This is a genomic window from Barnesiella sp. An22 (assembly GCF_963931395.1).
Lineage (GTDB): Bacteria > Bacteroidota > Bacteroidia > Bacteroidales > Barnesiellaceae > Barnesiella > Barnesiella merdigallinarum.
Genome location: NZ_OZ007014.1, coordinates 692060 through 749730, shown reverse-complemented (window position 1 = coordinate 749730; position 57671 = coordinate 692060). Strand labels below are relative to the sequence as shown.

41 protein-coding genes (2 of these 41 running past the window's edge) are annotated in these 57671 nt (G+C 56.7%); 26 read left to right on the top strand and 15 right to left on the bottom strand.

All coding sequences use genetic code 11. The features are described from left to right. Window positions 1-467 carry the 5' end (the start) of an ABC transporter ATP-binding protein gene (locus ABGT88_RS02980; protein ID WP_346700337.1) on the bottom strand. 1360 nt of this gene lie to the left of the window's left edge, so the window shows 467 of its 1827 coding nt (coding positions 1-467); its start codon is at window positions 465-467; the stop codon falls past the left edge of the window. Between the two features lie 272 nt (window positions 468-739). On the opposite strand from ABGT88_RS02980, the gene ABGT88_RS02975 reads away from it, so the two are divergent. The 4 genes from ABGT88_RS02975 to ABGT88_RS02960 all read left to right on the top strand — a co-directional run bounded on the left by ABGT88_RS02975 (window position 740) and on the right by ABGT88_RS02960 (window position 6477). Then, the gene (locus tag ABGT88_RS02975) at window positions 740-1471 is read left to right on the top strand and encodes a glycosyltransferase family 2 protein (protein WP_087408702.1); all 732 of its coding nucleotides are present in this window, start codon (window positions 740-742) and stop codon (window positions 1469-1471) included. Further along, window positions 1468-2034, top strand: coding sequence for a hypothetical protein (locus tag ABGT88_RS02970; RefSeq protein ID WP_298663322.1), 567 nt, complete (start codon window positions 1468-1470; stop codon window positions 2032-2034). Before ABGT88_RS02975 ends, ABGT88_RS02970 begins: the two co-directional genes overlap by 4 nt. A gap of 4 nt (window positions 2035-2038) precedes the next feature. Continuing rightward, on the top strand, window positions 2039-3415 hold the full coding sequence (locus ABGT88_RS02965; RefSeq protein ID WP_346700335.1) for a glycosyltransferase family 39 protein: 1377 nt from the start codon (window positions 2039-2041) through the stop codon (window positions 3413-3415). Window positions 3416-3714: 299 nt separating this feature from the next. Continuing rightward, the gene (locus ABGT88_RS02960) at window positions 3715-6477 is read left to right on the top strand and encodes an outer membrane beta-barrel protein (RefSeq protein ID WP_346700333.1); all 2763 of its coding nucleotides are present in this window, start codon (window positions 3715-3717) and stop codon (window positions 6475-6477) included. A 96-nt stretch (window positions 6478-6573) separates the two neighbouring features. On the opposite strand, the gene ABGT88_RS02955 is transcribed toward ABGT88_RS02960, so the two are convergent. Continuing rightward, window positions 6574-6960, bottom strand: coding sequence for a hypothetical protein (locus ABGT88_RS02955; protein ID WP_143240936.1), 387 nt, complete (start codon window positions 6958-6960; stop codon window positions 6574-6576). Between the two features lie 38 nt (window positions 6961-6998). Further along, window positions 6999-8063, bottom strand: a complete 1065-nt coding sequence (locus ABGT88_RS02950; protein ID WP_258327126.1) for a DUF2027 domain-containing protein — start codon at window positions 8061-8063, stop codon at window positions 6999-7001. A gap of 111 nt (window positions 8064-8174) precedes the next feature. Here ABGT88_RS02950 and ABGT88_RS02945 point away from each other — a divergent pair, with 111 nt between their 5' ends. The 3 genes from ABGT88_RS02945 (at window position 8175) to ABGT88_RS02935 (ending at window position 11705) form a co-directional block, all read left to right on the top strand. Further along, entirely contained in the window at window positions 8175-9395 is a 1221-nt protein-coding gene (locus ABGT88_RS02945) for an S-adenosylmethionine:tRNA ribosyltransferase-isomerase (protein WP_346702811.1), read from the top strand. A 108-nt stretch (window positions 9396-9503) separates the two neighbouring features. Beyond that, complete coding sequence (locus ABGT88_RS02940) at window positions 9504-11471, top strand: OmpA family protein (protein WP_346700330.1); 1968 nt, start codon at window positions 9504-9506, stop codon at window positions 11469-11471. 102 nt (window positions 11472-11573) lie between these two features. Beyond that, the gene (locus ABGT88_RS02935) at window positions 11574-11705 is read left to right on the top strand and encodes a hypothetical protein (protein ID WP_258327128.1); all 132 of its coding nucleotides are present in this window, start codon (window positions 11574-11576) and stop codon (window positions 11703-11705) included. Here ABGT88_RS02935 and ABGT88_RS02930 read toward each other — a convergent pair. Next, window positions 11666-12565, bottom strand: coding sequence for a glucosaminidase domain-containing protein (locus ABGT88_RS02930; RefSeq protein ID WP_087408823.1), 900 nt, complete (start codon window positions 12563-12565; stop codon window positions 11666-11668). The two genes, ABGT88_RS02935 and ABGT88_RS02930, sit on opposite strands and share 40 nt — an antisense overlap. 188 nt (window positions 12566-12753) lie before the next feature. Here ABGT88_RS02930 and ABGT88_RS02925 point away from each other — a divergent pair, with 188 nt between their 5' ends. Further along, window positions 12754-13236 carry a cytidine deaminase gene (locus tag ABGT88_RS02925; RefSeq protein ID WP_258327129.1) on the top strand — a complete coding sequence of 161 codons (483 nt, stop codon included), beginning with the start codon at window positions 12754-12756 and terminating at the stop codon, window positions 13234-13236. Between the two features lie 152 nt (window positions 13237-13388). Next, window positions 13389-15224: a DNA polymerase III subunit gamma/tau gene (locus ABGT88_RS02920; RefSeq protein WP_258327130.1), complete on the top strand. Its 1836-nt coding sequence runs from the start codon at window positions 13389-13391 to the stop codon at window positions 15222-15224. 54 nt (window positions 15225-15278) lie between these two features. On the opposite strand, the gene ABGT88_RS02915 is transcribed toward ABGT88_RS02920, so the two are convergent. Beyond that, complete coding sequence (locus ABGT88_RS02915; RefSeq protein WP_298663327.1) at window positions 15279-15740, bottom strand: Lrp/AsnC family transcriptional regulator; 462 nt, start codon at window positions 15738-15740, stop codon at window positions 15279-15281. Window positions 15741-15917: 177 nt separating this feature from the next. Between ABGT88_RS02915 and ABGT88_RS02910 the strand changes: the two genes are divergently transcribed. Continuing rightward, entirely contained in the window at window positions 15918-17204 is a 1287-nt protein-coding gene (locus ABGT88_RS02910) for an O-acetylhomoserine aminocarboxypropyltransferase/cysteine synthase family protein (protein WP_346700327.1), read from the top strand. Window positions 17205-17413: 209 nt separating this feature from the next. Further along, window positions 17414-18994, top strand: a complete 1581-nt coding sequence (locus tag ABGT88_RS02905) for an IS1182 family transposase (RefSeq protein WP_346700064.1) — start codon at window positions 17414-17416, stop codon at window positions 18992-18994. A 230-nt stretch (window positions 18995-19224) separates the two neighbouring features. Here ABGT88_RS02905 and thrC read toward each other — a convergent pair whose 3' ends face one another. Further along, window positions 19225-20529, bottom strand: a complete 1305-nt coding sequence (gene thrC, locus ABGT88_RS02900) for a threonine synthase (protein ID WP_346700325.1) — start codon at window positions 20527-20529, stop codon at window positions 19225-19227. A 315-nt stretch (window positions 20530-20844) separates the two neighbouring features. On the opposite strand from thrC, the gene ABGT88_RS02895 reads away from it, so the two are divergent. Continuing rightward, window positions 20845-21645: a class I SAM-dependent methyltransferase gene (locus tag ABGT88_RS02895; RefSeq protein ID WP_346700323.1), complete on the top strand. Its 801-nt coding sequence runs from the start codon at window positions 20845-20847 to the stop codon at window positions 21643-21645. A gap of 146 nt (window positions 21646-21791) precedes the next feature. Here the strand turns inward: ABGT88_RS02895 and ABGT88_RS02890 are convergent, their stop codons facing one another. Further along, entirely contained in the window at window positions 21792-23015 is a 1224-nt protein-coding gene (locus ABGT88_RS02890; RefSeq protein ID WP_346700321.1) for a cofactor-independent phosphoglycerate mutase, read from the bottom strand. Window positions 23016-23030: 15 nt separating this feature from the next. After that, a complete protein-coding gene (gene thrA, locus ABGT88_RS02885) occupies window positions 23031-25466 on the bottom strand; it encodes a bifunctional aspartate kinase/homoserine dehydrogenase I (RefSeq protein WP_346700319.1) in 2436 nt (811 codons plus the stop codon). Window positions 25467-26040: 574 nt separating this feature from the next. Here thrA and ABGT88_RS02880 point away from each other — a divergent pair. Continuing rightward, window positions 26041-27087, top strand: a complete 1047-nt coding sequence (locus ABGT88_RS02880; protein ID WP_087408717.1) for an asparaginase — start codon at window positions 26041-26043, stop codon at window positions 27085-27087. Between the two features lie 60 nt (window positions 27088-27147). On the opposite strand, the gene ABGT88_RS02875 is transcribed toward ABGT88_RS02880, so the two are convergent. The 4 genes from ABGT88_RS02875 to ABGT88_RS02860 form a co-directional block, all read right to left on the bottom strand. Beyond that, window positions 27148-27594: a DUF1648 domain-containing protein gene (locus ABGT88_RS02875; RefSeq protein ID WP_087408718.1), complete on the bottom strand. Its 447-nt coding sequence runs from the start codon at window positions 27592-27594 to the stop codon at window positions 27148-27150. Window positions 27595-27621: 27 nt separating this feature from the next. Then, complete coding sequence (locus ABGT88_RS02870) at window positions 27622-28647, bottom strand: FAD:protein FMN transferase (RefSeq protein ID WP_346700316.1); 1026 nt, start codon at window positions 28645-28647, stop codon at window positions 27622-27624. Window positions 28648-28656: 9 nt separating this feature from the next. After that, entirely contained in the window at window positions 28657-29223 is a 567-nt protein-coding gene (locus ABGT88_RS02865) for a manganese efflux pump MntP family protein (protein ID WP_087408720.1), read from the bottom strand. Between the two features lie 376 nt (window positions 29224-29599). Next, window positions 29600-30667 carry a hypothetical protein gene (locus tag ABGT88_RS02860; protein ID WP_346700314.1) on the bottom strand — a complete coding sequence of 356 codons (1068 nt, stop codon included), beginning with the start codon at window positions 30665-30667 and terminating at the stop codon, window positions 29600-29602. A gap of 126 nt (window positions 30668-30793) precedes the next feature. Between ABGT88_RS02860 and ABGT88_RS02855 the strand changes: the two genes are divergently transcribed. Both ABGT88_RS02855 and ABGT88_RS02850 read left to right on the top strand, forming a co-directional pair. Further along, window positions 30794-31795, top strand: a complete 1002-nt coding sequence (locus ABGT88_RS02855; RefSeq protein WP_346700312.1) for a hypothetical protein — start codon at window positions 30794-30796, stop codon at window positions 31793-31795. 10 nt (window positions 31796-31805) lie between these two features. Then, on the top strand, window positions 31806-33923 hold the full coding sequence (locus tag ABGT88_RS02850) for a S8 family serine peptidase (protein WP_346700310.1): 2118 nt from the start codon (window positions 31806-31808) through the stop codon (window positions 33921-33923). Window positions 33924-34038: 115 nt separating this feature from the next. On the opposite strand, the gene ABGT88_RS02845 is transcribed toward ABGT88_RS02850, so the two are convergent. From ABGT88_RS02845 to ABGT88_RS02835, 3 genes are read right to left on the bottom strand one after another with little or no spacing between them, the layout of a single operon-like run. Beyond that, entirely contained in the window at window positions 34039-34530 is a 492-nt protein-coding gene (locus ABGT88_RS02845; RefSeq protein WP_346700308.1) for a hypothetical protein, read from the bottom strand. 23 nt (window positions 34531-34553) lie between these two features. Further along, entirely contained in the window at window positions 34554-34922 is a 369-nt protein-coding gene (locus ABGT88_RS02840; protein WP_346700306.1) for a hypothetical protein, read from the bottom strand. A 43-nt stretch (window positions 34923-34965) separates the two neighbouring features. Continuing rightward, the gene (locus tag ABGT88_RS02835; RefSeq protein ID WP_258327217.1) at window positions 34966-35517 is read right to left on the bottom strand and encodes an RNA polymerase sigma factor; all 552 of its coding nucleotides are present in this window, start codon (window positions 35515-35517) and stop codon (window positions 34966-34968) included. Between the two features lie 205 nt (window positions 35518-35722). Here ABGT88_RS02835 and zupT point away from each other — a divergent pair, with 205 nt between their 5' ends. From zupT to ABGT88_RS02780, 11 genes are all read left to right on the top strand, one after another. Continuing rightward, window positions 35723-36517: a zinc transporter ZupT gene (gene zupT / locus ABGT88_RS02830; protein WP_087408726.1), complete on the top strand. Its 795-nt coding sequence runs from the start codon at window positions 35723-35725 to the stop codon at window positions 36515-36517. A gap of 126 nt (window positions 36518-36643) precedes the next feature. Continuing rightward, window positions 36644-39076, top strand: coding sequence for a TonB-dependent receptor domain-containing protein (locus ABGT88_RS02825; RefSeq protein ID WP_346700303.1), 2433 nt, complete (start codon window positions 36644-36646; stop codon window positions 39074-39076). Between the two features lie 675 nt (window positions 39077-39751). Then, window positions 39752-42829 carry a SusC/RagA family TonB-linked outer membrane protein gene (locus tag ABGT88_RS02820; RefSeq protein ID WP_346700301.1) on the top strand — a complete coding sequence of 1026 codons (3078 nt, stop codon included), beginning with the start codon at window positions 39752-39754 and terminating at the stop codon, window positions 42827-42829. A 13-nt stretch (window positions 42830-42842) separates the two neighbouring features. Then, complete coding sequence (locus ABGT88_RS02815; protein ID WP_087408729.1) at window positions 42843-44519, top strand: SusD/RagB family nutrient-binding outer membrane lipoprotein; 1677 nt, start codon at window positions 42843-42845, stop codon at window positions 44517-44519. Window positions 44520-44571: 52 nt separating this feature from the next. Continuing rightward, window positions 44572-45402 carry a hypothetical protein gene (locus tag ABGT88_RS02810; RefSeq protein ID WP_258327144.1) on the top strand — a complete coding sequence of 277 codons (831 nt, stop codon included), beginning with the start codon at window positions 44572-44574 and terminating at the stop codon, window positions 45400-45402. Window positions 45403-45419: 17 nt separating this feature from the next. Further along, the gene (locus tag ABGT88_RS02805) at window positions 45420-47072 is read left to right on the top strand and encodes a PKD domain-containing protein (protein ID WP_346700298.1); all 1653 of its coding nucleotides are present in this window, start codon (window positions 45420-45422) and stop codon (window positions 47070-47072) included. Between the two features lie 77 nt (window positions 47073-47149). Beyond that, a complete protein-coding gene (locus ABGT88_RS02800; RefSeq protein ID WP_346700296.1) occupies window positions 47150-49918 on the top strand; it encodes a family 10 glycosylhydrolase in 2769 nt (922 codons plus the stop codon). A gap of 103 nt (window positions 49919-50021) precedes the next feature. Beyond that, window positions 50022-51455: a hypothetical protein gene (locus tag ABGT88_RS02795; RefSeq protein ID WP_346700294.1), complete on the top strand. Its 1434-nt coding sequence runs from the start codon at window positions 50022-50024 to the stop codon at window positions 51453-51455. 238 nt (window positions 51456-51693) lie between these two features. Further along, window positions 51694-54132 (top strand): phosphodiester glycosidase family protein, encoded by a 2439-nt coding sequence (locus ABGT88_RS02790; RefSeq protein ID WP_346700292.1) that lies wholly within the window; start codon window positions 51694-51696, stop codon window positions 54130-54132. A gap of 22 nt (window positions 54133-54154) precedes the next feature. Continuing rightward, the gene (locus ABGT88_RS02785; protein ID WP_258327148.1) at window positions 54155-56614 is read left to right on the top strand and encodes a phosphodiester glycosidase family protein; all 2460 of its coding nucleotides are present in this window, start codon (window positions 54155-54157) and stop codon (window positions 56612-56614) included. A gap of 24 nt (window positions 56615-56638) precedes the next feature. Continuing rightward, on the top strand, window positions 56639-57671 hold the start of the coding sequence (locus tag ABGT88_RS02780) for a phosphodiester glycosidase family protein (RefSeq protein WP_346700289.1). 1442 nt of this gene lie beyond the right edge of the window; the window shows 1033 of its 2475 coding nt (coding positions 1-1033); its start codon is at window positions 56639-56641; its stop codon lies beyond the right edge, outside the window.

The window sequence follows — 57671 nt, the reverse complement described above, 5'->3', positions numbered from 1 at the left end:
CCCGACATGCGCGCCATCACATCGCCCTTCTTCTCACTGGTAAAGAAGCCGATGGGCAGACTCACTACCTTCTCGTACACATAGTTGCGTATATCGCGCACGATGCCCGACCGCAACGGAATCATGAAGTGCGAACTCAGATAGGTGGCTGTCGTCTTGAAGAAGGTCATCACCATGAGGAACACCCCCAGGATGAGCAGTGCAAAACCGGCTCCCTGCTCATTGATTATGTTCGTAATGTAATAATAGAAATTATTGACCGCCACATCCTTGAGCGAAGCCGACCCCCACGGCATGAAGGTATAGGTAGCCTGCTTGAGCTTGAAAAGAATCTCCAGAATAGGGATGATGAGCGCAAAGGAGAAGAGCGTCAGTATCGACGCCAATATGTTGAAAAAGATATTGAGAACAAGGTAATATTTATAGGGTGGTACAAACCGCCGAAGAATAGAAAAAAAATCTTTCATATATAGCTTGTTAGAACCCGGGAGAATGGCCGGGCGATTTATCGCTGCAAAGATAGTATAATTACATTCACGACCGAAGCCGGCGCCCGAAAAAGTTTTACCGGGCCGCCCGCCCCGTCCTCTCCGACAACGGTTTTCTCTGCCGGCCACACCTCTCGAGGTCCCGTCAAACCCCATACTTTCGCCGCAAATGCTTGCATAGCCAAAATTATTGTTCTACTTTTGCACCCGAAGCGGAAAAGCGGCATTATCTTTTTAGCCGATAGCAAGTTATGAATCAGACGTGTCACACATTATCGATTATCATTCCGGCATATAACGAAGAGAAGACTATTGCTGAACTGTTGCAACGCGTACTCGACGCCGACCTGGGCGAAGGTATCGACCGGGAACTGATTGTCGTGAACGACTGTTCGACCGACTCGACCGGACGCATCGTCCAATCCTTCATCGCCGCTCACCCCCAGGCCCCCATCACCTACCTCGTGCACGACCGCAACCAGGGCAAGGGCATGGCCGTGCGCACAGGCATACAGGCGGTTACCGGCGACTACGTGGTGATGCAGGATGCCGATCTCGAGCTCGACCCCAACGACTTCGCCCGGATGCTGCCGCACCTGCTCTCGGGCCAATACCGGGTGGTATACGGCTCGCGCTTCCTGGCCGAGGAGAACTCGCACACCTACTTCAGCTACCAGCTGGGCGGCAAGTTCCTGTCGGTGATGACCAACCTGCTCTACGACCAGCGCATTACCGACGAGCCCACCTGCTACAAGATGTTCGACGCCGGGCTGCTCAAGTCGATTCCGCTCGACTGCAAAGGTTTTGAATTTTGCCCCGAGGTGACGGCCAAAGTCTCGCGCCTGGGCTACAAGATAAAAGAGGTGCCTATCCGCTACTACCCCCGCTCGATCGAGGAGGGAAAGAAGCTGCGCCTGAGAGATGGACTGAAGGCTATCGGCACCTTGCTGAAATACCGTTTCTGGAAAAAAACCGTACAATGAAAAACAGGACCGCATCCTCCAAAAAGCAACCGGTTCGCAAAAACGACACCGCCGCCAAGACGGGAATCACCGCCGCCTGGGTGGTCAAGAATCTGCTGGCCGTGGTCGTTGTCGCCTTCTTGCTGAACAAACTCGTACTCGGCCTGCAGCCGGGATACAACTGGGCCTACAACATGCTCAAGGGCAACCTCGAGGTGGCTCAACACTATGCCCAAACCACTACCGACGAACGGTACGAGATGAAGCTGGGCCTCTCGCACGTCTACCTGCGCTACCTCAAGGAGAACACCCCGCCCGATGCCGTCATCCTGCTGCCGGGCAAAGAGGCCTTCTACCCCGAGGGGCAGGAACGCATCTTCTCGGGCGAGCCCTACAACAAACTGTGGGCCACCCGTTTCCTCTATCCGCGCCGGGTCATCATCCCCTCGGAACTGGGTGTAACCCCCTGGAGCCAAAAGATTACCCATGTAGCCATCGTCAACGGCATAGGCTACGAATATCTCGGCTACGAGGTACCCAAGAAGGTGCCTCACATCGTACTTCCCGTTCACCCCAAACCGTAATGCCATGCTCACACTCGGAATCATACTTACCTGCCTCAACGGCATTTTGCTGACTGCGCTCGTCGGCTCGCGGTTTTCGTGGACCGAACGCATCGGCCTTTCGTTCCCCTTGGGAATGACCCTGCAAACCATCATCATGGCTCTGCTCGATTTGCTGCACATCCCCCTCACGGCCTCCTCGGTGCTGCTGGGCGGACTCCTCCTTTTCGCCCTGCTGCTGTTTGTCGTGTGGCGTTACCGCGGCATCGACAGCCTGCGCCTCACCCCGGCCATGCTCGACGACTGGCGACAGGCCAACCTGGTGTGGGTGCTGCTGCTCCTCATCATCGGCTACTGCGAATATATGAATTTCTCGAAGTGCATCTTCTTCCCGCCCAGCGACCGCGACAGCCTCGCCGCCTTCGACACTCTGGGCTTCGTGGCCGCCCACGACCACACCTACATGCGCATGAGCCTCTTCGACGCCGACTACAACCCCTCGATACACCGGGCGGGCGGCAGCATAGCCTATGCCCCCTTCGTGCAACTGAGCTACGCCTACGTCTACCTGCTGGGAGCCGAGACCTCCAAGGCCATCCCGGCCCTCATGTATCTCTTCTTCGTCGTTGCCTTCTACGGCATCCTGCGGCGCAACACGGGCAAGACCCTGGCCGCCCTGGCCACCCTCTTCATGATGATGGCCCCCGAGATGCTCGCCTTCTCGTCGCTCTCGGCCACCAACGTCATGCAGGCCATATTCGCCTCGCTGGGCATCGCCTATACCGCCAGCTGGCTGCGCAGCCGCCACGACCACGAACTCTATGCCGGAGCCTTGCTCCTGGGGGCCAACATGTGGTGCCGCAACGAGGGCATCGTCTTCATCGGTGCCGCCTGCATCGTGCTGCTCGTCGACTGCATCCGCCGCAAGAGCTACCGCAAGGGGTGGTACTTCACGGGGCTGGCCCTGCTCCCGGCCGTCATCTGGTTTGTCTACATGAAGGTGGGCGGACTCTACACCGAGGGGATGGCCATCACCCGCCTCTTCTGGGACGGCGAGAAGGCCGGCCTCATCGTCAAGGGCTTCTGGGACCTCTTCGCCGCACCGCTCTACTACGGCTGGACCTTCCCGGCATTTGCCCTCTTCTTCATCGCCAACCTCTGGTTCATGGTCAAGAGCCGCGACAACCTGCCCCTGCTGGGCATGATTCTCCTGAGTCTACTCTTCTACGGGCTGGTCATCTACCACGTCGACTACGTATGGGACTCGATACAGAACGTGCTGGCCTACTCGTCCAAGCGATTCTTTTTCTGCTTCGTACCCATGTGCTGGTATTTCATAGCCACCACCCGAATCGCCCGGACGGGCTCCGACTACATCGAGCGATACCTGTCGTTGAAATAAGATAAGCCAAGTGCCAGATAGCGGGGAGGGATGTTCCTCCTCGAGACAAGAGACAAGAGACAAGAGACAAGAGACTAACGCCCCACGGACAACCCACGGTCCGTGGTGGTCGGTTTTTAGAGAAAATTGACAGGTAAAAACAATCGCTCTCTAAAAAAATGCAAAAAGACAGTGGGAGCATTTAAACCTTGACAAGATGTCGGGGTCTTATAAGCATTGAAATCGAAGTGATCAATAGATTGGATTTTTTTAAGATGTATAAAAGAGGTATTTTTATCCTGTTTGCGTGTATTTCTTGCTTGCTGACAGCCCAGAGTGCCTGGGGTCAGTTTACCATTTCGGGCACTGTAAAAGACAAGACCGACGATTCTCCGCTCCCGCAGGTGAGCATCCGGCTGCTTGCGGCTCGCGACAGCTCCTTTGTCACCGGCGTGTCGAGCAAAGACAACGGCACCTTCACCCTCACGGTCAACAAGGCCGGCAACTACTTGGCCGCCTTCTCGTTCCTGGGCTACAAGACCACCTACGAACCGGTGCGGCTCACCGCCGGGCAGCCCCGCCGCAATTTGGGGTCGGTTCTGCTCGAGAGCAACGACATTCTGCTGCAAGAGGCCGTTGTCGTGGGGAAAGCTCCCGAGGTGGTGGTGAAAGAAGATACCGTCGAATTCAATGCCGACTCCTATAAAACCCAACCCAACTCGGTCGTGGAAGACCTGTTGAAGAAACTGCCGGGTGTCGAGGTCGACAGCGAGGGCAAAATCACCCACGCCGGCAAAGAGATTACCAAGATTCTGGTCGATGGCAAGGAGTTCTTCTCCGACGACCCCAAGATAGCCACCAAAAACCTGCCGGTCGACATCATCGAGAAGCTGCAGGTGGTCGACCGTAAGTCCGACCTCGCCCGTCTGACCGGTGTCGACGACGGCGAAGAGGAGACCGTCATCAACCTCACCATCAAGAAGGGGATGAAGCACGGCTGGTTCGGCAACGTCTCGGGCGGTTACGGCCTCGACGGACGCTACGAAGCCGGAGCCATGATCAACCGCTTCTTCGGCGACAACCAGATAACTATCCTCGCCGGGTCGAACAACACCAACAACATGGGATTCACCGACCTGGGCGGCAGCCGCTTCCGCCGATTCGGCGGCATGAACGGCATCAACACCAGCCACAACGTGGGAGTCAACTTCAACGTGGGCAAGGGCGAGGAGTTCCGCGTGGGCGGCGACGTGAGCTACAACAACAGCAACCGCAACGTGCTGCAACGCACCGAGCGCCAAAACCTCTTTGCCGACAGTACATCCTATTACAGCGGACACAACAAGATGAACGACCACGGACAGAACATCCGCGGTAACTTCCGTATCCACTGGGAAATCGACTCGCTCAACACCCTCGAGTTCCGACCCAAGTTTGCCGTGGCCCTCTCCCGCTCCGACAGCTACGACTCGGCCCTCACCACCGCCGGCGACCTGGCCCGCAGCAAAGTCAACTTCAGCGAAAGCGACAACTTCAACAAGGGTACCGGCTACGACCTCTCGGGCGAACTCATCTACAACCACAAGTTCCTCTCGCGTCCCGGCCGGTCGTTCAGTATCCAGGCCGAATACAAGTTCAGCGACACGAAAGAGGACGGCTGGACCAAAGCCCTCTACAAATACTACCAGCTGGCCACCGACAGCACCCTCGACCAGATAGACGACGACCACACCTGGAGCAACGGCTACGGAGCCCGACTCACCTGGACCGAACCGCTGGGCGACGTATCGAAAGGACGGTTCCTCACCTTCTCGTACCGCTTCCAGGCCAACTTCAACAACGCCGACAAATTTACCTACGACGTATTTACCGACCCGCTCACGGCCCTACCGCTCGATACCTTGCGCAACGACGACCTGAGCAACAGCTTCCGCAACAACTACTACATGCACCGGGCCCAGGTGGGATTCAAGCAGGTGAAACCCACCTATACCTACGACGTGGGTGTGGCCGTGGAGCCGTCGTCATCGCAATCGATCGACCGCATCAACAGCGACCGCAACATACCCAAGCGAACCGTATTCAACGTAGCTCCCTACCTGCGCTACCGCTACAAGATGGGCAAACAGACCTCGCTGCGCATCGACTACCGGGGCTCGTCGTCGCAACCGACCATGGCGCAGTTGCAACCCGTGGCCGACGTCTCCGACCCGTTGCGAGTCGTTATCGGTAACCCCACCCTGAAGCCCTCGTTCAAAAACACGCTGCGCGTGCGCTTCAACGACTACAACCAAGCTACCCAAAGGGCCATCATGGCCATGCTCTTCGGCGGATTCACCACCAACAGCATCATCTCCGAAACCACCTACAATGCCACCACCGGCGGACAGACCACCACCTACCGCAACGTAAACGGCGTGTGGAACGCCTCGGGTATGTTGATGTTCAACACCCCCTTCCGCAACAAGCACTGGCAGCTCAACAGCTTCAGCCGCCTCAGCTACAACAACAACGTGGGCTACAACAACGGCATGCGCAACGATGCCGGGTCGTTCAATGCCGCCGAAAATCTGGGCATCGCCTTCCGATCGGACTACTTCGATGTCGAGTTGCGCGGCAACTATCGGTATGCGCTCGCCACCAACAGCATGCAGAACCAGAAAGACCAGAGCACCCACAACTACGGCGGCACCCTCAACCTGAGCGGATACCTGCCCTGGTCCATCACCCTGGGTACCGACCTCACCTACAACGGCATGTCGGGATACTCGGCCGGATACAACACCGAGAGCTGGATCTGGAACGCACAGGCCTCCTACCAGTTCCTCAAAGGCAAAAACGCCACCATCGCCCTCAAAATCTACGATATTCTGGGACAGCGCAACAGCATACGCCGTACCGTCACGGGTAACTACATTCAGGATGTGGAGTACAACACCCTCAACACCTACGGTCTGTTGACCTTCACCTACCGCTTCAACACCTTCGGCGACAAACGCCCCGACATGGGCCCCGGTGGCCCCCGCGGCTACGGCCATCCCGGCCCTCCCCCGGGCGGTCCCGGTGGACACCGGCCCTTCTGATGAGACTGAAAATCCAATCAATAACAAAAAAAGGAGAGAGCCGAAGCCCTCTCCTTTTTTGTTTCTATCAGATACATATCGGCATACCCTCTATCGCTATTCTTTCACCTCTTTGACTACTTGTTCAAACAACGCTTTAGCCTCCTCTTCCGAGACCTCCTTACTAATAATATAAGTAGTTTCGCTCGAGGTTCTACCCCAGTTATTGCCCTTGAATCCACCCGAAGAGCCGCTTACTTCCGTAAAATTCCCCTCCAACCGCCAACCTTGACTCGACAGGTAGTTCAGCGCACCCGGGAAAGAGAAAAAGCGCAGTTCCCTCCCGGCTTCATCCTTCAAAGGCTCGTATTTCTTCTCGGTTCCATAATTGATTTTCACCTTGTCTTCCGAATAGACGAATGCGGCGTAAATGCGGCAGGTCTGCGCCATGCTGCACAAGGCTGTGAAACAAAGCGCGACAGACAAAAAGAGTATTCTTTTCATATCCCGTTACTATCAACGATTTACAATTCAAACCCCTCTCAATGCACGGTCACCATCGTGGCCCCGAAACCATATTCGCGGAACGAGGCATCCTGGCAGGTGCAGTTCTTGTACTTGTCGCGTATCTCCTTGAGCAGCGCATTGCGCAGCACACCCTCGCCCTTGCCGTGGATAAAGACAATCTTGCGTCCCTTGGCATGCCGATACTGGTCGAGCGTCTCGCGCACCTTGTCGAGCTGATAGTTGAGGATGTCCGAATTGGAGAGTCCGGCCGTCGTGTCGAGCAGAGCCGAGGCGTGCAAGTCTACCTCGACGATGCCGGGCTTGTCGTCGTGCCGGGTCACCGGTTTGCGCACCGGAGTGTCGACCTGTTTCTTCATCTTCATGGCCCGCTCCAGATCGGTAGCGTCGAGCACCATGGGTCGCATGGGCACATCGTTCTTCACCAGGTCGATGCACCACGACGGCTCGTCGAAATAGAGGCTCTCGCGGAAGGTATGCAGTTTGTAGAACTTGGTGGTATCGAGCCGGTACTCGACGGCCACCGGGCTCTTCAAGGCAAAGTGCTTGTCTTTCTTGAAGGCGATGTACTGGAAGCCGATGCGCTCGAGGGCATTGACATCCTCCTGCCCGAACTCCTCGAGCAGCAGCTGTATGTTGGGCTCCACCACCCCGGCATAACGGGTGCGCCACCCCTCGTCGTCGCGGCTCAGGTAGGCAAAGTAGAGGTAGTAGTTGCTGTCGTTCACCAGGTAGCACGAGAAACGGGTGGTGTTCAGGTGCTTGCTCTCGTCGGGGATATAGGCCAGGGTGATGTTCAGCTTCTCGCCTTCGGGGCGCTCCTCGACAGCGAGCTCGTCCTCCTTGTCGGCAGCTTTAGAAGCCATCCCCTTCTCGACCGGCGGCAACTCCACTACCTTCGAGGCGGGTACCGGGGCACTCTTGCGGGCCGGCTCGGCCGGTTCTACCACCACACACTCCCGGGCCAGTACCGGGGTTTCGAAACCATCTTCATCGACATAGGCTATATCTTTCACTATTTTCACCACTACCCCGCCTCCTACGGCGTTGAGGTAGCGTACTCTGTCGCCAACTTTTACCATAATATCATCATTTTAAAGAGTCTCGCGATTCGCCGGCGACTTGCGATTTCGTCGTGGCGAACCGTGCTATATTCGGCAAAGTTGCTTATTTTTGCACGATATTCAAAACAGATTATGCAAAAAACACAAGATATTCGCATCGAGGATTTCAATTATCCGCTGCCCGACGAACGCATCGCCAAGTTTCCCCTCCCGCAACGCGACCACTCCAAACTGCTGGTCTACCGCCAGGGAGCCATCGAGGAACACCACTTCTACGACCTGCCCCGGGTACTGCCCCCCGACAGCCTGCTGGTCTTCAACAACACCCGGGTGATACAGGCGCGACTGCACTTCCGCAAGGAGACCGGCGCCCTCATCGAGGTCTTCTGCCTCGAACCCCTCGAGCCGCACGAGTACGCCCTCTCGTTCCAGTCGACCCGCTCGTGCTCGTGGCTCTGCCTCATCGGCAATGCCAAGAAGTGGAAGAGCGGCCCCCTCACGCAGGAGGTCGAGATTGACGGCAAGCGGGTACACTTCACCGCCGAGCGGGGCCTGCCCCACGGCAATGCCTGCGAAGTGCGCTTCTCGTGGGACAACCCCGAGGTCACCTTCGCCGTCCTGCTCGACCACGCCGGCGAACTGCCCATACCCCCCTACCTCAACCGCGAGACCGAAGAGAGCGACAAGACCACCTACCAGACCGTCTATTCCAAAATCGAGGGGTCGGTAGCCGCCCCCACCGCCGGGCTGCACTTCACCCCCGAGGTGCTGGAGGCCATCCGGGCCAAGGGGATACCCGAGCTCGAACTCACCCTGCACGTAGGCGCCGGCACCTTCAAGCCGGTGAAGAGCGAGACCCTCGAGGGGCACGAGATGCACACCGAGTACATCTCGGTAAGCCGCGACCTCATCGACACCCTGGCCCGCACCGACCGCCGCGTGATAGCCGTGGGCACCACCTCGGTGCGTACGCTCGAGAGCCTCTACTACATAGGCAAGATGCTGGCCGCCAACCCCGACGCCGAGCCGCACGACCTCGTCGTGGCCCAGTGGCAACCCTACGACGGCAGTCCCGACATCGACTCGCGCGAAGCCCTGCACCACATCGTCGACTACCTCGACCGCCACGGCATGACGCGCCTCGTCACCGCCACCCAGATTATCATCGCCCCGGGTTATCACTACCACATCGTGCAGGGCATGGTCACCAACTTCCACCAGCCGCAGAGCACGCTGCTCCTGCTCGTCTCGGCCTTTGTCGACGGACGTTGGCGCGAAATCTACGACTACGCCCTGGCCCACGGTTTCCGGTTCCTCAGCTACGGCGACAGTTCGCTGCTGCTCCCCTGACATTCGCCCCGGAGGCCACACAATAAAACGGCAAAAAAAACGTATACTATAATAGTATCGGTACACACGAAAGGCAGGGCGGGACACGGTCGTCCGCAAGGAGAAAAGATGAAGATAAAGGCAGTATTCTGGGGATTGGCTATGGCCGGCGTGTTGGCGTCGTGCTCGGGGGCAAAACTAAGCGTTGCCAACGAGCAATATGCCCGGGGCGAGTTTTACGATGCCGCCCAGACCTACCGCAAGGTATACAGCAAGACCAACCCCCGCAAGGAGCGCAAGCTGCGCGGCGAGGTGGCCTTCAAGATGGGCGAGTGCTACCGCCGCATCAACATGGCGGCCCGCAGCTCGGCCGCCTACCAAAACGCCATCCGATACGACTACCCCGACAGCATGGCCCTCTTCTACCTGGCCCGCAGCCAGCAGTTCGAGGGGAAATACAAGGATGCCATCAAGAACTACCAGGCCTATCTCGAGACCAATCCGCAGAGCTCCCTGGCCAAAAACGGCATACGGGGCTGCAACCTGGCCGTCCAGTGGAAAGAGACGCCTACCCGCTATGTGGTGAAGAAGGCGACGATACTCAACTCGCGCCGCAGCGACTTCGCCCCCATGTTTCTGGGGGAAGACTACGACCAGCTCTACTTCACCTCGTCGACCGAAAAGGCTCTGGGCAAAAACAAAAGCGGCATCACCGGTACCAAGAACTGCGACATCTACTTCTCAAAGAAAGACGAGCAGGGGGCCTGGCAGAAACCCGAACCCATCGAGGGCGACGTCAATACCGACGAAGACGAGGGCATCGTCAGCTTCAGCCCCGACGGTACCACCATGTACCTGAGCAAAGCCCGCCGCGAGCCCAACGCCGACACCTCGGTCGAGATCTACACCTCTACCCGTACGGGTGCCCAGTGGAGCCCGCCGCAAAAATACGAAATCACCGCCGACACCCTCTCGGCCTTCGGCCAGCCGGCCGTATCGCCCGACGGCGAATACCTCTACTTCGTCTCCGACATGCCGGGCGGATACGGGGGGAAAGACCTGTGGCGCATCTCGCTCACCGACAAGGAGGGGTCGCTCGAGAATCTGGGTGTACAAATCAACACCCCGGGCGACGAGATGTTCCCCTACATCCGCGACAACGGCGACCTCTACTTTGCCTCCGACGGTCACCCGGGCATGGGCGGCCTCGACATCTTCCGCGCCCGCATGAACGCTTCGGGCATGTGGCAAATCGAAAACATGAAATACCCCATCAACTCGTCGGCCGACGACTTCGGCATCACCTTCGGCGAGGAGGAGACCGGCTTCTTCTCGTCCAACCGAGGCGACGGCCGGGGCTACGACAACATCTACAGCTTCGAGCTCCCCTCGATACGCGTGTGGATAAGCGGAACGGTCATCGACAAGGACGACGAGCCGGTGCCCGACGCCATCATCCGCATCGTGGGCAACGACGGCTCGAATCAAAAGGAGTATGCCCGCAAAGACGGCAGCTTCCGCTTCAAGCTCGACCGCGGCGTGCACTACGTGATGCTGGCCTCCTGCCGCGGTTACCTCAACTCGAAGCAGGAGTTTATCTCCGATGCCGAAGAGAAGGATGCCGAGTATGGCGTCAACTTCGTGCTCGCCTCCATCAGCAAGCCTATTCTCATCGAAAATATCTTCTACGATTTCGACCGCGCCACCCTGCGGCCCGAGTCGGAGACCTCGCTCAACGAACTGGTGAAGATGCTCGACGACAACCCCAACGTGTCGATAGAGCTGGCAGCCCACACCGACTACAAGGGTAAGGACCAGTACAACCTGCGCCTCTCGGAACGGCGCGCCCAGTCGGTAGTCGATTACCTCATCAAGGCGGGTATCGACCCCCGCCGTCTGCAACCCAAGGGCTACGGCGAAAGCCAACCCAAGGTCATCACCAAGAAACTGGCCACGCAATACCCGCAATTCAAGGAGGGCGACGTGCTCACCGAGGAGTACATCACCAAACTCTCGCCCGAAGACCAGGAGATTGCCAACCAGATAAACCGGCGCACCGAATTCCAGGTGCTCTCGATTACCTGGAACCTCTATTGATTCTGCATCGAAAGGGCATTTGAGGTGAAGGGGTGCATGCAACTCTCCATGCGGCCATCGAGTCGGGTCGCACACTGGAACTAAATTCTAAGGATTAAGAATATGGAGTGGCAGGTGACGCCGAGCGTGCACCTGCCGCCGTTCAGCCTGCAACCGGCCCCTCACGGGGCGCGGAGCGACGGCGAAGCCAACCCCTACCGCAGCTTCAAGGTATCGCCCACCGAGGGGATATAATCGTCGGGCAACTTGTTCATCTTGTAGAGGTTCTTCAGGCGGATGCCGTAACGCTGGGCAATCGAGTGCATTGAGTCGCCCGAACGCACCACGGCGTAGTCGTACCCCTTCTCGGCCTTCTTCTTTTTCTTCTCGAGGTAGACGATGTCGCCCGCTTCCAGCGGATAGTCGCGGGGTATCTCGTTATACCCGGCCAGCTTCTTGGCCGAGAAGCCGAACTCCTGAGCTATCGACTCGAGCGTGTCGCCGTCGCGGGCCTCGACATAGAGCAACCCCCACGAACGATAGACCGCATGCGGATTCTCCACCACGACCGGAGGCAGGTCTTGCGCCCGTATCGGCTTGAACTTCGGGCGGTCATATTCGTAGAGTTCATAGAGTTCGATGGTCTGTATCAGTTTGTTGGCATACGACCGGTCGGTGGCATAGCCGCACGCCTTCAGCCCCTTGGCCCAACCGCGGTAGTCGGTCACCTTCAGCTCGAAGAGCGAGGCATAGCGGGCCCGCTTCAAAAACTTGGCGTGGTCTTCATAGGAGTCTTCGGGCGAGTCGTATTTGCGGAAACAGTCGTCCTTGCGGTCGTCGTCATGATAGACCCGCTTCCCCTTCCAGTCGCTGTGGCACTTGATGCCAAAGTGGTTGTTCGACTTGCGGGCCAATTCGCTGCGGCCGGCCCCCGACTCGAGCAGCCCCTGGGCCAACGTGATGCTGGCCGGTATGCCATACAGTTTCTGATGCTTGATGGCAATCGATTTGTATTGCTCGATATAGTCGAGATAGGCTTTGTTTTTGCGCTGGGCCGAGAGCGGCTCCAACGTAAGAACGAGGAGAAGAACGACAACGACGTATCTGAATTTCATCATGAATCTAAATTCTAAAAATGGACGATAAAAATTCCTGTTCTCAAAAATTTCCTTATCTTTGTTCCACGAAGAGAGGATGCGGTACGGCACAGCCCAAGTCGAGAAACCCGATTTCCTGGGTCACTGTACCCGCCTCCCGCTGTTTTTGCAGAAGTAGACACCCGTAAACCCGCTTAATGAGAGTTATGGAAAACAGGAATATCACCACAAAGATAATGGTTTGCTCGTATGAAGAGCTCACCGAAGCTGAGAAAAAATTGATCGACGCCGCCAAAGAGGCCTCCAACCGCTCCTATGCGCCCTACTCCCGTTTCCAGGTAGGGGCTGCCGTGCGTCTGGCCGGTGGAGTGCTGGTATCGGGCAGCAATCAGGAGAATGCCGCCTACCCCTCGGGGACCTGCGCCGAACGCACCACCCTCTTCTATGCCAACTCGCAATACCCCGACCGCGCGGTCGAGGCGCTGGCCATCGCCGCACAGACGGGCGGAAAGTTCATCGAGCACCCCACGGCTCCCTGCGGGGCCTGCCGCCAGGTGATACTCGAGACCGAAGAGCGCTACCGCTACCCCATACGCATCTATCTCTACGGCACCGACGAGGTCTATATCGTCGAGTCCATCCGCAGCCTGCTCCCCCTCTGCTTCGGGAAAAGCGACCTGCCCGAATAGAATCCGCGCAAAAAAGCGTATATTTGTAGGGCTCGAAAAGGCGGCTCGGACAGCTCGCCCCCTCTGCTCGTGCACGACAGGCAGGGCAATTTGCCTCCCGAGTCATTGCCGCACGGAGTAAAAAGACATAGAACAGAACTTTAAAACACGATATGGACGACTATATTGTTTCGGCACGGAAATACAGGCCCTCGACCTTCCGGTCGGTGGTAGGTCAGAAAGCACTTACTCAGACCCTCAAAAACGCCATCGACTCGAAAAAGCTGGCTCATGCCTACCTCTTCTGCGGTCCCCGCGGCGTAGGCAAGACCTCGTGTGCCCGCATCTTTGCCAAGACAATCAACTGCTTCCACCCCACCGAGTCGGGCGAAGCCTGCAACGAATGTGAGTCGTGCCGCGCCTTCAACGAACAGCGTTCCTACAACATCATCGAGCTCGACGCCGCATCGAACAACTCGGTCGACGACATCCGCGTCCTCATCGACCAGGTGCGCATACCGCCTCAAATCGGGCAATACAAGGTCTTCATCATCGACGAGGTGCACATGCTCTCGACGGCGGCCTTCAACGCATTTCTGAAGACCCTCGAGGAGCCGCCCCACCACGCCATCTTCATCCTGGCCACGACCGAGAAACACAAGATTCTCCCCACCATCCTGTCGCGCTGCCAGGTCTACGACTTCCAGCGCATCACCACGGCCGACATCGCCGAACACCTGCAATATGTCGCTTCGCAAGAGGGCATCACCGCCGAACCCGAAGCGCTCAACGTCATCGCCCAAAAGGCCGACGGCGGTATGCGCGACGCCCTCTCGGTATTCGACCAGGTGGTGAGCTTCTCGGGCGGGCACATCACCTACAAGGCGGTAATCGACAACCTCAACATACTCGACTACGAATACTACTTCCGGTTGGTCGATGCCTTCCTGCAGGGCAACGTGCCGCAAGCACTCATGATTTTCAAGGAGGTGCGCGACCACGGCTTCGAGGGGCAGTTCTTCGTCGGCGGCCTCAGCCGTCACCTGCGCGACCTGCTGGTATGCAAAGACCCCACCACGCTACCCCTGCTCGAGGTGAGTGCCTCGGTGGCCCAACGCTATGGCGAACAGGCTCAGAAGTGCCCGCTCGCCTTCCTCTACCGGGCCATGGAGCTGAGCAACCGCTGCGACCTCGACTACCGCATAAGCAACAACAAGCAGTTCCTGGTGGAGCTGACCCTGATACAAATCTGCCAGATTCTTCACCCGGTCAGCGTCCCACCTCAGGAACCGCCGTTGCAAAAGATTACCCCGGCCGCTCCGGGCAGTGCACCGGCCGCACAACCGCATCAGGCTCAAGCCCCGGCTCAGCCGCTCCCCCAGGTACAGGCCGTGCCGCAACAGCCGCAACAGCAACAACCCCGGCCCAATCCGGCACAGGCACAAGCTCCGGCAGCACAGACGTCGGAACCGCAGGCCACCTATCGGGCCTCGACCATACGCCCCACAGCCCCGGCCCACAAACCAATGGCGCCGGCACAACCCAACCCGACGAAAAAGGCGGCCCCGGCACGCATCTCCATTCACCAGAAACCGGTCGAGGCGGCCCCGGAGCAACAGGCTCCCACGGTACAGCAGGAGGTGCTCGACACCCCCTTTACCGAAGAGGCGCTCAATGCGGCCTGGCTCGCCTATACCCAAACCATCCCTACCGAGGTGGTGCTGGTCAACACCATGAAGAGTTGCCTGCCCAAGCTGACCGACCCCCGCACGTTTGTCGTGTCGGTCGACTCGCAAATCCAGGTCAACGTCATCAACGAACACCTCTACGAGCTGATGACCTTTTTGCAGAAATCACTGAAGAACAACCAGTTTTCCATGCAACTGCGTGTCAACCAGCCCGGTGAGAAAGAGATTATCTTCAGCCCCAAAGACGTACTGATGAAGATGATCGAGAAGAACCCCGACATCAAAAACTTCTACGACACCTTCGACCTCGAAATCGCCTGATGCCGCCGGGACGTTTCACATCCCCTGCCCCAACCGGACAACCGCACCGCCCCGTCACAGGGGGATACCGTACTCGTGTTTCACCTCGTCCATCACAAAGGTACTCATGAGCGACCCCATGCTGTCGATGGTGCCCAACACGTTGAGGATGAACTCCTGATAATATTTCATGTCGGGGGCATGAATCTTGAGCAGATAGTCGTAGTCGCCCGAGATGTTGTAGCACTCGGTCACCTCGGGAATCTCGCGCACGATGCGGGTAAACTCGAGGGCAATGTCGCGGTTGAGCCGACGCAACTTCACGCTGCAGAAGACCACGAAACCCCGGTTGAGTTTCTCGGGGTCGAGCACCGCCACATACTTCTTGATGTATCCGTTGGCCTCGAGCCGCTTCACCCGCTCGAAAACCGGCGTGGGCGACAGGTTTACCTGCGCCGCCAACTCTTTGGTGGTGAGGCGCGAGTTGCTTTGCAAGACCCGCAAAATCTGCAAGTCGGTTTTATCCAGTATCTCCATAGAATGCTATTCTCCGGGCCGTTGCTCCCAGCCTGTTAAACATGGGGTTTATTCTTAATCAGTGGACAAATATAGATATATTTTCCATATTTCCGAATTTACTTGTTCGATATTTCCAGAAATCATAGTTTTGCAAGTACAAACATTTATACTTAACCGATAAAAACAGAACCGAATATGGACCCGAAGAAACTGCATTTCGAAACGCTCCAACTCCACGTGGGACAAGAGCAACCCGACCCGGCCACCGACGCACGAGCCGTACCCATCTACCAGACCACCTCGTATGTATTTGCCGACTCGGCCCACGCCGCCGCACGCTTCGACCTGAAGGAGCCGGGCAACATCTACGGCCGTCTGGGCAATCCTACCCAAGACGTACTCGAGCGACGCATCGCCGCACTCGAGGGGGGTGTCGCTGCCCTGGCCATCGCCTCGGGAGCTGCCGCCGTCACCTATGCCATTCAGAATCTGGCCGTCGCCGGCGACCACATTGTCGCCGCCAACACCATCTACGGGGGCACCTACAACCTGCTCGACCACACGTTGCCCGCCTACGGCGTGACCACCACCTTCGTCGACCCGTCCGACCTCTCGAACTTCGAACGGGCCATACAGCCCAACACCAAGGCGGTATTCATCGAGACGCTGGGCAACCCCAACTCGGGCATCATCGACATCGACGCCGTGGCCGAGATAGCTCACCGCCACCGCATCCCGCTCGTCATCGACAACACCTTCGGTACCCCCTACCTCATCCGCCCCATCGAACACGGGGCCGACATCGTGGTACACTCGGCCACCAAGTTCATCGGCGGCCACGGCACCTCGCTGGGCGGTATCATCGTCGACTCGGGCCGCTTCGACTGGGCCACCTCGGGCAAATTCCCCCAACTGAGCGAACCCGACCCCAGCTACCACGGCTCCCGATTTACCGACGTGGCCGGAGCCGCCGCCTACGTCACCCGCATCCGGGCCGTGATTCTGCGCGACACCGGCGCTGCCATCAGCCCCTTCAACGCCTTCCTGCTGCTGCAAGGGCTCGAGACCCTCTCGCTGCGTGTCGAACGCCACGTCGAGAATGCCCTGCGCATAGTCGATTTTCTGGCCCATCACCCCAAGGTAAAAAAGGTCAACCACCCGGCTCTGCCCGACCACCCCGACCACGCCCTCTACGAGCGCTACTTCCCCCACGGGGCAGGCTCGATATTCACCTTCGAAATCAAGGGGGGCGAAGCCGAAGCACACCGATTCATCGACAGCCTCGAAATCTTCTCGCTGCTGGCCAACGTGGCCGACGTGAAATCGCTGGTCATCCACCCGGCATCGACCACCCACGCCCAACTGACCGACCAGGAGAAGGCCGAACAGGCCATCTACCCCGGCACCATACGCCTCTCGATCGGCACCGAGCATGTCGACGACCTCATCGCCGACCTCTCGCAGGCTCTCGACCGGGTATAAACACAAACGGCACTACACACAAAATAAGGGGGTGACCCAAAAGTCAATAAAGACAGAACGGGTTACCCTTTTTCATTATCTTTTGGCATTTCCATAAGGCAAAAAAATTAACGGTTATCCTCTTGAAAATAAAGAAGATAACCGTTGTTTTTATGGTAAAGATTTATTATATTTAAGGTACGGAACAAAAAGATAATCAATCATTTACCATGAGTGCAAAGATAATGATAATATATAAAACTTATAATCAAAACGACAGTCTTCTTTTTCCTCCGTCATTGAGCGAACTGATTCCTGAAAATCATCCGGTAAGGACAGTCAGCGCGATAATAGACAGGCTTGACATCTCGGGGATAGAGTCCACCTACAAGGGAGGGGGTACCAGCAGCTTTCATCCCCGCATGCTCCTGAAGGTAATCGTGTATTCATACATGTGTAACGTCTATTCGGGGCGCAGGATGGAGCGTCTGCTGCACGAGAACGTGAACTACATGTGGCTCTCGGGGATGTCCCGTCCGGACTTCCGCACGATAAACCGCTTCCGCAGCGAGCGCCTGAGCGACGGGCGCTTCGAGGAGCTGTTCCGCCAGACCGTGGTCATGATGAACGAGGAGGGGCTGGTTTCGCTGAAGGTCCAGTATATAGACGGCACGAAGATAGAGTCCGTGGCAAACAAGTACACCTTCGTGTGGAAGGGCAGCGTCGAAAAGAACAAGGCGAAGCTGGAGGCCCGGGTTGACGCGGTGCTGAAGGCGGCGGAGTCGGTCCTGGCGGCGGAGGCCGGAGAATGTTCTGCGGAAGAGCCTTGCATAGAGGAGCTGCCGGAGCGAACCGAAAGGATACTCCGGAAAATGGACGAACAGGGTATCAGCGACAGGAAGCTGCGCAGGAGCGTGGAGAAGGTGAAGGAGGAGTCCCTTCCGAAGCTGGCGTCGTACGAGAGTCAACTGGAGACCATGGGCGAGAGGCACAGCTACAGCAAGACGGACCCTGACGCCACCTTCATGAGGATGAAGGAGGACGCGATGAACAACGGCCAGACCAAGCCGGGATACAACGTGCAGATAGCGACAGAGAACCAGTTCATAACCAACTACGGCATCTACTGGAGGCCCACGGACTGGGGTACGCTGATACCGTTTCTGGACTCCTTCAGGGAGAGATACGGGACACAGAGCGATGAGGTCGTGGCAGACTCCGGCTACGGCAACGAAGCAAACTATGCGTATATGGAGAGCGGCGGGATAGATGCCTATGTCAAGTACAACATGTTCCACGCCGAGACGAAACGCGGGTATGCCGACAATAGTTTCCTCGTCCAGAACATGTACTACAACGCCGGAGAGGACTACTATGTATGTCCGATGGGGCAGCATCTGGAGAGGAGCGGCACGCGACACCCCGTTACGGATCTCGGCTACAGGTCGGAAGTGGCCGTGTACAGGGCCGTCAACTGCAAGGGATGCCCGCTCAGGGGAATGTGCTACAAAGGCAGGTCAGACAAGAGGGCCATCGAGGTCAACCACACGGCCAACAGGTTCAAGAGACAGGCAAGGGAGCTGCTCACCAGCGAACGCGGGATGAACCACCGCAGGAACCGGCCCATCGAACCTGAGGCCGTCTTCGGAGACATCAAGTTCAATCACGGCTTCAGGCGCTTCCGGCTCAAATCAAACAGGAAAGTGAGAGTTGAGTTTGGGCTTGTTGCGCTTGCGCATAACCTCAGGAAGTACTCGGCAATCCTTTCAGGGAGAATGGCGGGTTGGAAGCCTCTCTATGCTACCATATAGGTGGTCAATACCGCTTCATACCGATGCCAGTAATCGTTATAAGTCTCAAAAAGACTCTTCAGCGAAAGAAAAACAAATCGGCTGCAATTTTTTCAAGTGGCAGCCGATTATAGTTTCTATAAAACATCGAGAGGCCGACCTCAAAAAATCTCTTTTGGGTCGGCCTCTTTTACTTTCAAAATCGAATATTTTTTCTGGATACCCAGCCAGGCCCGGTATGACAAGCCCGGTCACTGCTGATTGAGCAGGAAGTGTTTGAAGGCGTTGAAGCCGACGGGCATCAGGATGCTCTGTTTCTCGCCCTGCATGAATTTGCGCAGCTTCTCGGGCATGGAAATCGTCTCGCCTACGGCGTCGCTCACGGTATCGAGGAACTTGGCGGGCGAAGCGGTTTCGAGGCAGATGCCTATTTCGCCAGGTTGCAAGCCATCGACCAAGGCCTGGTAACCGCAGGCTCCGTGGGGATCGAGCAAGTATTGCTCGCGACGGAAGGTGTCGCGCATGGTGCGGCGTATCTCGTCGTCGGTATAGCTTACGCCGCTGATGTCGGCACAGATGGCCTCGTGCGAGTGACCGTAGAGGTCGAGTATGCGGGCAAAGTTGCTGGGGTCGCCCACATCCATGGCGTTGGCGATGGTGGCAATCGAGGGGCGCGGGTCATACGAGCCCGTGCGCAAGTATTGCAGGAATACGTCGTTGCGGTTGTTGGCGGCGATGAAACGCTTCACGGGGAGCCCCATGCGCTTGGCTATGAGTCCGGCAGTGAGGTTGCCGAAGTTGCCGCTGGGCACGCTGAACACCACCTGCTCGGGGTGCTCGACCATGCCGCACAACTGGGCATAGGCATAGAAGTAGTAGAAGGCCTGGGGCAGGAAGCGGGCCACGTTGATGGAGTTGGCCGAGGTGAGGTAGAGTTTCTCGTTCAGCTCGGGGTCCATGAAGGCACTCTTCACCAGCGCCTGACAGTCGTCGAAGGTGCCGCTCACCTCCAGGGCGGTGATGTTGTGGCCCAGTGTGGTGAACTGTTTCTCCTGTATCTCACTCACCTTGCCCTGCGGATAGAGCACGAAGACCTTCACGCCGGGCACGTCGAGGAAACCGTTGGCCACGGCACTGCCCGTATCGCCCGAGGTGGCGACCAGCACATTGACCTGCCGTTTCTCCTGCCGGTTGAAGTAGCCGAGCAGACGTGCCATGAAGCGGGCCCCCACATCCTTGAAGGCCAGCGTGGGGCCGTGGAAGAGCTCCAGGCTGTACCGGTTGTCGGCCACCCGCACCAGGGGAATATCGAAGTTGAGGGCGTCGAATACGATCTCTTGCAGCTTGTCGGCCTCGACATCCTCGCCGAAGAAGGCTTCGGCCACCACAAACGAGATTTCGCGAAGCGTCATCTCCTTCATGTTTTGGTAAAAGGCCGGGGGAAACCGGCGAATCACCTCGGGCATGAAGAGCCCTTTATCGGCAGCCAGTCCCCTGACCACGGCATCGTGGAGAGAGACCGGCGAAGTTTTTTTGTTGGTACTGTAATATAGCATAGTGTCTTTCTCTTACTTTTCCTGTGTCATATCCGAGGAGAAAAGAGGATTGAAATTCTCTTGCCTCCGATACAAAGGTAAAATTTTTTTTGAGAACAGAGTCTTAAAAGATTCTCTTTTTATACCCGACATGCGGCGTTAATTCTTGAAAATAGCCAACAAATGTTTCCTTTCTTTATACAAAAAGCATTTACGTATTTATTAACTACCAAAATCTATACGTATCTTTGCCTATACCTATAATACTAAATTTGACTTATTTCCAAAAACCGTCATGAATCTACTTCGAAAATCTATTATGCCCTTTCCCCCCAAATGCGCTTCCTGGCCCGGCGTATATACTATTTCCCCATAGACTGCTTCGATGGGATTACTGGCAAAAGAGACCGGCTCACTCCGCCCAAAGGACTGATATTCATCGGCTCGGGCAATTTCCGAGAACAGGGCGAACGACTGCTCGGCATCTTGCGACAGTATGGAGCTGTCACTCCTCAAAGCCATATTCTCGATGTGGGCTGCGGCATTGGACGACTGGCTGTACCACTCACCCGCTTTCTCGACAGCAGAGGCCGGTACGACGGTTTCGACATTGTGAAAAAAGGAATCGACTGGTGCAACAAGCATATTGCCCCCAACTGTCCCAACTTCCACTTTCTGCACGTCGACCTGAAAAACGACCTGTACAATCTGGCTACCGAGCAGAAAGCCAGCCAGTTTATCTTCCCCTATCCCGACAATGCCTACGACTGTGTCGTACTCACTTCGGTATTTACCCACATGCTGCCCGCCGATGTCAACAATTACCTTGCTCAGATTGAGAGAGTGCTAACCCCTGGAGGCAAGTGCGTGGCCACCTTCTTCCTCATCAACGATGCCATCGGGCAGCAGATGAAGAGCGGAAAATCCTACTTCAATTTTTCCCACCAGCATGAGGGATATGCTTTGCTCGACGAGAAAGTACGAGAGGCCAACATTGCCTTCGACGAGACTTATCTCAAACAGATGATTACAGACAACCATCTGAACTTAAGCGGCATTTACTACGGCAGCTGGTCGGGAACCGTAGAGACTTCGCCCGACTTTCAGGATCTGCTGGTCATCGAAAAACCGGTTTAGGGTGACCATCTGCCTACGAATGGCTAAAACCGAGATATATTCACATCGACAACAGACAACTGCGCCGCGGCTTTTTTCAAAAGAACCCGCGGCGCAGTTGTCTGTTGGCAAGGATTGATTTTGTTTTGTCGGGATAGCCCAACGGACTACTCTCCCGAATCGGGCGCCGCAAAAAGAGCACGGATAAACGCATCGCCCGACAACGAGCCATAACGGCCATCCACCACGCTCTCCTCGTTATATATCTGCACGGCATCGGGAGTTTCACCCGGTTTATAAATGACGAACGGCACGGGGGCCGCCGTGTGGGTGCGCACCCGGCAAGGCGTGGGATGGTCGGGCAAGAGGGCGATGGCTACCGGCTCGTCCATGCGGGCAACAGCCTCGATGAGCGGTTTCAGCACGCGGTGGTCGAGATACTCGACCGTGCGGAGCTTCAGCGCCACATCGCCTTCGTGGCCTGCCTCGTCGCTGGCCTCGATATGCAAATATACAAAATCGTGTGCATATAACGCATCGATTGCGGCCTGAACTTTTCCTTCATAATTGGTATTGTAGAGTCCCGTGGCTCCCTCGACCTCGACGGGCTGCAAACCGGCATAGACGCCGATACCCCGGATGAGGTCGACGGCCGAGATGACCACCCCGCTGCGTATGCCGTAGCGTTGGGCCAAAGTCTCCATGCTGGGCTTGTAACCCGGCGACCAGGGCCAGATGCTGTTGGCGGGGTCTTTCCCCTCGGCCACACGCCGCAGGTTCACGGGGTGCGAGGGCAAAATCTGCTGCGAGCGCAGAATCAGCTCGTTCAGGCAATCGGCCGTAGCGGCGGCCTCGGGCACCAGAGGACGCACCATCACGTCACGGAAGGGGGTACCGGGCACATCGTGCGGCGGGGTGCAGTCGACCCGCTTGTCGCCCCCCTTGAGCTTGAGCAGATGGCGATACGATACCCCGCGGTAGAAATTGGCATCGCCGCCTCCCAACTCCCGTTGCAGGAAATCGATGAGTTCGCCGGCCTCGGCGGTCGTGATGTGACCGGCCGAGTGGTTCTTGATGAGGCCGTTTTCGATACAGACGAGGTTGCAGCGCATGGCCATCTCGCCCGGCTCGATGTCGACCCCCATACTGGCCGCCTCCAGCGAGCCCCGCCCCTCAAATACGCGGTCGAGGTCGTAGCCCAGCACCGCCAGATTGGCGATTTCGCTGCCGGGATGGTAGCCTTCGGGTACGGTTTTCAACATTCCGCAACGACCGTGAGCGGCCAGCCAGTCCATGGCGGGCGTATCGGCAGCCTGCAGGGGCGTGCGTCCGCCCAGTTCCTCGATGGGCTCATCGGCCATGCCGTCGCCCAATACTATGATGTGTTTCATGACAAACTCATTTTTTTATCGAATGTTGGCAATTCCTATTATATCGGCAAAGACACCGGCAGCCGTCACCTCGGCCCCGGCTCCGTAGCCCTTGATAACCATGGGATACTCGCGGTACCGCTCGGTGGTAATGGAGATGACGTTGTTGCTCCCCTCGAGGTGGTAGAAGGGATGGGCCGAATCGACCTCGCGCAGCCCCACCTCCACCTTGCCGTGGTCGAGCGTGGCCACAAAGCGCAGCACCCGTCCCCGCTCGGCCACCTGCCGGCGATAGGCCTCGAAGGTGGCATCGTAGTCGGGAATCGCCCTCCAGAAGTCGTCGAGGCTCCCGGTGAAGTACGATTCGGGAATGAAGAGATGCTTCTCTACATCGCTCTGCTCCACCCGGTAGCCGGCCTCACGGGCCAGTATCACCAGTTTGCGGATGACATCCTGACCACACAGGTCTATACGGGGGTCGGGCTCGCTATATCCCGCCTCCTGCGCCATGCGCACCGCCCGACTCAAGGGCACCTCGGCACTCACCACATTGAATATGTAGTTGAGCGTACCCGAGACAACCGCCTCGATCTTGAGTATCTTGTCGCCGCTGTTGATGAGGTTGTTGATGGTATTGATGATAGGCAGCCCCGCCCCTACGTTGGTCTCGAAGAGGTACTTCACATCGCGCTTGCGGGCGGTCTGCTTCAGCTCGCGGTACAGGTCGTACGAGCCCGAAGCGGCAATCTTGTTCGAGGCCACCACCGACACGTTGTGGTCGAGCAGCGAGCGATACAGCGCCGCAATGTCGGGGCTGGCCGTGCAGTCGACAAATACCGAGTTGAAGATGTTCATGGCAATAATCTCGTCCTTGAGCCGCTGGGGCGAAGAGGGTGTACCCTCGCGGTCGAGCAACTCGATGCCATGTTCGATGTCGATACCCTCGCGGTCGAAGAGACATTTGCGCGAGTTGGCGATACCCACCAGCCGCAACTGCAAGGCCTTGGTCTCGAGCAGCCGCTGCTGCTGTTTGCAAATCTGCTTCAGCAGGTCGCGCCCCACGGTCCCCACCCCGGCCACAAAGAGGTTGAGCACCTGCGACTCGGAGAGGAAAAACGAATCGTGTATGACGTTGAGAGCCTTGCGCAGACTGTCGCGGGCAATGACAAACGAGATGTTGGTCTCCGACGCCCCCTGTGCACAGGCTATCACATTGATACCGTTGCGGCCCAGCACGTTGAACAGCTTGCCCGCAATGCCGGGCGTGTGTTTCATGTTCTCGCCCACGATAGCCACGGTAGCCAGCTCCTTCTCGGCCTCGATCGAAGAGATTTCGCCCACGGCCATCTCGCCCTTGAACTCCTCGCGCAGCACCCGCACGGCCACATCGGCATCGGCATTGCGCACGGCAAAGGTGGTATTGTTTTCCGACGAAGCCTGCGACACCAGAAACACACTGACCCCCGACCGGGCCAAGGTGTTGAAGATGCGCGAGTTGATACCGATTACCCCCACCATGCCCATGCCCGAGAGGGTGATGAGGCAGGTATCGTTGATCGACGAGATGCCTTTGATGGCCTTCCCCTCGAAGTGCGAATGGTCGGCCGAGATGAGGGTACCGGGGGCCGACGGGTTGAACGTATTCTTGATGAGGATAGGGATATTCTTGTGAAATACCGGATAGATGGTGGGCGGGTAGATGACCTTCGCCCCGAAGTTACAGAGCTCCATCGCCTCGGTAAATGAGAGGTGCTCGATGACATAAGCGGTGTTGATAACCCGCGGGTCGGCCGTCATAAAGCCGTCGACATCGGTCCAGATTTCGAGTTGCGAGGCACCGAGCGCCGTAGCCAGGATGGATGCCGTGTAGTCCGACCCACCCCGGCCGAGGTTGGTCACATCGCCCGTGATGCGGTCCGACGCAATGAAGCCGGGCACCACGGCCACCCGGGGCAACTCGGCAAAGTAGCGTTTTACCAGCTTGTTGGTCTCGTCGAAGTCGACAATGTGCTTACCATACTGGCGGCTGGTCTTGATGAAAAAGCGGGCATCGTAGTGAACCGCCCCCTCGATGACCCGACTCACGATGAGCGACGAGAGCCGCTCGCCGTAACTCACAATCGTGTCGAGCGTCTTGGTCGAGAGGTCTTTGATGAGCGACACCCCCCTGAAGATATTGCCCAGTTCGCCCAACAGCGGGTCGATAAGGGCCAGCAGCTCGAGTTGTTTCGCCGGCTCTACGGCCTGCTGCACCATCGTCTTGTGACGCTCGACAATGGCTCTGAAGTGGCTCTCATAGCCATCACCGCCCACCACGGCCACCCGGGCAGTCTCGATCAGGCGGTCGGTAATTCCACCCAGAGCCGACACCACGACGATAACCGGCTCGTGACAACTCTCTACTATCTGTTTGACACTCGACATGCTCTCGACCGAACCTACCGAAGTGCCTCCGAATTTCAATACTTTCATATCTGCACTATTCTATCGGCGCAGCTTCGCACCCCTTGGAGAGAGAGCAAGCCACACCCGTTCAAAAAAAATTTGGTTGAAAAACTATATCGCAACGGTCTATCGACACAAAAAACAACATCCTCCCCCCTAAGGGGTGGTACCCGTTGCGTGCATGCAGTTACAAAATAAGGTATACAGCCGTTCGATCATGGCGTTCTCTTTTTCGGAACCGACACCCCGGAGTTTCACAAACGGCAGGGTGGCCGGCCAGATTGATATAAAACATCTCTTGTTTTGCAAAAGTAATCTTTTTTTGATTTTCCAGTCGAACAATCACAAAATGATTTAAAATAATCCTGTTCGTTTTACAATTTTATATTTTCAACGGGTTTTTAAACGGCATTTTGAAATTATCTTTTTGCCACGAAACAATCGCCCGGACAAAGAGGCACAAAGTTTTCGCCCGACAAAATGTTATTTTCTCCCGCAAATGATTATTTTTGTAGAGCCAAACAGGAGGCTGGGGTGCAAAGTTGCATCGCCTCCGGAACATGGCGGCACACGCTTGTTTCACTTTGTAAAACCATTGTGTATGTCTGAAAATATAACATCGGTTCTTATCATTTACACCGGTGGTACCATCGGAATGGTAGAGAACAGCCAGACGGGAAGTCTAGAACCGTTCAACTTTCACCATCTCCTCGACAAGGTCCCCGAGTTGAGACAACTCGGATTCTCCATCTCGACCGTACAATTCGAGCCCCCCATCGATTCGTCGGAAATCGAACCCGACTCGTGGGTGAAACTCGTGCACATCATCGCCGACAACTACGACCTGTTCGACGGCTTTGTCGTGCTGCACGGTACCGACACAATGGCCTACACGGCTTCGGCCCTGAGCTTCATGCTCGAGAACCTCAACAAGCCCGTCATCCTCACCGGCTCGCAACTGCCCATCGGCATGCTGCGCACCGACGGCAAGGAGAACCTCATCACCGCCATCGAAATAGCTGCCGCCAAAAACAGCGCCGGCGAACCGCTGGTACCCGAGGTGTGCATCTTCTTCGGCAACCACCTGTTGCGCGGCAACCGCACCACCAAAATCAGTGCCGAGAGTTTCAACGCCTTCGTGTCGACCAACTACCCGCCGCTGGCCCAGGTGGGCGTGCACATCCACTACGACGAGAACCAAATAGCCCGCGTCACCCACAAACCGCTGCGCCCCCACTACCTGATGAACACCAACATCGTGGTGCTGAAGCTCTTCCCCGGCATCTCGGAGCAGACCGTACGCTCGATACTGAACATCCCGGGACTGAAGGGGGTCGTGCTCGAAACCTTCGGGTCGGGCAACGCACCGGTCAAGGAGTGGTTCCTCAACCTGCTCAAGGAGGCGGTAGACAAGGGTATCGTTATCGTCAACGTGAGCCAGTGCATGGGCGGCACCGTGCAGATGAGCCGCTACGGCACGGGCAGCAAGCTCGAAAATGCCGGCGTGGTAAGCGGATACGACAGCACCACCGAGGCGGTGCTCACCAAGCTGATGTTCCTCTTCGGTCACGAATACCCCTCGAAGGTGGTCAAGGAGAACATGAACTGTTCGCTCAGCGGCGAGATTACCCTCACGCTGCACAACTGAAACCCGACAATCTTATTTCATTGAGATAGCCGTGAGGCGAAGCGCAAAAGCAGCTTGGCCTCACTTGTTTTTGCCCACTTGCGACCAGCCGGTCACGATGATAAAGGGAACGGCCAGAGCAATAGCCAGAATCAGGAAGAAACTAATCTCCACCACCTGGGCTACCCCCAGCGTGAGGTAGAGGAAGAGAGCCATGACCAGAACCTTGATGCGGTAGACGATGCGCGACATCTGGCGATAGGCCTGCTCCCGGTTCTCGTCGGTTATCTCGACCGGATAGTTACAATGCCGGGGGTGATGCTGCACCCAGGTGAGCAGTCCATACAGCACCAGAGCTATCGCGGGCAGCAGAAGTGCCGTTGAGGCATCGCCCCAGCTATCCACTTCGCCCCGGGCATTAAAGTGCAGGGGCACTTCGGACCGATTGTCGAACTGGATCCACACACCTACCACAAAAGAGGCAAGCAGGAAAAACCATGCCGGTGTTTCTCTCCAAAATCGTTTCATGGCAATCTTCTTATTATCCGGGTTATCTTACTTTTTCAAGATCAGTTTCTGCATGCCGGCAGTCACCCAGCAGTCGATGCGAGCCGTATCGGTAGGATTCTGGTAGAGGAAGAGCGCCTCGATGCCCGGCAGCGAATCGACCAGTGCCCGGCTGCGCTCGAGCCCCATCACCATGAAAGCCGTGGCGTAGGCGTCGGCCGTCATGCAGTCGGGGGCCAGCACCGTAGCACTCAGCAGCGAGTGTTGCACGGGATAGCCCGTCACCGGGTCGATGGTGTGGGCAATGCGTTTGCCGTCGACCACGCGGTAGTTGCGGTAGTTGCCCGAGGTAGCCAGTCCGCCCCCGGTCATCTGCAATACCTCTTCGATGGTACCGGCCTCGCCATCCTCGATGGTCGGGCGGTTCACCCCTACCCGCCAGGGCTTCCCCTCGGGATTGCGGCCGCGCACCACCATCTCGCCACCGATTTCGACCATGTAGTCGTCGATACCGCGGTCGGTAAGCAACTGTCCTATCACGTCGCAGGCATACCCCTTGGCAATGGCCGAGAAGTTGAGGGTCACCAGCGAGTCGCTCTTGACCACCCGATGGTTCTCAAGCGAGAGCTTGTTCATGCCCACATGGGCCAGCAGACTGTCGACCTGCGTCGAGTTGGGGAAGATACCCTTCTTGAACCCGAATCCCCAGGCATTGACCAGCGGCGATACCGTGGGGTCGAAGGCTCCGCCCGTGCGACGATAGACCTGTTGCGAGGCGGTAAAGACATGCTCGAACCACGCATCGGTCTCGACCGGAACACCCTGGTTGACCCGCGTGATGAGCGACGTGTCGTTGAAGGGCGAGAGCGAACCGTCGAACCGCAGGAGCTCCTGCTTGATGGCCTCGGCCAACGACTCGTCCGACCGATAGGTGATGTGGTAGAAGGTGCCGAAGATGAGCCCCTCGTCATACTGGTAGGTATTCTTTTCGCAACGGCGCATCGTGCTGGCCACCAGAAAGACCACCAGAAACAGGACCACCGCTACCCACGAACGTGCATATCGTCTATCCATAACCGACTCTTAAAAATAGATATGTTCCAACAGAATTTTTATCCCCAGGCCGATGAGAATCACCCCACCCAGCACCTCGGCATAGTTATGTATGTGGCGGCCAAACTGGCGGCCCACCCACAGCCCGGCAATCGAGAATACAAAGGTGACACCGGCAATGACAATCGTAGGGAGCAGCATCGACATGTTGAGGAAGGCAAACGAGATGCCCACCGCCAGCGCATCGATGCTCGTAGCCAGCGAAAGCCCCACGAGCGTACGCGTATCCGAAGGGTCCATGCAGCAGGGCTCCTCCTCGTTTTTGCGAGGCCAGCCCTCCCAAATCATCTTCGCTCCCAGGAAGAGCAACACCCCGAAGGCCACCCAATGGTCATACGCCTCGATATAGCTTTTGAAACCGATGCCCAGAGCCCAGCCGATGAGCGGCATGCCCCCCTGAAACAGAGCCATAAAGGCGGCTATCTTCAAGACCCGCGACCATTTGAAGGGCTTCAGCAGCACGCCCGAAGTCAGCGATACGGCAAAGCTGTCCATACACAGCCCCACCGCCAAAACAAAAAGTGCTAATAGCGACACAAGTTATTCGAATTATTGTTTCACCACAAAGGTACAAAAGTTCCCGGCTCGCCCAATACTCACATCGGAACAATTTACACAGAGCGGGGGAATCGCAGCTCACGAGAGTTGCGGTTCCTCCGCTGTCACACACATAACACAGTATATATAGAAAACACCTCACGGTGCGGAACGGTTCACGGGAGAGCGAAAACCACAGTGTCCCGACCGGCACACAAGAGCGGTGCCTGTATCTCTAAAACAAGCCTCTACCCGTTTTGTTCGTCATCGCGCCGGTTTTTCTTTCGGCGGCCCCAGCCGGCACAAAAAACACAACGCCCGGAGGGATACCCCCGAGCGTTGCGACGTTTCATACAAAATCTATGTTTCAAGCGTTTTACTTGCGCAAAATCACGTAGCAATAGTCTTTATTCAGAATCAACGAGTTGGAGCCGTAAGCCGTCGTGAAGGTGGCAATGATACCGTTGGCACGACCGTTGGTCTCATAGAGGTCAAAGGCAGCCTGAGCATCGGCCAGGTCTTGCACCTTGTCGCCGAAGGCATCGGTCACATAAATCGAGGTGAGGGTACCCAGATTGTAGTCGGCATAATTCTCGAGCATATCTTTCCACCGGGTGATGGTCTGGTCGTTCTCGGGTACATAGACCGAGATTTCGAGAATCGTCTCCAGAGTCTTGTCCGAGTCGAAGTAGGCCGTGTAGCTGTTGCCCTTGGCATCGATAGCGCTGTCGAAATAGATATACGACATGGCGGTACCGAAGAGAACCTTGTTGCCGATGGCGTAATACTCTTGCAGCACCTCGTCGATGTTACCGCCCACGTAGCGGCCCAGCGTACTGAAATCGAGGGCCAGATAGTTGCGGCAGAGCTCAACCCTGAATTTATCCTTGTCCATCACGGGGCAGCAGTAAACCGTCTTTTGAATGCCGAAAATGGGGAAGATAAGCATATTGGCCTCCGAGGTCAACAGCGGCAGAGTCTCCTCGGTCGTCTGCTTCACACCCCCTTCGCCGGTCGTGTAATCCTTGAATTTCGTTCCCAGGAACGTACCCAGTTTCAGGTCGCGGAACGAAGTGACCAGACTCTCCCAAACGGCAGCATCCTGTCCGGCCGACTGTCCGGCAAGCTCCATCACGATCGAGGTCACGGTAGTACCGTCGACCGCAACCGTGGCTTTATACCGGTTGCCCTTCTGGTCCTGCACATAGAAGGTGCGATTCTCCTGATCTACCGTAGCACCGGCGGCCGCACTCCACACCTCGTCGATACCTTGGTTCACCAGGGCCGAGAGGTCGGCATAGGTTGTCTCCCAATAAACGGTCGTATCGTCTCCGCCCGGAGGGGTTACCGTGGGTTCTTCGCTTTTTTGGGAATCTTCGCTGCATGCCGCAAAAACAAAAAGTGACATAAATATGCAGAAATACGAAGCAAATTTCTTTTTCATAAACCTTAATTATTAAATATTACTACTATTTTCCTTTTCCTCTTTCCAAAATAACAACTTTTCTTCTTTACTTTGCCGGCGCAAAAATAGAACTATTATTACAAATTCATTTAAGAGGATAGGATTATGAAGAATTTTTATCTTATTTTAAGTTGCTGCATCGTATTTTTATTCCCTGCCCAGGCTCAAGAGTTCTCGGGCGATAACTTCAACGGCGCCTGGGAGAGCGACGGAGGCAACCAAAAGAAACAACCCACAGGCTGGCACTCACTCTACTCCAACGTGAGCGGCTTCGTCAGCATGAAAGCCGGCACGGTCTCCAAGGGAGGCGACACCACCGATGCCTACCCCATCATCGAAAACACCTTTGCCGGCGCCAACGTATTCGGCACAAAGTACGGCTACGTGATTCCCGGCATCCTGTCGCTGGGCACCCCCTGGCTCTATGTAAACACCACCTACTGCACGGCAGCTACCGGCGACCTGGGCGTTGACGGCGGCGTGGAGTTCACGGCCCGTCCCCAGAAGATTACCTTCAAGGCCCAATACTACAACGCCCCCACCAGCGACATCGACGATGCCGCCCACATCGCCGTATATCTGTGGAAAGGCAGCGCCTCGTCGACCGACATCAGCGGTGCCTCGCACACCGACGAGATGAGCGCCGTACTGGCCGGTAATGCCGGAGCCACCCTCATCGGGTCGGGTTCGCTCACCATCGACAACGACATCGACGCCTTCGAAACGCAAGAGGTAACCATCGACTACCTCTCGGACGAAACGCCCGAGAAGATGAACATCGTCTTCTGCGCCTCGAACTACCTGAGCAAACAACCCGACCAACCGCTCGAAGTAGCCGAGGGCAACTACCTCTACATCGACGATGTGGCCGTGGTATACGGTTCGGGCATCGACGAGGCTACGTCGGCTCAATTCGAACTGACGGTTACCCGCGAAGGCTTCTCGGTCAACCAGAACGAATCGCTGCCGGTTGCCATCTACACCACCGACGGCCGACTGGTCAGCCTGGGACAGACCAACAACGGGCTGTATGCCTTCCCCTTCGCTCCGGGTCAAATCTATCTTGTAAAAATAGGGAACAACACCTGCAAGGTGTGCGCCCTCTAAAGCCTAACCCATGAACAAAATTCATTGCTGCGCCATGCTGCTGGCAGGAGCTCTCCTGCTCAACGGCCTGGCTTGCCGGGCCGACGACTCCAAGTTGTCGGCCTCGTCGCGTCAAATGCTCGACCAGACCCGACACACCGATACCCGTCTGAAATCGACAACCCGGGAGGTTCCCTTGCGGCTCCTGCTCCAGTGCGATGCCTCGGCTACCGAGGCCGACCTGCTTGCGGCCGGAGCCCGCTCGTGCGTATCGCTGGGCCATGGCTTCTACACCGTGCAGACCGACCGCGCCCAGCTCGACCGATTGCTGCAACAGCCGTTTGTCCTGCGGGCCGAACTCTCGCGCCAGGCCACCCCGTCGCTCGACCAGGCCCGTAGCGAGACCTTCGTCAACCAAGTACAGAGCGGCGAATCACTTGTCTCGCCCTTCACGGGGAGGGGTGTCGTGTTGGGATTCGTCGACTCGGGCTTCGATGTGGCCCACCCGGCCTTCCGCTCGGCCGAAGGCGACACCCTGCGCATCGTGCGATTCTGGAACCAGATGAACGACCGTCTCTTGACCACCCGCGAGAGTATCCTCGCCGAGGGTACCGACAACACCGAGCAGACCCACGGCACCCACGTGGCCGGTATCGCGGGCGGCGGATACTTCGGCCCCGTACAGACCTCGGCCACCACGTCGCTCGACCGCAACCCCTACTACGGCGTGGCCTACGACGCCCGCCTGGTGATGGTGGGCTCGACGCTCGAAGATACCGACATCCTCAACGGCATCCAGTACATCTTCAGCTATGCCGACTCCATCGGCTGCCCGGCGGTAGTCAACATCAGCCTGAATACCTCGTACGGGCCGCACGACGGAACCTCGCTCTTCGACCAGGCCATCGACGCACTGGTGGACAAGGGGCACATTCTGGTAGGCTCGATCGGCAACGATGCCAAAAACAAGGCTCACGCTTCGATGACGCTGACCGACGGTTCTACCCCGGTGCGTACCTACTTCAAACCTACGGGCTACGAATCGAATACCTTCGAGGTCTGGGGGCAGACCGACGGCTTTGCCGTGACCCTCTCGCTCACCGACTCGCAAGGGGCCGCGGTATGGAGCTGTACGGCCGACGGTGCCGACCAGAGCTTTGCCGTACCCGACGACTACAACTACTCCGAAGGGGGCGAGATTGCCTGCTACACCGAGTTGTGGAACGGCTCGCGACGCATGTATCGGATTGCCCTCAACAACCTGAACCTGAAAGGATATAATATCGAGGTAAGCGTCGAGGGCCAACCCCAGCACATCGACCTGTGGACCGACAAGAACAGCGGACAGTTCACCGACAACGGCAAGAGTTCGCACGTGAGCTACGACACCGAATACACGCTGGGCGAACTGGGCGGTACCGGCCGACGCACCATCTCGGTGGGCAACTACACCACCCGCAACGTCTGGACCAACTACTCGGGCAACAAGCAATCGATGCTCATCGACTACCCGCTGAACAAGATTAACTACACCTCGAGCTGCGGCCCGAGCGCCGACGGACGGGTAAAACCCGACGTAACGGCCCCCGGCGGCATGATATTCAGTGCCGTGTCGTCCTACTCCGACTACTACAAGGAGAGCAGCGCCAACACCGTAGCCTCGGCTACCCTCGACGGGAAGAGCTACTTCTGGGGGCAGATGACGGGGACCTCGCAGGCCTCGCCTTTCGTGGCCGGAGTCATAGCCACCTGGCTCGAGGCCAACCCCGAGCTATCGCCCGAGGATATTCAACTGATTCTGAAAAAGACCGCCCGCTCCGACAGCTACACGGGCACCTGCCCCAACCCGGTCTACGGCTATGGCAAGATTGACGCCCTGGCCGGTATCGGCGAGGTGTTGTCGCCCAGCGGCATAGACCGTCCGACCTCTGCCGGTAAACCCTACCGTCTCTATCGCGACGGCATTCTCTTTACCGAACAGGCCGGCCGTACCCGCATCGTACTGACCAGCCCCGACGGCATCGTACGCTACGACGCTACCGTCGAGACCCCCCCGGGCTCTCGCATCGAGTGGCAGGCGACGGGCGTTCCCACCGGGCTCTATATCGTACGCATCGGCAGTCACGGCGAGAAGGTGCTCGTGCGCTGACCGTGCAGCCTCTGACCCGCAAACGACAAAAGAGGGATTTCCACCACACCGGTAGAAATCCCTCTTTTGTTATCTTGTCATGCGCCCCGCCCGCGCCCGGGCCGGATGCTGCGGGTTATTTGCCCCGTCCCTTGTGCTGGCCGTTCTTTCCGCCATGCCATTTCATCATGGCACGCGGGAACTTCATCTGGGCATTCTTGAACTTGAAGAGCTGCTCGCTCGAGAGGAAGCTCTTGAACTTGTCGTAATACTCGCGGTCGAGCTGCGCCATCTTCTCGTCTTTCTCGAGCAGAGCCTGGGCGGCTTTTTCATACTCGGTATCCGATACGGTACCCGTTGCATGGGCTACCTTGCGGGCAAAGTCGCGAGCCTCCTTGTCGATTTTCCACTTCTTCGACTCCAGCTCTTCATAGAGGGTAAAGAACTGCTGGGCCTCCTGCTCGGTGAGCCCGATTTGCTTCGTCATGTAATCGCGACGGAACTGGCAGAACTGCTCATACTGGGCCTTGCGTTGTTCATTCGATTTGCCGGCCTTGTTCTGAGCCGCCAGCGACAAGGGCAATCCGCAGACGAGGATTACCCACATTATCAAAACTACTTTCTTCATAACCAATGTTCGTTCCATTCTTGTTAATAATCGCCCTCGGTATACAGCATCTCATACGCCGTGTAATCGTCGACGTAGTGGGCAAACCACTCCTCCTCGACGGTACTCTCTTCGGGGGCCGAGGCGGTCATCTCTACCTGAGGGGTCTCGCCTTTCTCTACCGAGAAGATACCGGTAAACATCTTGAGCATGAGCCACACGCCCGCAAACATGGCGGCCATATAGACCCACGGCCTTACCCGCAGCCACAGCGTAGGTTGCTCGGGCATCGGGAACTCCCGCTCGGGCAGACTCTCGACCATCTTCTCGGTGAAATCGGCAAAATAGTTTTCCGGAACCTTCATACCGTGTTTCCGGCCGATTTCATCTAATATGGGACTCTTCTTTTCCATAGCTACACCTTTTGTTTGTTAGACGGGAAATGAGTGAAAAGGTTTAAATATGTTCATGCAGATATTCTTCTATTTTTTTGGCGGCATGGTGATACGAGGCCTTGAGCGCACCCACCGAGGTACCCATGATTTCGGACATATCCTCGTATTTCATCTCGTCGAAATAGCGCATGTTGAAGACCAGCCGCTGCTTCTCGGGCAGCCGCACGATGGCCTCCTGCAACAGCCGCTGGGCCCGGTCGCCGTCGAAGTATTCGTCGCTCTCGATATTGAGCAGCAGGAAGTCGTCGGCATCGTCGGCCTTGAGGTTGCGCAGCTCGCGCTCCTTGGCCAGAAAGGTGAGGGTCTCGTTCACGGCTATGCGGTAGAGCCAGGTCGAGAGCTTGGCGTCGCCTCTGAAGTATTCGATGCTGCCCCAAGCCTTCAAAAAGGTATTCTGCAACAAATCGTTGGCGTCGTCGTGCGAAAGCACCATCTTCCGTATCTGCCAGTAGAGCGGCTGGCTGTACCGCTCTACCACCCGGGCAAAAGCCTGACGCACGGTAGCCGGATTTTGTAGTTGCTCGATGACAATATCTTCGTTATACTCTTGCATAATCTCTACTTTGCGGCGATAAAGATACACAGAGCGTGCGGTTTGTTCCTAACATATCTTGCTCTTTTTTGTTATTTTTATTATTCGATTTCGACCGTAAAGCCATTTAATACATTACATTTGTCGCCTCGACACGAGGGGATGCCCCCTGCCCGGACTCCCGGCGCCGGCACCGCTCCCCCCACACCTTTTTATATTGAAGATTATGGAAACAAGTTCGATCCTCCTGGCCTTCGTGCTGACGATGATCGCCGGGCTATCGACCGGCGTGGGGAGCCTCATCGCCTTTTTTGCCAAGCGCACCAACACCAAGTTTCTCTCGGCCGCCCTCGGATTCTCGGCCGGAGTCATGGTCTACATCTCGTTCATGGAGCTGATGCCCGAGGCACTGGGCATGCTGGGCCAGCAGATGAGCCCGCGCATGGCCCACATCTGCATGCTGGCCGCCTTCTTTGCCGGCACCTCGTTTATCGCCCTCATCGACTTCCTCATCCCCGAAGACGAGAACCCGCACGAGATACACCGTGTCGAGGAGCTCTCCGACACCCGCCGGTTGCAACGCACCGGAGTGCTCATGGCGCTGGCCATCGGTATCCACAACTTCCCCGAGGGACTTGCCACCTTCGCCTCGGCACTGGGCAACCTCGACATCGCCATCCCCATAGTCGTGGCCATCGCCATACACAACATACCCGAAGGCATAGCCGTGTCGGTACCCATCTACCAGGCCACGGGCAGCCGCAAGAAAGCCTTCTGGTACTCGCTCTCCTCGGGTCTGGCCGAGCCGGTAGGGGCCCTCATCGGCTTCCTCTTCCTGCTCCCCTTCTGGACCCCCCTCATCCACGCCCTGCTGCTGGCCTTCGTCTCGGGTATCATGGTCTTCATCTCGTTCGACGAATTGCTGCCCGGCGCCGAGAAATACGGCCATCACCACTACGGCATAGGCGGCGTCATCACCGGCATGGCGGTCATGGCCTTCAGCCTGCTGCTCTTTTTGTAGGGTCGACTCTCCCAAAAAATCACTATTAGTGAGGATTGCGACAACCACTTTTCCGATGTTACTTTGCCACCGTTAATTCACGGGGAGGTTCCACCGCTGTGCCTCCCGGCAAGGTAAACAAGATTTATGAAAAGATTTTTGCTCCCGGCCTTAGGGCTCCTTTCCACGTTCGCGGCTACGGCCGATCCCGCTCCCGTCACCACCGACTCGCTGGGGAACCGCCTCTACAACCTGAATGCCGTCACCATCATCAGTAACCCCAAGTGGGAATCGAACCTGTTTGAGTTTCCCGGCTCCATCTCGTACCTCGATACCGAGCAGATAGACCGCATGAACATCCACTCGGTCAAAGACATCTCGACCCTCGTGCCCAACCTCTTCATCCCCGACTACGGATCGAAACTCATCTCGTCGGCCTACATCCGGGGCATCGGCTCGCGCATCAACTCGCCGGCCGTGGGGCTCTACGTCAACAACATACCCTACCTCGACAAGAGCGCTTTCGACTTCGACTTTGCCGACATCGCCCACATCGAGGTACTGAAGGGGCCGCAAGGCACCCTCTACGGCCGCAATACCATGGCGGGGCTCGTCGCCATCAAAACCCTCTCGCCCCTCGAGAAGCAGGGCTCCAAGGTGAAGCTGAGCTTCGGCAACTACAACTTGTGGGGAGTGAACGCCTCGACCAGCCAAAAGATTACCGACAATCTGGCCGTGGCCCTCAACGCCCGTTACCGCAGCGACGAAGGTTACTTCAAAAACCAGTATACCCACCGCAACAGCGGCAGCACCCGGTCGGGCGGCGGCCGCATCCAGATTGACTGGCGGGCCAGCCAACGGTGGAAACTGAGCCTCACCGGCGACTACGAGAGCAGCGACCAGCAGGGATACCCCTACGCCTACTACGACAAGGCTCAGCACAAGACCGGCGACATCGCCTACAACGACGAGGCCTCGTACCGCCGCGATCTCCTCACCTCGGGGTTATCGGCACAATACATCCACGACCGGTTCATCTTCACCTCGACCACCGGCTACCAGTACCTCGACGACGACATGCACCTCGACCAGGACTTTACCCCCCTCTCGATTTTCACCCTGCAACAGAAACAGCAGATGCACGCCGTCTCGCAGGAGTTTGCCATCAAGTCGCACCAGGGTAAACGGTGGGAGTGGGTAGGTGGCCTCTTCGGCTTCTATCAGGACATCCACACGCAGGGACCCGTCGACTTCAAGCAAGACGGCATCGACCTGCTCATCACCCAACAGACCAACAACCAGCTGGCGGCCCTCAAGCAGAACCCCGCCCTGGCCGGCATGCCCGACATCACCGTAGCCATCGACAACCCCAACCTCTACATCGACGGTATCTACAAGACCCCCACCTACGGCGCGGCGGCATTCGGGCAGGCTACGCTCAACCGCATATTCGTCGACGGCCTCTCGGCCACCGTGGGGTTGCGCCTCGACTACGAGCGGGCCCGCATCTACCACCACACCCACGCCACATCGCCCCTCTCGGGCAATGCACAGGTCTCGATCAATGCCGGCGGACGGCCCATGGTCATCAACCAACCCTTCTCTCTGCCGCTGGGCATCGACGGACGCGAGTCGATGGAGACCCTCGAACTCTCGCCTAAATTCGAATTGAAATACAACATCGACAACAAGAGCTTCGTCTACGCCTCGGCCACCCGGGGATACCGCTCGGGAGGCTACAACTTCCAGATGTTCTCCAACCTCATCCAGTCGCAGATACGCACCCGCATGATGAGCGAGCTGATGAAGAGCATGGGCGGCGGCAACCCCGGCGGCGGAACGGGGGGCGGCAATACCGGCTCGCGCCCCATCGTGAGCCGCAGCGCCCCGGCAGGCATGCCCTCGCTCGAGAGCTCGACCGACGTGAACAGTGCCATCGCCTACAAGCCCGAGCATAGCTGGAACTACGAGATAGGCGGACGCTCGCAACTCATCGACCACTACCTCTTTGCCGACCTCTCGCTCTTCTACATCGACTGCCGCGACCAGCAGATTGCCGCCGTGAGCGGATACGGCCGCGTGACCAAGAACTCGGGCCGCACCGCCAGCTACGGACTCGAGGCCGCCCTGCGCGCCACCCCCACCAATCACCTGCTGCTCTCGGCCAGCTATGGCTATACCCACGCCACCTTCCGCGACTACAACGACGGCGAGAACGACTACAAGGGCAACTTCGTGCCCTTTGCTCCGGCCCATACCCTCGCCCTCTCGGGAGCCTACTCGCTGCCCATCGACCGCGAGACCGACGTCACCTTCGAGCTGCAATACCTGGGCCAGGGCAAAATCTACTGGACCGAGGCCAACGATGCCGCCCAAAACTTCTACGGGCTGGTAAACGCCTCGATTCTACTCTCGGGTAAATATGCCGACCTGAAACTCTGGGGCCGCAACCTGCTGAACCGCCACTACCAGGCCTTCTATTTCGAAACAATGAATGCCGAGAACCTGGCTTTGCCCAACAGCTTCGTACAGAGCGGACGGCCCATCACCTTCGGCGTCGACATCACCCTCAAGTTCTAAAGCAAAAACACGAGAAAACCATAACCACAAGGTCAGGGGCTGTGTCCGGGAACTTTCGTTTCGGCGCAGCCCTTGCTATTTCCAGGCACCTTACAGGCTCGTCCGCTACAATACCCAAAGAGGGATTAAGCTATAAACGAACATTTTAAAAGAGCCTGACACCCTGCTCACACCACTCTTTCGATTCGATACCACTCTGCCTGCCCCTCTTGTGCCCCAAGCACGGCAGTCGCCCCTCTTCCAGCCTCACTATCGCCCACCCCCGACACCCCATGTAAAGAGGGTCAAATTGCCCATCGACACGAGCAACCTCTTAAACAGGAGCCCAATGCGTTATATATTAAGAATATATTTTTAGAAAAATACCCGAGAGAAGAGCCCAAATTTTCACTAATGTTTATATTCGTGAAAATATGACTCTAATACTTAAAAATGCACAGAAGCCGAAAAAAAGTAAGAATTTTAGTTTTCGATTTCAAAATAGAACGCTATATTTGTACAAGTAAAACACGAAAAATAAAACACAAACCCTTAAAATAACAAAATTTAAGAAACGAATCTTTTACCATTGTTTTAAATGTTGATTTAAATCGAAGCGGATATAAGATCGGGCCATGAATTTTACAACATAAAGAGAGTATTATTAACCTTGATTATTAACAAACAAGCAGTATTATGAGAAGACAGGTGCTACTTCTGTTATTTTCCCTATTTGCTCTGGTAGGTTTCGCTCAGCAACGCACCGTAACGGGTACCGTTGTGTCGGCCGAAGACGGGCTGCCCATCATCGGGGCATCGGTCCATGTCAAAGGCACATCGCAAGGAACGACAACCGACTTAGACGGGAAATTTTCTATTAAAGTCAACGACAATGCAAGCCTCACGGTCAGCTATGTGGGCATGCAGGCTCAAACGGTTCAAGTCAACGGAAAATCGGTTATCAATGTAACGCTGCAAGGCTCCTCCTCCCAACGTCTGGACGAGGTAGTGGTAACAGCCATGGGTATCCGCGAAGAGAAAAAGAAGTTGAACTTCGCCGTCCAAAGCCTGAACGCCGATGAAGTAACCGCCGGACAGTCGGCCAACTTCGTCAACTCCTTGCAAGGAAAGATTGCCGGTGTATCGGTATCGGGCAGCGGTGGTTCGCCCAACGCCAGCTCTCAGATTATCATTCGTGCCATCTCCTCTATCAACTCGGGGCAGAACAACGAGCCGCTGTTCGTCATCGACGGTATGCCCATGCGTGGTGGAGGTACCTCGGCCGGCGACATCAACCCCAACGATATTGAAAACATGACCGTGCTGAAGGGTGCCGCCGCATCGGCCCTCTACGGTTCGGAGGCCGCCAACGGTGTAATTCTGATTACGACCAAGAGCGGTAAAAGCGGACAAATTGTCGTAAACGGTAGCGCCAGCGTACAGATAGACAACAGTGTACGGATACCCAAAATCCAACAGAAATATGTACCCGGCTCGCTCGGTTTCTATAAGGAAAACAGCGTAAGCGGTGGCTGGGGTCCCATGCTGAAACCCGGCGAACGCACCTACGACAACGTAGGCAACTTCCTGGGCACGGGCCTCTACCAGAAATACGACGTAAACGCATCGGGCGGTACCGACAAGTTCACGGCCTACGCCTCGTTCAACTACACCTCGACCGACGGTGTGGCTCCCGAAGACTACCGCAACCGCATGGGTGCCTTGATCAAAGCCACCTTCACCCCCACCAAGTGGGTCAAGATAAACGCTTCGTTGAACTACATCGACACCAAGTCGCGCTCCTTTGGCAACAACATGAGCAGCGTATATACCTGGCCCATCAACAACGACATGCGCAACTACAAGACCCCGCTGGGCAAACCGATTTACAGCACGGCCGACGGCGGTCGCTACGACAACTGGGACGCCCTGACCGATGCCGACAAGATTACCGCCGGCGTGAGTCCCTACTGGGGCCGCTACGAAGACTGGGGCGAATCACAATCGTCGCGTATGATTCTGAACGGGTCGATCGAATGGACTCCCATCAAAGACCTTACCTTCACCGGTAAGATTGCCTACGACAAGGGCTACACCACCTCCGACTCCTACGGAAAACCCCGTTTCGACAAAGACGAACTCGACGAGAGCGTAATCTCGAAATACCTCTACAAATACGGGTATTACACGTTTGAGCCCAGCCGCGGCGAACTGCTCACCGTACAAGGTTTGGCCACCTACAACGTAGACCTCTTCAAAGACCTCAACATGAGCATCCTGGCCGGTGCCGAAATCATGGTCAACAACAGCTACGAAGCCACCCTCTCGGGACAAGAGTTCGTGCTCGAGGGCGACTACTACAGCTTCAACAACACCAACACCGAGAACTGGATGAAGACGGGCGACTACCCCATCAACTACTTCCGTTCGAAGAAAAACAAATACGGATACTTCGGCGAACTGCGGTTCGACTACAAAGGCATCGCCCAGTTGAGCGGAACCGCACGTTACGACGGCTCCTCCACGCTGAAACAAGCCGACCAGTCCTCTTACTTCTACCCCTCGGTTACGGCCGGTTTAATCTTCAGCGAACTCTTCCACCTGAGCAACGACTGGTTCAGCTACGGTAAGATTCGCGGTAACTGGGCACAAGTAGGTAAGGATGCTACCCCCAACAAGTTTACCAAAGCCTATCGCGAAGGTTCTACCTTCCCCGACGGCGGTTACAGTATCGACCCCACCTCGTCCTACGCCATCACGCTCGAACCCGAGATGACCAAGTCGTGGGAAATCGGTGCCGACCTGCGATTCTTCGACAGCCGCACCCGACTCGACGTAGCCTACTACTCGACGATGGTCGACAACCAGATTGTTACCGTGCGCGTGTCGCCGGCATCGGGTACCATCCTGCAAGTACGCAACGAAGGTAGTATCGAGAACCACGGTATCGAAGCCACGTTGAGCCAGGACATCTTGCGCAGCCGCGACTTCGACTGGACCGCCAACCTCAACTTCGGTTTGAACCGCGGTGTCGTAAAATCGTTGCCCGAGGATGTGAGCGAAATTCAAGGTACTCAATTCAGCGACATCTATACCACCGCCTACCTGCACGGCTCTACTACCGGTATTTCGGGTAAGGACTACATGCGTTCGCCCGACGGTCAGGTGCTTGTCGACGAAGATGGCTACCCCATCATCGACCCGGCCAAGAGCGTATACATCGGTAACCGTGAACCCGACTTCCTGCTCGGTCTGAGCAGTACCTTCCGCTGGAAAGACCTCACCGTATCGTTCCTGCTCGACGGCCGCGTAGGTGGCGACGTGTACAACGGCACGGCCCGTTCGCTCTTCACCAACGGCATGCACAAGTCGCTCGAGAACTATCGTAACCGCGAGGTAGTAGTCAAAGGCGTTGTCGCTCAACCCGACGGCACCTACGTACCCAACACCACGCCTATCGTACTGAACCAGACCAACCTGAACACCTACTTCTACGGCGTAAGCTCCAACTTCATCGAAGATGGTTCTTACCTGCGTTTGAGCTACGTAACCGTAGGATACGACTTCTCCCGGTTCCTCAAGAAAGGCAACCCCTACATCAAGGGGCTCAGAGCCTCGATTACCGGCCGCAACCTCTTCCTGTTGACCCGCTACTCGGGCTCCGATCCGCAAATCTCGACTTCGGCAGCCTATGGTACCGGTACGATGGGTATCGACAACATGTCCATCCCGGCCACGCGCAGTTTCAACTTCACTATCAACGCAACATTCTAACACATAAGGAGCCATGAATAAATATAAATATATCATATTATCATTGTTAATCGGCCTGATGGGTACAACCAGTTGCGAAGACTGGCTGTATGAAAACATCAACGAGGACGCCGCTCACGAAGTGTTGCCCGAACAGGTATTCCCCATCGTCCTGTTCTACTCGGCTCAGTTGCAATTCGACCATGCCGAGTACGGCACCTACCTCTCACAAACCCTCACGACCGGCGGCCGTAGCCAAACCTCGAGCTTTGCCTACAAAGCCGGCTGGGGCGACTTCCTGACCATGAACCGCCACCCGCAATGGCGTCGTCACTTCTACGACATCGGTGCCAATGCAAAAGAGATTATCGACGGTGCTCACGCAGAGCAAGCCTGGAACCTCGAAATGATGGCCCGCACCCTGCGCCTCATGTCTACCCAGATGACTACCGACCTCTTCGGCGACATGCCCCGCAGCGAAGCCTACGAGTCGAACAGCCCCAAATACGATACTCAAGAGAGTATCTACGACTGGATGTATCAGGAGATCGACAATCTCATCGCCATGTACGAAAACCCCGCTTATACCGAAGCGGCCACCAACATCCCCATCGACCCGTCGATCGACCGCGTATTTGCCGGTGACCTGAACAAGTGGAAACACTACGCATATGCCCTCAAGGCCCGCCTGCTGCTGCGCAAACTGCCCAACTGGAGCAACAACGCTGCTACCTGCCAGGAGATTATCACCACCGTAGACAAGGCCCTCGAAGGCTGGGAAGACGTGCTCTACCACTTCGACGGTGGCAACGGTGCCCAGAACAGCCCCTGGGGCGAGGCATTCAGCCAAGCCGAACAAGGCGGTCTCGGCTGGGAAGGCCGTGGCAACATGCTGGGCTCGGCTATCCCCACCACCTACTTCATGGAGAACATCCTGGGTGTATTCGACTCGCACAGCAACCTGAACGGTTGGGCCGAAGACCCCCGTATCCTCGCCTTCATGAGCGCCCGCCAAGGCCCGGCTCAAAGCTCCGATACAGGAACCAAGATGCGTTACCTCGACACCAACATCGGTATGGACGTTTCGTATAAGGTAGAGAACTACCCCAATCTCTTCCCCGAAGTCGATGGCAAGAAGGTTTCGGTCTACACCCAGAACACCGGCTACGTACCCCTCTTCCTCGAAGAAGAGTTGCTTCTCATCAAAGCCGAGGCTACCTACTGGGCCGGCGACAAACCCACTGCCCGCACCCTCACCATGCAGGCCGCCGAGGTCAACTTCGAGCGCTTCAACCTCGAGTCGATTTATGGCAGCAGCTACTCGCGCTACCGCAACAACTACCTGGGCAACGAGAGCGGATCGGGTAAATACATCACTACCTACTTCCCCGCCGACGGGTTCAACATCGGCCACATCATGCGCCAGAAGTACGTATGCCTCTATCTGCAACCCGAGCAGTGGACCGACATGCGCCGCTACAACTACAGTTGCGAAGAGAACGGTCGCCAATACGACAACGTATACGTATATCCCGGACTGAAACGGCCCAACAACATCTACGAGGCCCACTGGGGCGACGATCCCAAAGCCTGGATCAACCGCATCAACTACGACCCCGAGACCGAGGAGAAATACAACAAGGCCGAACTCGAAAGACTGGGAGCCTACAAGAACTACCAGTGGTTGCGCAAACCCATGATTTGGCAATAAACAAGAGAGAAACAGAAAGAATTGAGGTATTCCATAAATAACGACATTCGATATGAAAAATAAAGTAAAAATAGCATCTCTGCTGCTGGCAATCGTGGGACTGTCGGGGTGTGAAGTCAACGACCCCATCAACGATTGGGCAGACCTGGGACAACAAACCGCATATGTCTACTGGGAGCTGAAAGATGCCGTCAACGCCGGTAGCGAACTCGACTTCAGAGTCTATTACTACACCGACGGCAGCACCGTCGAGAGCGCCCAAGTATGGTATGGCGTCAACAGCACCATCACCCGTGCCGTTACCTGTCCCTACATCAGTTACACCTACACCGAGACCGAGAGCAGCGAGGTAGTCGCCTCGCACCTGGTCAAGGAGTTCGACCCGTCCACCGTATCGTGGGACGATGCCAAATCGTCTTACATACTCGACTCGACCTTCCCCGTATCGGCATCGTGGGCCAGCGTAACCTGGGCCAACGTGGGCGGAACCGATTTCACCGAAACCCTGTTCCAGACCTACTTCCCCGGCGAGTACGAAACCAACTTCCGCGCCGCGCTCACCACGCAAATAGCCACCGACTATCATGGCAACATGAAAAAGATTGTGGTCGACGGGTTCATGCGCATGACCGAAGAGGAGTATGAAGCTCTCTTCACCACATCGGTCGATGCCGAAGGTAAAACCGTCTACAACATCACCGACGAAAACAAAGCTACGCTCGACGGTATCGTTGCCGGTCTCACCACTCCCGAACTGCTCTTCGACGGTAAGGAGTATGGCGTAAACTACAACTGTGCCTACACCCTCACCGCCCGGTTCCAAGTGACCGACTCGAAAGGGGTGAAGAGCAATACCGATATTAAAAACATTACTGTCAACTAATAGAAACGCAAAGAACAATGAAAGCATTAAGAAACATAGGTTTGACGGTAGTCTTGCTGGCCTCGTTGTCTGCCTGCGTAGAAAACGATCCCACCTACAATGTTTATCCCAGTGACGATGTAGCCTTTACCTACTGCGTCACCAACGAAGGATACGAACTCGACTACCTGGTAGGGTCCACGATACAGTTTACCAATACCTCGGCTCTCTCGGGTGCCTGCACTTGGGAGTTCGGCGACGGCGAAACCTCGACCGAACCCAACCCCACGCACACCTACAACCTGCCGGGACAGTATGAAGTAAAACTTACCGTGGGCGGAGAATTCACCACACGCCCGTTGCTCATCAACGATATTAAACCCACCATCGTCGCCAAGACCGAGAACGACGCGGTGTGCGTGATCAACGATGTAGAGGTAACCCTCGAGGTAACCCTGCGCAACCCCGCTGCTTCGGCTCAACCCGAATATACCTGGGTTCTGCCCGAAGGAACTACACTGGTCGACCACCCCGAAATCACCAACAACACGTATGTAGGTGAAAATCCGGGCCGACTCACCTTCAAGAACATCGGTTCGCAAACCATCACCCTGAAGACGACGCTCGGCGGCCGCGCCCTGCAAGACGTGAAAGCCAACGTACAGGTGGGTACTCCCAACGCTTCGAAGACCCTCTACTATGCCGTCAAGAGCGGTAACATCATGGCCTACAAGCTCGACTACAACGTGCCCGAGGGCAGCAGCAACTCGCCTTTCGATCTGGGCGTGAAATCGGGAGCTCACCCCCTCAACCTGCTCTTCCACAACGACATTCTCTACGTACTCGACTGCGGTACTCAGTTTACCTACATCAACGATACCGAGAATAACCGCGGCGACGGCAAAATCACCGCCGTAACCAAGGATGGCAGCAGCATGGAAACCGTGCTCTCCAACGTAGGAAACACCGCTTTCAACGACCCCTTCTACGGATGGATCGACAGCGAGATGCTCTATTTTGCCGACCGTAACACGGGTATCCGCCGCATCGGTGTCAACGAGCGCAACCTCGCCCTCAACACCAGCGACGCCAAGTTCGATTACTTCGTGATGAACAACCGCCTCGAATACTACGGCAACCCCTGGCAATATGGCGCCATGAACGCCTGCTTCGCCAAGGTCGACGGCCTCTGGTACTGGGGCAAGACCTACGGCGGTGGCGGTATCTACCGCTTTGCCGACAGCGACATCAGCACCGTCGACATCAGCCGCGGCAGCAATCCTCCCTATGCCGTCATCTTCCCCGACGAGTTCGTGAAGTCGTTTGTCATCGACACCAACAACCAGATACTCTACGCCATCATTCGTGACAAAGGTCTCTTTGCCGTGCCCATGGCCGACATCAGCGCCAACGACGCCTCCAAGACCAACACCAAAGCCGACAACAAATACCTCGTGGCCAGCTTCAAGTCCGATAGCGACGGTAGCACCGGCGAGTTTGTCGACGTATGCCAGATGGTTCTCGACAGCAGCGACGGATCGGTTTACTTCGGTCTGCGTGCCGACGAGGGCAGCACCGAGCCTTCGGGTATCAAACGCTGGAACCCCGCCACGAAAAAGCTCGAAACCATCGTATCGGGTGTAAGCCCCTACGGCATTGCCCTGAACGACAACCTGTCGAACCTGTTCTGAAAACATAGACTACAATCCCATCCCGCCGGTCGTCACCGGCCGGCGGGATTACATAAAAAAAGAAACAGATACACAAGATGAAATACATCGCCAAAATATCAATCGTGCTCCTCGCCCTGTGGATGGCTCTCCCGACTTTTGCACAAGCGCCCAAGAAAGAGGTGCGTGCATTCTGGCTGTCGACCGTATGGCGCCTCACCTGGCCCCAAACGACCCTGATAACCGAGACCGGTAACACCCAGCAGATACAAAAGCAGAAAGACGAGCTCACCATGCTGCTCGACTCGGTGAAGGCGGCCAACTGCAACACCGTCTACTTCCAGGTGCGCGGCCGTTGCGACGCGATGTATCGTTCGTCCTACGAACCCTGGTCGAGCGACCTGGTGGCTACCCGCGGTATGGACCCGGGATACGACCCTCTCGAGTTTGTCGTCGAGGAAGGCCACAAGCGCGGCATCGAGGTTCACGCCTGGTTCAACCCCTACCGCTACGAAAGCGTGCTCAACCAATGGGACGGCACTCCCCTCAACTATCGCGAATCTCACCCCGACTGGCTGCTCGACTACTCGGGTAGCGGCTCCATCCTCAACCCCGCCATGCAAGAGGTTCGTGACCACATTACCGCCATCATCGAGGAGGTGGTAGAAAACTACGACATCGACGGCGTCGTATTCGACGACTACTTCTACATGTCGGGCACGACCGATGCCATGGACAACGAGCTCTACCAGACCCAGAACCCCGACAACCTCTCGCGCGGCGACTGGCGTCGGCAAAACGTCAACAAGCTCATTGCCCAGGTATACCAAATGATTCAATCGACCAAACCCTACGTGCGGTTCGGCATCTCGCCCGCCGGCGTGTGGTGCACCGATGCCTCCATCGCCGAGAAATACGGCGTAACCCCCACCCCGGCCGGTTCGGGTTGGGCCTACAACGACATCTTCTGCGATCCCATGGCGTGGATTCAGGAAGGTACCATCGACTACATATCGCCACAAATCTACTGGACCATCGGGTCGAGTAGCGACTACACGACGATTGCCGCCTGGTGGAGCGAAATCGTACGCATGTTCGGCCTCCACTTCTATTCGAGCCACTCGGCCTCGAGCCTCAGCTCGGCCAAGATGCCTTCGCTCGACCGCAGCACCGCGGCTCAAGCCGGGCAACTCCTGCTCAACGGCGAACGGGTTCCTGCCCAATCGCTCTCCTCTATCGAACGCACTATCGCTCAGGAAAACGGGGCGAACAACTATATCATCGACGGGGCTACCGCCGCTTTCAAAGGCTCGGAGCTGGTGAACCAAATCAAGGTAAACCGCACCTTCGACGAAACCGGCGCCCCGGGTAGCGTCTTCTACAACATGCGCAAGGTGACCCACACCTCGGGCATGCTCGAGCTCCTGCGCTCCGACGTCTACAAATACCCCGCTCTCGTGCCGGCCATCAGCTGGAAGGCCACGACCAATCCCGGTCTCGTCTCCAACATGGCCTACAACAACGGCACCCTCTCGTGGACCGGAGTCAATGGCATGCGCTACGCCATCTATGCCGTGCCCGAAGGTACCTCCCAGGCTACCGCCTGCCGCGAAGCCCGCTACCTGCTGGGCCTCTCCTACGAGACCAGCTACACCATACCTGCCGACTGCCGCACCGGCTACACCTACGCCGTGGCCATCGTCGACCGCTATGGCAACGAGTATGCCCCTCTCTTCCTGGGAGCCTCGGTGGGCAACGCTACCGCCGTTTCGCTCACCAGCCCGGCTGACGGAGCGTCGGCCATCGGCATATTCGACTTTACCTGGAGCAGCGTAGCCGACGCCTCGTACTACATCGACGTGGCCCGCGACAACGCCTTCACCGACCTTATCCTCTCGCGCGAGGTAACCACCAACTCGTTTGCATCGAGCTACCTCCCCGACCTCGAGAAAGGTACCTACTACTGGCGAGTTCGCACCCGTCAGGCCAACTGCACCGACGCCACGTCGGCCACCTACAGCTTCAACGGCGGACCGTTCGAAATCGAATCGCCCGTGAGCGGTAGCACCAGTGTATCGACAACCCCCACCATCAGCTGGACCGTCTATCCCGGTGCTGCCGAATACCGCCTCGAAATCAACACCTACGACGACTTCCGCACGATGGGTGTAACGCTCGACCAACGATACAGCAGCAACAGCACCACGCTGAGCCAGGGAATATTGGTAGGCAATACCAAATACTACGCCCGGGTAACGGCCTATGCCGGCGACATCGAATACACCAGCCCCGTGACCTACTTCACCACCGAAGAGGCAATACCCGATGTACCCGTCATCCTCTTCCCCACCCAGGGAGCTACGGTCGAAGGGCCCACCCTGCAAGTGCGCTGGGCCGAAGAGCCGGCCGCCAAGACCTTCCGCATCGAACTGCATACCGACGATACCTTCTCGCCCGTACGCAACGTGAAACGCCAGACGGTCGATGCCTTCGTCTACGAAACCGAATTTGAAGGACTGGCCGACGGCGTGTGGTACCTGCGGGCTCGCTCGGAGTATGCCGGCGGCGAAACCGAATATTGCAACACCATCTCGTTCACCTATAAGAACACATCGGGCATCGACCTCACCCGGCGCGAAGGCAAGTGCCAGGTTGTCTCGGGCAACGGCGCAGCTCTCGTAGTGGGCCGTCAGGCACAACACATCGCTATCGACGTAGCCAACCTGTCGGGCCAGATTGTCGCCCAATTCGAACGAGAGAATGTGGCCGAGGGCGACCGCATCGCACTCGACCTGTTGCCTCGAGGGGTATATGCCCTCATCGTCACCATCGACGGGCAACGCGAGATTTTGAAACTGATAAAATAACCAACTGAAATATATTGATTTATACAATATAGTTTTTAAATTATTTATTCATTTAAATTTATCTATCATGAAAAAATTATTACTTGGGATCGTTGCCGCATGTATGGCAACACCGATGTTCGCTCAAGACGAACTTGTGAAAGATCCGGCAACCTACCAACCGGTGAGTGGGTACTCCATCGAGAACCTGTGGATAAAAGCGGATATTACCGGCAACAACATGACTGAATTAGTAGGTGGTAACCGCTCTCGTGGTATGACGGTAAGAAATGGCGAAGTGCTCTATTCGTACAGAAGCGATTTCACCGGCATCAAAGTGTATGACCTGAAAACGGGTAACTTCAAGAAAGACGTTAAGTTCGATACCGAAAAATTCAAAGTAAGCTATGCTTACACCAAAGTCGATACGGTTGTCAATGCTCCGGGTGACACGACGTTCAACAAAACGCCTATGGAAGAGCAAAAAGTGCCTGGCTTCCTGTGCAACGATATCCAGGTTGATGATGCCGGCCACGTAATCGTATTCAACATGTCGACTTCGCTGAGTGGCGAGGCTATCGGCTTGTGGTCCATCGATATGGCAACGGGCGAACCCACCAAGGTAATGGAGCTCAAAAACGCTCAAGGTCTGCTCGATGGCTATCGCGTTGACTACTTCGCTGTAAAAGGTGATGTAACGAAAGACGCTATCGTCATGTTCCCCGTCAGCAGTGGTAGTGTAGCTATCCGTTGCGACATCAAGGACGGCCAACTGATTGAGCAAACGGGCGATTATGCCGGCTGCACCTTCAAAGTTATCGAAATCCAGAAATATGCTCCCGAATCGGCTGCCGACAACGGAACAGGTCCCCGTATCGCTATCGTTGACAACGACTACTTCTACCTCGACGGATTCAACAGCGAGGCAGCTCTTTATGATATGAGTGGTTCGTTGATTGAAAGCGTATCTGATGCTCCTGAAGAGTGTGGTATTGTAAATTCAAAATTCGGTAATAATGGTGTAGCCGAATTTACCCTCAACAACAAACCCTTCTGTATTTATATTGTTTCCAATAACGAGACAACTCCTCCTCAAGCTTGGAAGATTATCGAGATGGGCGACGGTCCCTCATTTGAAGGTGCAACCTATTACTGGACAATCCCCGAGGGTGGCATAGGGGCCAAATCGAATGGCGTTCGTACCGCCCTGCCTCGTATCGCCAAAGTAACCGACGGTAAGGGTCTCGAAGCAGCCTACATCGCTGTATATGCCGAAGCTAACGGTACGGCTGTTTACAAAATGACTCCCGAAGGTTACGACGAAGACAGCGAATCGGGTGTTGCCCGCGTAGCTGCCGACAACGTGAAAGTATTCGTAAACGGCGACATGATCCAATTCTCGGGTGCTGCCGACGCTACGGTTTACAACCTGGCCGGACAGAAAGTAATGGAAGCCAACGGTGTTGAGTCGATGGCTGCTCCTGCCGTGAAAGGTATCTACGTAGTAAAAGCCGTTGTTGACGGTGTACAAAAAGTTCAGAAAGTGGTTGTAAAATAAGCCCTTCGTGCTAAACCTCTCATTTAGAATATAACTTTTAAGGGAAGGGCGGTATATGTAAATCTCTTATATATATCGCCCTTTCTCTTTCCACTACGATACGAAACAGACTTTCTAAATCCTTTTATTTCCGCCCCGATAAATAAGCTGCCGACAAAAGGGAAAGCCCACCATGACAGTTCGAAACTTATCGCCGGCTCACATCGCATCTTAATCTTACACTTCACTCGGTTGCCTTATGAAAAAGATATTTACCCTTCTCTTGCTATTTACTCTGCTGCCTCTGCTGCTCAGCGCCAAAGGCACGGTAACCATCGGCGGTAGTCCCTACACGGCCGATACCCTGGCCCATTACAAGGTAGGCCCGGGCACATATCACACCTATGTACACTTCTCCGGGCCCAAAGACATGCGGGCCTTCTACCTCGAAATAGACGCTACCAACCCCTACATATCGTTCCAGTCGGTTCTGGGACGCGACTCGATTGTCACTTGCGAAGGCATCACCAGCATGGCTGCCCGCAAAAGCCAGCCCGGCAGCCGCTACTTTGCCGGTACCAATGCCGACTTCTTTGCCACTTCGGGTGCCATAGGTACTCCCGTTCACGGATTCGCCTCGGGAGGCCAACTGGGCAAAGTGCCCGTATCGTCGGGTCCTCAAACTGCATTTACCCACAACGACGAGTGCTACATCTCGTTCATCACCTTCTACGGCCAGGTTACTTACAACAATGCCACCTATGGCATCCACAGCGTGAATGGCTCGCGCGGTACCGACCAGTTGGTACTCTACAACCGCTACGTAGGCCACTATACCCACACCAACGCCTACGGCTACGAAGTGCCCGTGAGCCTGGCCGACGGCGAAACCTGGGGGCTGAACCGCGCCGTGAAGATAGTCGTATCGGGAGCCGGCAGTACGGCCGGCAACATGGAGATTGCCGAAAACGGAGCCGTACTCTCGGGACACGGCGCTTCGGCCGATTTCCTCAAAACCCTGCAACCCGGCGACGAACTGGAGATGAAACTGCTGCTCCAGCTCGAAGACGGCACCTACCCCGACATCAACTGCATGATTGGCGGCGACCGCAAGATTCTGGGCAACGGCCAGGTGCTCGATACCGATTGGGCCGAACTCCACCCGAGAACCTCGATCGGCTACTCGGCCGACCGCAGCAAAGTCTATATGCTGGTGGTTGACGGCCGCCAGAGCGGATACTCCGACGGGGCCACCACCAAACAGATGGCCGACATGCTCAAACTGGCCGGTGCTGCCGACGGCATGAACCTCGACGGCGGCGGTTCGAGTGGTATGTACATCGAGCAGTATGGCTTGGTCAACAGCCCCAGCGACGGCCACGAACGGGCCGTGAGCAACGGTATATTCGTCGTGTCGAATGCCCCCGACGACAACAACATTGCCGAAATCCTCTGCACGCAGGAGTATTGCGTCCTGCCCAAATATGGCATATTCACCCCCCACTTCATGGGGTATAACCAGTATGGCTACCTCATCAATACCGAGTTGACCGGCGTCACCCTGCGTTGCGACGAGTCGCTGGGCTATATCAAGGACAATACCACCCTCGTAGCCTCGGGCGAAGGCCGCGGCAAACTCTATGCCAGCTACAATGGCGCCGAAACGTCGGTCGATATTGTAATCGGTGCACCCGAAGGGCTCACCCTCCGACTCGACTCGGTCATCAACGACGGCCTCTACGAATACCCCATCGAGGTGACCTCGCTGGTCAACAACGAGCCGATGATTATCGCTCCCGAAGCCTTCGAATGGACGGTACAAGACCCGGCCATCTGCAGCGTAACCAACGGTAACCTGAAGGGGTTGGCCAACGGCAAGACCTATGTCTACTGCCAACAGGACGATTTCCGCGACACCCTCGCCGTGACCGTGCAGATACCCGCCTACCGCAACATACCCATCGACAATTTTGCCGATGCCTCGTCGTGGGAAATCACCAACTCGGCTCTGAAAGACATCGCCATCGTCCCCACAGCCGAAGGTACCGAACTGCGCTACACCTTCAATTCGGGCCGCGCCCCCTACCTGCAGCTGGCCAAGGATATTGCCCTGTACAGCCTCCCCGACAGCTTGAGCATCATCCTCAACACGGGCGAAACGCTGGTAAACAAAGTGGTGCTCACGATGAAAGAGAATGCCTCGATGACCTCGACCCTCACCGAGTTTGAAGATATTCCCCAGAATACCGACCATGCCATCTCCATCCCCATGGACGGCTATTTCGAAAACTACCGCGACATGTCGCACTACCCCGTCATCTTCAAGAGTTTGAAGCTCTTCATCACCGGTTCGTCGCAGACTGCCGGCAACCAATACACCCTCAAGCTCAAGGAATTCTCGCTCATCTACGACGGCATCACGGTGAACGTATCGAATCCCGAGATGGCCTCGCTGCTGCGGGTATATCCCAACCCCGTGAAGGCTGGCGACGCACAGGTATACTTCGCCCTTCCCGAGAGTGCCGAAGTGAGCTGCGAGCTCTACAACCTGGGCGGCCAACTGCTCAACCGGGTAGAGATGGGTCTGATGCCGGCCGGCGAAATAGCTCTGCCTACCGGCAATCTGGCCAGCGGCACCTATCTGCTCACCATCCGTCGCGGCAACCAGGCCGATACGGTAAAACTGATTATCCGATAACCGAATCCAAAACGACACGCTTATGAAAAAGAGACTCTGCCTGCTTCTGACCGCAGCCCTGGCCATCGCTCTGCCGGGCTGGAGTCTGACCATAGGAGGGACGAGCTACCAGATCGATACCCTCGTACAGTCGCACCACATAGGCCCGGGTACGAAATACGCCTTCTACGACGTACCAGCCTACCCGCTGAAGTTTCATGTGGTCGAGGTCGACCTCACCAACCCCTACGTCGATATAGAGACCTGTCTCAGCGGCGACCAGGCAGTGGCCACAGAGACTCCCTCGAGCATGTCGGCCCGCAATACGCGGCCGGGACACGAAGTCCTGGCCGCTACCAACGGCGACTTCTACCAATATGTCGACCCCATCGAGATAGGTATTCCCCGCAGCGGGCAATACCGTCGCAACGAGTGTGTGACCAACCCGGTAGGGCGGGCCTCGTTTGTGCTCACCCCCGACCGGGTACCCTATATCGACCGGGTGAACTTTTCCGGCACCGTCAGCTCAGGCGGCAACAGCCACCGGCTGCACGCCGTGAACATGCAGCGCCTCGAGTGGGAACCCGAAACAGCTGCCAACTTCATGCTGCTCTACACCAATTCGTACGGCACCGAGACGCATGCCACGACCGGCGGCACCAAGGCTATCCTGCGTGCCCGTGACGGCGAACTCTTCTTCGGGGCCAACCGCGAAATCGTCTGCGTAGTCGACTCGATATTCGACAATCCCGGCGTATCGCCCATTCCCGAACAACGGGCCGTACTCTATGGCGTAGGTAGCGCCGAGACCTTCCTCAAAGGCCTTTCGGCCGGCGACGAGGTATCGATATTCCTGAAGACCGACCTCGCCTCGGCTCCCGGTCTGCTCACCGACATCAAGGAGCAGATGGGCGGCAGCGACCACATCATTATGAAAAACGGCGAGTTGGTCGATGCTTGGGACGAAGAGCACCCGCGCACCTGCATGGGTATCTCGAAAGACAAGACCAAAGTCTACCTGATGGTAGTCGACGGCCGCCGGGCCGGATATTCGGCCGGAGCCACCATGAGCGTGCTGGCCGACCTCTTCCGGGCTGTCGGAGCCAACGATGCCGTGAACCTCGACGGCGGTGGTTCGTCGGCCATGGTCATCAACCAGCAGATTGTCAACCGCCCCTCCGACAACAAGGAGCGAGCCGTGGGCAACGGCGTGCTGGTCATTTCGAATGCGCCGGTCGACAGCGTACCGGCCCGCCTCGAGTTTGAGCCGGTGCACTACACGCTGCCCGTCTATTGCCGCTTTGTACCCCAGGTAACCGCCTACAACCAATACGGCCTCATCGTCGACCCCGACTTCCAGGAGTACACCCTGTCGTGTTCGCCCGAAATCGGCTATATCGACCACAATGCCTTCGTGGCCTACGGCACGCCGGGCAAGGGTACCATCACGGCTACCTACAACGGCATATCGGTCACCAAGGATGTAGTTCTGCAGGAGAGCGATTTTGCCATGCGGCTCGACTCGGTCATCCTCGACGGCTACCGCGAGTACCCGATTGAAATCTCGTCGTCCATCGGCGACAAGACCTACACCCTCAACCCCTCGACTCCGCAGTGGAGCGTTGCCGACCCCACGGTGTGCAGCCTGTCGGACGGAGTACTGATGGGTCTCAAGAACGGCGAGACGACCGTCACCGGCAACCTCGACGACTTTACCGGCTCGCTCAAGGTGAAGGTAGAGATTCCCACCTCGCACTCGCAGCCGGCCGACGCCTTTACCTCGGGTTGGGAGGTGACCAGCATCTCGGCCATCACCGATGCCCGGCTCGTCCCCGCCGCCAATGGCGAAACGAATCTCGAATACACCTACAAAAGCGGACGGCAACCCTACATACAGATTGCCAAAAACCTCAATCTGTACAGTGTGCCCGACACCTTCAAAATCACCATCAACACAGGCAATACCCGCTGCTCCAAGATTACCATGTCGATGAGCGGGGCCCTCATGTCTACCTCGCAAATCATGGAATGGCCTACCGTGAACCCCGGTGAAGACTTCACCTATACGGTAGCCATGAACGATTTTCTCGACGACAAGGAAGACCTGGGCAACTACCCCGTGCAGTTCCAGTATCTCAAATTCTTCCTCGACGCCTCGTCGCAGACTTCGGGCGAGAAGTACCAGATACGCATCAAGAACTTCGACCTGGTCTACGACCACATTACCCTGAGTGTCGACGACATCACTACCGCCGCAGCCCTGCGGGTCTATCCCAATCCGGCCCGAGCCGGCCAATCGGAGGTATTCCTGCACATCGATACACCGACCGAAGTCCTGGTTCGGGTATACGACCTGAACGGAAAGCTACTCACCGTACACAACTACGGGCATTGCGACAGCGGTACGCTGGCCCTGCCCGTTGCCGGGTTGCAACCGGGCAACTACCTGCTGCAAATCGTTCGTGACCAGCAGGTCGACACCGCCAAACTGATAGTAAAATAACCTGCTTAAACAATCTGAACTGTTATGAAAAAAGTAATCCTGATAGGCGCTTTGTCGCTCCTCTGCGGAGCCGGTGCAAACGCCACCATCAACATCGCCGGTGTAGCGAAACAGGTCGATACGCTCGAGTGCCGTTCGGTGGGCCCGGGTGTGCAGTATGTGCGCATGCACATGCCCGAGTATCCCCTCGACGTCTACACCCTCACCATCGACCTCAACAATCCCTACAACGACGTAAATACCTTCATCGGCAAAGACCATGCCGGTACGACCGAGGCCATGACCCAGGCATACACACGCCTCTCCACGCCGGGGCACCGTACCATCGGGTCGGTAAACGGCAACTTCTGGATTGTCTCGGGACAGGGCATGGACGACCTTCTGGGCCAGCCGCACAGCGGTTGTATGGTGAACGGAGAGTTTGCCACCGAGCCCAACAACTGGAACCGCGCCAACCGCGGCGAAGGCATCGAGCGGCTGCAAGAGATTGCGTTCGTGATGCTCGACGAGGAGAAGAAGATGTGGATCGACGACATCTATTTCGAAGCCCGGGTGACCAACGCCGCCAACGAGAGCTTTGCCATCGCCGAGATTAACCGCATCCGCAACGAAAACGAAATTGTGCTCTACAACCACTTTACGGGTGAGACCGAAAGCTACATCGACGGCGTCGATGTCATCGTCGAACCTGTCGAAGGCGAGACCTGGGGTTCCAACAAAGAGGTGAAGTGTGTCGTGACCCGCATCGTACCGGGCACGGGCGGCACCCAGCTCGAAGGGGCCGAGTATGCCCTCTCGGGTGCCGGCACGGGAGCCGACTTCCTGAACAAGCTCCAGGTAGGCGACCAGGTGACCATAAGCACCTCCATCAAAACCCGCACCGACAGTCTGGTACCCATGGCCCGCCAGATGCTCACCGGCAACGCCCTGGTGATGCGCGAGGGCCAGCTTACCCCCCGAAATGAAAACGAGACCTACAACTCGCAGACCTACTCGCGCACGGGCATAGGCATGTCGCAAGACGGCAAGACGCTCTACCTCATCGTCATCGACTACA

What these genes read in the sequence shown, in the direction of transcription:
- ABGT88_RS02975 (WP_087408702.1), top strand. Translation starts at nt 740, where the DNA reads ATGAATCAGACGTGTCACACATTATCGATTATCATTCCGGCATATAAC.
- ABGT88_RS02970 (WP_298663322.1), top strand. Translation starts at nt 1,468, where the DNA reads ATGAAAAACAGGACCGCATCCTCCAAAAAGCAACCGGTTCGCAAAAAC.
- ABGT88_RS02965 (WP_346700335.1), top strand. Translation starts at nt 2,039, where the DNA reads ATGCTCACACTCGGAATCATACTTACCTGCCTCAACGGCATTTTGCTG.
- ABGT88_RS02955 (WP_143240936.1), bottom strand. Translation starts at nt 6,960, where the DNA reads ATGAAAAGAATACTCTTTTTGTCTGTCGCGCTTTGTTTCACAGCCTTG.
- ABGT88_RS02950 (WP_258327126.1), bottom strand. Translation starts at nt 8,063, where the DNA reads ATGGTAAAAGTTGGCGACAGAGTACGCTACCTCAACGCCGTAGGAGGC.
- ABGT88_RS02940 (WP_346700330.1), top strand. Translation starts at nt 9,504, where the DNA reads ATGAAGATAAAGGCAGTATTCTGGGGATTGGCTATGGCCGGCGTGTTG.
- ABGT88_RS02935 (WP_258327128.1), top strand. Translation starts at nt 11,574, where the DNA reads ATGGAGTGGCAGGTGACGCCGAGCGTGCACCTGCCGCCGTTCAGCCTG.
- ABGT88_RS02930 (WP_087408823.1), bottom strand. Translation starts at nt 12,565, where the DNA reads ATGAAATTCAGATACGTCGTTGTCGTTCTTCTCCTCGTTCTTACGTTG.
- ABGT88_RS02925 (WP_258327129.1), top strand. Translation starts at nt 12,754, where the DNA reads ATGGAAAACAGGAATATCACCACAAAGATAATGGTTTGCTCGTATGAA.
- ABGT88_RS02920 (WP_258327130.1), top strand. Translation starts at nt 13,389, where the DNA reads ATGGACGACTATATTGTTTCGGCACGGAAATACAGGCCCTCGACCTTC.
- ABGT88_RS02915 (WP_298663327.1), bottom strand. Translation starts at nt 15,740, where the DNA reads ATGGAGATACTGGATAAAACCGACTTGCAGATTTTGCGGGTCTTGCAA.
- ABGT88_RS02910 (WP_346700327.1), top strand. Translation starts at nt 15,918, where the DNA reads ATGGACCCGAAGAAACTGCATTTCGAAACGCTCCAACTCCACGTGGGA.
- ABGT88_RS02905 (WP_346700064.1), top strand. Translation starts at nt 17,414, where the DNA reads ATGAGTGCAAAGATAATGATAATATATAAAACTTATAATCAAAACGAC.
- thrC (WP_346700325.1), bottom strand. Translation starts at nt 20,529, where the DNA reads ATGCTATATTACAGTACCAACAAAAAAACTTCGCCGGTCTCTCTCCAC.
- ABGT88_RS02895 (WP_346700323.1), top strand. Translation starts at nt 20,845, where the DNA reads ATGCGCTTCCTGGCCCGGCGTATATACTATTTCCCCATAGACTGCTTC.
- ABGT88_RS02890 (WP_346700321.1), bottom strand. Translation starts at nt 23,015, where the DNA reads ATGAAACACATCATAGTATTGGGCGACGGCATGGCCGATGAGCCCATC.
- thrA (WP_346700319.1), bottom strand. Translation starts at nt 25,466, where the DNA reads ATGAAAGTATTGAAATTCGGAGGCACTTCGGTAGGTTCGGTCGAGAGC.
- ABGT88_RS02880 (WP_087408717.1), top strand. Translation starts at nt 26,041, where the DNA reads ATGTCTGAAAATATAACATCGGTTCTTATCATTTACACCGGTGGTACC.
- ABGT88_RS02875 (WP_087408718.1), bottom strand. Translation starts at nt 27,594, where the DNA reads ATGAAACGATTTTGGAGAGAAACACCGGCATGGTTTTTCCTGCTTGCC.
- ABGT88_RS02870 (WP_346700316.1), bottom strand. Translation starts at nt 28,647, where the DNA reads ATGGATAGACGATATGCACGTTCGTGGGTAGCGGTGGTCCTGTTTCTG.
- ABGT88_RS02860 (WP_346700314.1), bottom strand. Translation starts at nt 30,667, where the DNA reads ATGAAAAAGAAATTTGCTTCGTATTTCTGCATATTTATGTCACTTTTT.
- ABGT88_RS02855 (WP_346700312.1), top strand. Translation starts at nt 30,794, where the DNA reads ATGAAGAATTTTTATCTTATTTTAAGTTGCTGCATCGTATTTTTATTC.
- ABGT88_RS02850 (WP_346700310.1), top strand. Translation starts at nt 31,806, where the DNA reads ATGAACAAAATTCATTGCTGCGCCATGCTGCTGGCAGGAGCTCTCCTG.
- ABGT88_RS02845 (WP_346700308.1), bottom strand. Translation starts at nt 34,530, where the DNA reads ATGAAGAAAGTAGTTTTGATAATGTGGGTAATCCTCGTCTGCGGATTG.
- ABGT88_RS02840 (WP_346700306.1), bottom strand. Translation starts at nt 34,922, where the DNA reads ATGGAAAAGAAGAGTCCCATATTAGATGAAATCGGCCGGAAACACGGT.
- ABGT88_RS02835 (WP_258327217.1), bottom strand. Translation starts at nt 35,517, where the DNA reads ATGCAAGAGTATAACGAAGATATTGTCATCGAGCAACTACAAAATCCG.
- zupT (WP_087408726.1), top strand. Translation starts at nt 35,723, where the DNA reads ATGGAAACAAGTTCGATCCTCCTGGCCTTCGTGCTGACGATGATCGCC.
- ABGT88_RS02825 (WP_346700303.1), top strand. Translation starts at nt 36,644, where the DNA reads ATGAAAAGATTTTTGCTCCCGGCCTTAGGGCTCCTTTCCACGTTCGCG.
- ABGT88_RS02820 (WP_346700301.1), top strand. Translation starts at nt 39,752, where the DNA reads ATGAGAAGACAGGTGCTACTTCTGTTATTTTCCCTATTTGCTCTGGTA.
- ABGT88_RS02815 (WP_087408729.1), top strand. Translation starts at nt 42,843, where the DNA reads ATGAATAAATATAAATATATCATATTATCATTGTTAATCGGCCTGATG.
- ABGT88_RS02810 (WP_258327144.1), top strand. Translation starts at nt 44,572, where the DNA reads ATGAAAAATAAAGTAAAAATAGCATCTCTGCTGCTGGCAATCGTGGGA.
- ABGT88_RS02805 (WP_346700298.1), top strand. Translation starts at nt 45,420, where the DNA reads ATGAAAGCATTAAGAAACATAGGTTTGACGGTAGTCTTGCTGGCCTCG.
- ABGT88_RS02800 (WP_346700296.1), top strand. Translation starts at nt 47,150, where the DNA reads ATGAAATACATCGCCAAAATATCAATCGTGCTCCTCGCCCTGTGGATG.
- ABGT88_RS02795 (WP_346700294.1), top strand. Translation starts at nt 50,022, where the DNA reads ATGGCAACACCGATGTTCGCTCAAGACGAACTTGTGAAAGATCCGGCA.
- ABGT88_RS02790 (WP_346700292.1), top strand. Translation starts at nt 51,694, where the DNA reads ATGAAAAAGATATTTACCCTTCTCTTGCTATTTACTCTGCTGCCTCTG.
- ABGT88_RS02785 (WP_258327148.1), top strand. Translation starts at nt 54,155, where the DNA reads ATGAAAAAGAGACTCTGCCTGCTTCTGACCGCAGCCCTGGCCATCGCT.